Origin of the sequence: Diaphorobacter limosus (assembly GCF_033100095.1) — a bacterium.
GTDB lineage: Bacteria > Pseudomonadota > Gammaproteobacteria > Burkholderiales > Burkholderiaceae_C > Alicycliphilus > Alicycliphilus limosus.
The window spans coordinates 2389477-2445779 of record NZ_CP136921.1 but is presented as its reverse complement, the minus strand read 5'-3'; the positions used below and the strand labels follow the sequence as shown (position 1 = coordinate 2445779).

Below are 56303 nucleotides of genomic sequence, written 5' to 3'. Positions count from 1 at the left end.
GCTCCAGCTCGGCCTGTTCCTGCACCAGGGCGAGCGCGGTTTGGCGCTGTTGCAGCCAGGCGCCGGCCAGGTCCAGCGGCAGGGCCGGCAGGCTGCCGGCAGCGGCCAGGGTTTGCCATTCGGCGGCGCAGCCGTGGGCGCGCTCCTGCGCCGCCGCGCTGCGTTGCTGCAGCTGGCTGAGTTCGAGTTGCAGCTGCTCCAGGCGCTGGGCGCTGGCCTGGCGGTCGGCCTCGTGCCGGGCACGCTCCAGGCGGGTGTCGGCCAGCTGATCGGCCTGCGCCAGGTGGTTTTCAAATGCGCCTGCTTGCTGGGGCAGTTGCGCGGGCGCGGCCTTGATGGCCTGCCACAGGCTGTCGCGCGCCTGCCGTGCCTGCTGCAATTGCTCCAGCGACACGGGGTGGAATTGGCGCACCAGCTGCTGCAGCGCCAGTTCGGCCTGGGCGATGTCTTGCGCCTTGGCCTCGGCGGCCTCGTGCGAGGTTTGCGCCTGGCGGGCTTCGTCGCGCTGGCGCTGTTGCAAGGCCTGCACGGCAGCGGCTTGCGGAGCCAGCATGCCGGCCAAGGCCTGCGGGCTCTGGCGCCAGTTGCCCATGGCGGCCAGGGCGGTCTCGATCTTGTCCGCCAGGGCGCTGGCTTTTTGCTGCCCGTCGCGCCGGGTGCTGTCGTGGCTGGCAAACGGCAGCGCATCGTCGAGCGCCTGGGCCAGGCCGGGGTGCGCGGTTTGTGCCGGCAGGGCTTGCAGTTGCTGCGCAAGCTGGGCGATTTGCTGCTGGCGCTCGGCCAGTTGGGCCTGGGCCTGGCGCAGGTCTTGATCGACGCCGCCGTGCTGCTTGAGCAGGCGCGCCAGGCGCGCGCGCACGGCCGCTACCGGCAGGCGCTGGCGCACCGCGTCTTCGGTGTCGGCCGCCCAGCCCAGGGCGCCGGCCAGCTCTTGTACGCGCTGCCAGTGGGCGTGGACTTCTTGCGTGCGCTTGGCGATGTCGCTGCCGTGCGCCCGAAACTGCAGCCGGCGTTCGTTGAGCTCGGTGATGTCGCCGGCGCGCGCCAGCAGGTCGTGGTTGACCTGCGTGGCGGCCAGCGCGTCCGTGAGCTGCGTCTTTTCTTGCGCCAGCCGCTGCATGTCGGCCTGGATCAGCGCCAGCTGTTGCCGAGCCTGGGCCAGCCGTTGGCCGGCGTCTTCGTCCAGCAGGGCGATGTTGCCCTGGGCCAGCAGTTGGTCGCGTTGCTGGCGTGCGGCGTCCAGCGTTTGCAGCAGCGGCGCCACGCGGCGGATGCGCTCCAGCCGGCTGGTCTGCTGCGCCACCCCCTGATGCTGCTGGCGGGCCTCGTGCAGCTGCGCGGCGGTGGTTTGCAGCGCCTCGTGCTGCGCCTGCCAGTCCTTGGCGCGCAACAGGTGTTGTTTGAGGTCTTTGCCGGCGGCCTCGAAGTCGTCGCGTGCCTGGTAGTACAGGCGTGAACCGGCCTTGCGCGGCGCCCACAGGGCATCGGCTTCAAGCTCCAGCTTTTGTAGCGTATCGCCCAAATGCTCGATGCCGGCGGCGGACTGGAACAGCAGGCGCCCGATGTCGTCGGAGGCGGCAAGGATGTCGGCGCCGCCAGCCACCAGCCGATCATGGTCGAGCCCATACATGCGTTCGTAGGCTTCGCGCTGCACATGGGCCAGCCAGGGCGCCAGCGCGGTGTCGGGCAGCACAGCGTCTTCAGGGGTGTGCAGGGTGTTCTTGTTGCCCTTGGCGCGCTCGAACGCCAGGCTGACCGCGTTGGCGGTGCCTTCGCCGGTGCGCTGCAAGCTGCCGCCCAGGCGCAGCTCCGGCATGGGGTGCACAAAGCCCATGGGCGTGCGCGTGGGGAAGCCGAACAGCCAGTCGCCAATGGCTTGGCGCAGCGTGGACTTGCCGGCCTCGTTGGGGCCGACGATGAGGTGGATGTCCGCGCGCTGCGCGCTCGCCCGGACGGGCAGGTGCAGCGTACGGTCGGTGAACTTGCCGTAGCGGATGAGCTTGAATTCGTTGATGCGCATGGTTTAGCCCTCTTTGTCATCAACGGTCGGCGTCTGCCGCCGCGCCGGTGCGTGCGCCCAGCAGCGTCAGGGCGTCTTGCAGTTGCGCGGCCAGCGCCTCTTCGGGTTGCTGGCGCAGCGCGGCCAGCTCGGGCGCCTGCGCCAGCACCTCGTGCGGCAGCTTTTCCAGAACGGCTTGCCAGCTGGCTTGCAGCGCCTGCGCAAAGCTTTCGTCTTGCGGCGCGGTGCGCGCCAGGTCTTGCAATTCGGCGAAGGCGTTGGCGGCAGCGCCGCTGGCCGGCGCCTGGGCCAGCTGTAGCGGCTGGGTGTCGGTGTTGACCTTCTCAATCCACAGGCGTTCGGGGTTCAGCGCCACGGCCTGGGCGATGACCTCGTGGCGCAGCTGCTGGTCGCTGCGCAGCAGCGCCGCGTGCGCGCCAGACGCGCCGGCAAAGCGCACGCGCACGGCCAGCACCATGTGCGCCGGTTCTTGGCGCAACAGCTGATCCAGCGCCTGGCCCACCAGGCGCAGGGCATCGGGCAGGTCATCGGCCTGGCTGGCGTCTATCTCCAGTAGGTGCCAGCGCAGCACATCCACTTCCAGGCGATCGATGCGGGTGATCTGCGTCCCTTCGGCGGTGACGAGCAGCGCGCCATGCGCGCCGGTCTCGCGGATGTGGCGCCCCTGCAGGTTGCCCGGGTAGGCGATGGTCACGTCGCCCTGTTCCACCCAGTGCGCGTGGACATGGCCCAGCGCCCAGTATTGGTAGCCCTTGGCGTGCAGCTCGGCCTGCGAGCAGGGGGCGTAGCTGGCGTGCTGGGCGTTGCCCTCCAGCGCGGTGTGCAGCACGCCGATGTTGAGCCAGCCGGGCACCAGCGCGGGGTAGCCGGGCACCAGGTTGTCGGTGGTGGCGGCGTGCTTGAAGCTCTGGCCGTGCAGCGCCACCTGGAGCGCGGCGATGCGAAAGGTCTCGGCGCGGCGTGCCGGAAACACCTGCACGTTGTCCGGCAGTTGCAGACTGCGCGTGACTTCGCTTTCGGCGTCGTGGTTGCCGTAGAGCAGGTATACCGCGATGCCCGCCTGGCGCAGCCGCCCCATCTGGCGCACGAAGAACAGGCCCGTGTGGTAATCCTTCCAGTCGCCGTCGTACAGGTCGCCGGCAATCACCATGAAGTCCACCTGCTCCTCGATGGCGCGCGCCACCAGCCGCTCAAAGGCCTCGCGCGTGGCCGTGCGCAGGCGCTCGGCCGGCGCGTCGGGATAGGCCGACAGGCCGACCAGCGGGCTGTCGAGGTGGATGTCGGCGGCGTGGATGAATTTCATGGGTTTGGTCAGTGTCGACAGCCGCTTCAGGCGGTGATTTGATTGTGGTGCCAGCGCGCTGGCGGTGGTGCTGCGGCAAGCTTGCTGGGGGGCGGGCGTGGATCACGGAATCAACGCCCGTAAATTCCGCAATCGAGGCTATGACGCCGTCAACCGATACACCCACGACTCGCCGCGCATCATCGACCCCGATGACCAGGCGCCCGCCCGCACTGTTGGCAAAGGCCACCAGGGTTTTGAGCAGGTTCTGCGGCGAGGACAGATCACGCTTGAACTCCAGCGTCTTGCCCTCGGGCTGTAGCAGCAGGGGATGGGTGGTACTCATACGGCCTCGGGCATCGTGGCAGCGGGTTCGGAATAAAAAAGCACTGCCGCCGATTGTGTCAGTACATTTGTTTACTTCCGGCCTGGCAAGCTTGTTGCTCATCAACCCGCGGCACAGGCCTCCAGGGACACCCTCCTACATGCTTTGAAGCTATTTTTTTTATAGCGTTAGACGGTTGTCACATAAACATTACGGCCTATTTTTATTCCGATAAAACAGCCGTATACCAGGCCGGTAAAATCCAGCCCTTGCCAAGGAGCGTTGCAGCGGGTGCGCCACCCGTCAGGCTTGGGGCCGCTCTGGGCCGCAACGACGCTCACCTGTCCTTGTCTCTTTGCTTTTCCCCGCCAACCGATTGCACAGGTGAGCCATGACCGCTGCTGCCCCCACCCCTGTCCCCCCCATGAAACTCTCCGGCCTGGAGCCGGTGTTCATTGGCGCCGATAGCCTGTTCGTCAACGTCGGCGAGCGCACCAACGTCACCGGCTCCAAGGCCTTCGCGCGCATGATCCTCAACGAGCAGTACGAGGAAGCCCTGTCGGTGGCGCGCCAGCAGGTGGAGAACGGCGCCCAGGTCATCGACGTGAACATGGACGAGGCCATGCTCGACAGCAAGGCGGCCATGGTGCGCTTTTTGAACCTGATCGCCAGCGAGCCCGACATCGCCCGCGTGCCGGTGATGGTGGACTCATCTAAATGGGAGGTGATCGAGGCCGGGCTGCGCTGCCTGCAGGGCAAGGGCATCGTCAACTCGATTTCCATGAAAGAGGGCGTGGAGCCGTTCAAGCAGCAGGCCAAGCTGATCAAGCGTTACGGCGCCGCCGCCGTGGTCATGGCGTTTGATGAACAAGGCCAGGCCGATACCTTTGCGCGCAAGACCGAGATTTGCGAGCGCGCCTACCGCGTGCTGGTCGATGAGGTCGGCTTTGCGCCCGAGGACATCATCTTCGACCCCAACATCTTCGCCGTGGCCACCGGCATTGAGGAGCACGCCAACTACGCGGTCGATTTCATCGAGGCCGTGCGCTGGATCAAGCAGAACCTGCCCGGCGCCAAGGTCTCGGGCGGCGTGTCCAACGTGTCGTTCAGCTTCCGTGGCAACGACCCGGTGCGCGAAGCGATTCACACCGTGTTCCTGTACCACGCGATTGCGGCGGGCATGGACATGGGTATCGTCAACGCCGGCATGGTGGGCGTGTACGACGACCTCGAACCCGAGCTGCGCGAGCGCGTGGAAGACGTGGTCTTGAACCGCCGCCCGGATGCAGCGGAAAGGCTCTTGGAGATTGCCGAATCCGCCAAGGGCGCGGCCAAGGACGAGGGCAAGAAGCTGGAGTGGCGCGGCACGCCAGAGCACCCCAAAACCGTGGGCGAGCGTCTGTCGCACGCGCTGGTGCATGGCATCACCGACTTCATCGTCGAAGACACCGAGGAGGCCTACCAGGACATCGTCGTCGCCAAGGGCGGGCGCCCGCTGCACGTGATTGAAGGCCCGCTGATGGACGGCATGAACATCGTCGGCGACCTGTTTGGCGCCGGCAAGATGTTTCTGCCGCAGGTGGTGAAGTCCGCGCGCGTGATGAAGCAGGCCGTGGCGCACCTGATTCCCTACATCGAGGAAGAAAAGCGCCAGCAAGAGGCGGCGGGCCTGGACGTTTCCAGCAAGGGCAAGATCGTCATTGCCACCGTCAAGGGCGACGTGCACGACATCGGCAAGAACATCGTCACCGTGGTCTTGCAGTGCAATAACTTCGAGGTCATCAACATGGGCGTGATGGTGCCCTGTCACGAAATTCTGGCGCGCGCCAAGGCGGAAGGGGCGGACATCGTCGGCCTCTCGGGCCTCATCACCCCCAGCCTGGAAGAGATGCAATACGTCGCCGGCGAGATGCACAAGGACGACTATTTCCGCATCAAGAAGATACCGCTCCTGATCGGCGGCGCCACCTGCTCGCGCGTGCACACCGCCGTGAAGATCGCGCCCAACTATGAGGGCCCCGTGGTCTACGTGCCCGACGCCTCGCGCAGCGTGGGTGTGGCGCAAAGCCTGCTGGGCGAGGGCAAGGACGCGTATCTGGCCGAGGTGCAGGCCGACTACGACCATGTGCGCGAGCTGCATGCCAAGAAGAAGAAAACGCCGCTGTGGACGATCGAGAAGGCCCGCGCCAACGCCACCCAGCTCACCTATGCACCGGTCGTGCCGCGCGCGCTGGGCCGGCGCGTATTCAAGAACTTTGATCTGGCCGAGCTCGTGCCCTTCCTCGACTGGGGCCCGTTCTTCCAGACCTGGGACCTGGCCGGCCCCTTTCCCGCCATCCTCGACGACGAGGTGGTGGGCGTGGAGGCGCGCAAGGTGTTTGCCGACGGCCAGGCCATGTTGAAGAAGATCGTCGAAGGCCGCTGGCTCACGGCCAATGGCGTGATGGGCCTGTTCCCGGCCAACCGTGTCGGCGATGACATCGAGTTCTACACCGACGAGACGCGCAGCCAGGTCCTGATGACCTGGTACGGCCTGCGCCAGCAGACCGAGAAGCAGCCCGATGCCGAGGGCAAGCTGCGCCCCAGCCGCTGCCTGGCCGACTTCGTCGCGCCCAAGGAGTCGGGCATCAAGGACTACGCCGGCTTGTTTGCCGTCACGGCTGGCATCGGCAGCGAGAAGAAGGAAAAGGAATTCCTCGATGCGCTGGACGACTACTCCAGCATCATGTTCAAGGGCCTGGCCGACCGCCTGGCCGAGGCCTTTGCCGAATGCCTGCACCACCGCGTGCGCACCGACCTGTGGGGCTATGGCGCCCACGAAAACCTCACCAACGCGGACCTGATCGCCGAGAAATACCAGGGCATACGCCCCGCGCCCGGCTACCCCGCCTGCCCGGATCACACGGCCAAGATCGCGCTGTTTGACACCCTCAATGCGCCAGAGATCGGCATGCAGCTGACCGAGAGCATGGCCATGTTCCCGGCCTCCAGCGTCAGCGGCTTCTACCTGGCCCACCCCGAGGCCACCTACTTCGTGGTCGGCCAGATCGGCGACGACCAGGTGCAGGACATGGCCGCGCGCCGCGGCATGGATATTGACGAGCTGCGCCGGCGCCTGGCGCCGAACCTGGGCTAGGTCATTGACGAACTGGCACCTTCCTGCGCCGGCGACCGCAGCAGGCTGGTGCGGTTGCGGCCCTGTTGCTTGGCCGCATACAGCGCCAGGTCGGCACGGGAATACAGGGTCTCGAAGCGCTCGTCGGTATCGCACAGGCCGGCCACGCCAAAGCTGGCGCTGATGCGCAGCTCCTGCGCCGGCACTGCTATGCGCCGCGCCTGCGTCTGCTCGCGGATGCGCTCGGCAATGTGCCGGGCCGCGTCCAGATCGGTGCCGGGCAGCAGGATGCAGAACTCCTCGCCGCCGGTGCGTGCCAGCAGGCCTTCGGTGCGCAGTGCGTCCTGGCAGCAGGCGACGAATTCCTGCAGCACCCGGTCGCCCATGGGGTGGCCCAGCGTGTCGTTGATCTTCTTGAAGAAGTCGATGTCGATGGTGATCAGGCTCAAGGCGCGCCCCTGCAGGCGGCTGCGCGCGAACTCGTGCTCGGCGCTTTCGTAGAAGCTGCGCCGGTTGGCGATGCCCGTGAGACTGTCGGCCCGGGCCTGGCGCTGCAGCTCTTCCTTGAGGGCATGCAGCTCGGTGATGTCGGTGCTCAGCCCGATGATGGCCGGCGTGCCGTCGGGGCCGGCCCAGGGGATGATCACGCTCCAGTAGTGGCGCAGGCGGCCGCTGGCATCGACCAGCGACTCCTCGCAGGCGTGGCGCTGGCCGTTAGCGAGGATTTTTTGATCCTGCTGCCAGAAGCGCTCGGCCACCTCGGCGGGCATCAGGTCTACGTCCAGGCTGCCGATGATCTGGTCCACCGAGCAGCCAAACGCATCGGCCATGCGCCGGTTGGCGTAGAGAAAGCGCCGGTTGGCGTCCTTCATGTAGATCAGCGCATCGACGTTGTCCACCAGCGCGTCCAGCAGCTCCTTTTGCCGGCGCAGCTTGTCTTCCAGGCGTTTTTTTTCGGTGATGTCGTGCGAGATGCCGATCATGCCGATGATCTGGCCCGTGGCGTCGCGCAGAGGTTTTTTGGTGGACCAGTAGGTGCGCAGCTCGCCGGTGGCCAGGATCAGGTTGCTCTCTTCGCGCGCAATGGTCTCGCCGCCGCGCAGCACGCGCTCGTCGGTCTCGCGCAGCGCCTCGTTGCCCTTGTCGCCAAAGAAATGGCTGATGTCCTTGCCGACCACATAGTCCAGCGGGTGCCCCAAGAGCTGCAGCACCATGCGGTTGGCAAAGGTGTAGCGGCCGACCATGTCGGTGGTGTAGACAAAGGCGCCGACCTCGTCGAGCAGCAGGCGGTAAGAGTCGTTGGAGAGCGCGATGAAGTCGCAATTGCCGGTGGAATCGGGCATGGCCTGGGCTTTCTTGGAGAGCTGCTCCGAAATGATAGCCGTGGCACGGCACGCACCGGTATCGGCAAGAATAGGCTTGGCCGGTGCAGGTTGCGCCGCGCCACCCATTGCATCGACACACTGAAGCACCGAAGGAGACCTGCCATGCGATTTCTTTCCCATGCCGCACTGGGCGCCAGCGTCCTGCTGCTCACGGCCTGCGGCCATCTGGCCGGCCAGGGCCTGGGCGCCGGCACCAGCTTGCAGCCGCGCAGCGGCTCGGCCACGAGCGGCCAGGCCAACTTCAGGCAGCAGGGCGACCGGGTTCTGGTGCGCGTCGAGGTCAGCGGCCTGACGCCGGGGCAGGAGCATGGCCTGCACATCCACGACAAGGGCGACTGCTCGGCACCCGACGCCATGAGCGCGGGCGGGCATTTCAACCCTACGGGCAAGCCCCATGGGCCGCAGAACGCCGATCACCATGGCGGTGACCTGCCGGCGCTGAAGGCCGACGCCAGCGGCAAGGCCCGGGCCGAGTTCAGCGTGACGGGCGTCACGGTCGCGCCCGGGCCGACCAGCATCGTCGGGCGGTCGCTGGTGGTGCACAAGGACGCGGACGACTATAAGACGCAGCCCACCGGCAACTCGGGCGCGCGCATCGCCTGCGGCGTGATTGCCGCGTCGTGACCCGGTTATTGCCCCGGCAACAAAGGATTGACCGTCATCCCGGCGAAGGCCGAGATGATGACAGCCAACAACCGTTACTTGCCGGATCAATAGTGCGGTTCAGTGAACGGCTCCTGCGCACAAATGGCATCGATCGCTATCTGAACAGCATGGCGGTTAGGGGCGCCAGGCGATGGCGGCCACCACGTCTGCGGCGGCCCAGCCCGGCAGGGTGAGGGCCGCCGTGCGCACCCCGGTCAGCCGCGCCGCCAGCGTGGGCGTGTATTCCACCAGGCCCTGGCCCAGGCATTTGAGCGCCGCCTCGTGGGCTGCCCAGTGGCCCGCGAACGCTTCACTAAAAAGAGCGTCTGACGCATGCTCAGCGAGTGCTTCCAGCCTGTCCGGTGGAAAAAACAGCGCCGCCGTGCGCCACAGCTCGGCGCGATCGGTGGCGTACGGCACGGCCTGCACATCGACGCCCACCGCGCCCTTGGGGCACCAGGCCACCAGCGACAGGCCAGGCGCGTGGCTGATCGACAGGCCGATGGCGTCCAGCCCCGACCGGCCGCCGGTAGTCCAGCCCAGGCGCGGTGGTATTCCACGCGCGTCGCTCACGCTGAGCGCCTGCGGCGCGCAGCCGAGTACGGCGGCCAGCAGCCGGCGCAGCGCGGCGCGGGCCTGAGCGCGGGCATGATCGCGCTCCTGCCCGGGTGCCACGGCCTGTGCCAGGCGCGTATCGAGCGCATGCGCCTGGGGCGCGCCGGCCAGGCGGTCGCCGGCGAAGGGGCATGGCAAGCTTAGGTCTGAACACATAATTTCATAGCGTCTTGCGCAGCATGGGCAGTGCCTTAGGGCTGTTTCTCCCTCTCCCCCAAGGGGGCGATGGAGAAAAAACTGCACCGAACGAGCCTCGCGCGCAAGCTGCCGTGCTCAGCGCCAAGGCGCAGCCGGCAGGCCGTGCCAGAGCGTGCCGGCCGGAATCTGCTCGCCCTTCATCACCAGCGTCAGCGGGCCCAGCTGCGCGCCATCGCCCACCTGGGCGCCGTACAGCACGGTGCAGCGTGGCCCCAGCGTGACGCGGCTGCCTATGCGCACATGGTCGATCTTCATCACCCGGTCCTCGAACAGATGCGTCTGCGGGCAGCACAGGGCGTTGAGCTCGCTGTGCGCGCCGATGTGCACGCAGTCGAACTCGGTCATGTCGGTGGTGTCCAGGAATACACCGCGGCCGATGTCGGCGCCCAGCAGCTTGAGCGCATCGTTGAGCCAGGGCGTGCCGCGCAGGTAGCGCAAAAACCAGGGCACGGCCACGCCTTCATAGAGGTTGGTGGCGGCCTCGGACAGCCACACGAAGGGCGTCCACATGGGCGCGGCGCGCTGCCCGTAGCGGCGCACGGCCAGCCATTTGAACAGCGCCACGAAGCCGAAGGTGGCCATGCCGAAGAGCATGCCGCCCACCGCCAGGTCCAGCGCCACGGCGGCCCAGCGGCCCTCCTCGGCCAGCGGCATGGCATCCAGCACGATGGCGTAGCCGGTGGCGATCACCAGCGCGTGGGGCGCGGCGATGCGAAACGCCTCCACCAGCCCGCGTGCCGCCTTGCGCCAGGGCGAGGGCGCAAACGTCAGGTGCTCGGGGAAGCCCGCCACCTGCTCGCGTGCCGGCAGGCGCAGCGGCGGCGCGCCCAGCCAGGTGTCGCCGTCCTGCATGCTGGCGTTGCGCGGCACGCTGCTGAGCACGCCTATGAGAACGTTCTCGGGCACGGTGGTGCCGTCGGGCACGTAGGCGCCGTTGCCGATGAAGCTGCGCCGCGACACGACGGTGGGCTGCACCGTCATCCAGCCGCCGTCGATATGCTCGTCGCCCAGCATCACGGCGTCGGCGATGAAGCAGCCGTCGCCCAGCGTCAGCATGTCGGGTACCACGCCCAGGGCGGTGGACAGCTCGGTCTCCTTGCCCACGTGCGCACCCAGCAGCCGGTACCAGGCGGCCGAATACACGGTGGCGTAGATGCCGTGCAGCACCGCCAGGCTGGCCTCCTGGATCAGGTTCACCGTCCACTTGGCCAGGTAGCGCGGGCTGTGCACCGGCCAGCTGCCCGCGCGCATGCGCGGCAGCAAGGCCCAGCGGATGCCGGCCGACAGCAGCACCGTGACCAGGATGAACACCAGGCTGGCCGGCAGTGCCAGCACAAAGAACTTCACCAGGCGCAGGCCGAAGGCCTGCAAGGCGCTGATGCTGCCGTCGTCTACCAGCGGGCGCACGGAGATCTCGGGGATGTCCAGCCAGTCGATGAGCATGAAGGTGGGAAACACCGGCATGAAGAACAGCACCGCCACGGCCAGCGCCGCCAGGGCGAAGAAGGTCACCTCGCCGGCCCTGCGCGCGGCGGACACGGCCGGGCGCGCGGGCAGGCTGGCGGGGTCGAAGTCGCCGCGCTGGCGCGCCGGCGAGCCATGCCAGGCCTGGCGCGCCGGCACGCGCTGGCCCGCGGCCAGGGCCGACTGGCCCTCCACATGAGCCCAGTCACCGACCACCGTGTCGCCTTCGATGACCACGTAGGAGCCTATGCAGGCGTTGGCGCCAATGTCTATGGCTCCCAGGTGCAGCCGGCCGCCTTCGACGCGGGCATTTTCCAGATTTACGCCGTTGCCTATGCTGGTGCCCGCGCCAATGCTGACCAGGTGCGGCACGCGCATGGTGGTGGAACCCAGCACCACCTCGGGCCCGATGCGCGCGCCCAGCAGGCGCAGCCAGGCCGGGTACAGCGCCGAGCCGTTGAGCAGGTACACGGGCACGGTCTCGGTTAGCCGATCGGCCAGCCACCAGCGGTAGTAGGTCAGGCCCCACAGCGGGTAGCTGCCCGGTGCCAGGCGGCCGGCCAGCAGCCAGCGCCCCGTGGTGGCCACGCCAAAGCCCAGCAGCGTGCTGGCCAAAAACGCCAGCACCGACATGGCCACGGCGCGGGTAATCGAGTCCCCCGCATCGCCGGTGTAGAAGTGGTAGGCAAAGAAGGGGGCCAGCCACTGCGCCATGTTCAGCAGCACCAGCAGCGGAATCGCTAGGCCCTGGGCCAGGCCGCAGCGCCAGCGGCGCCAGCGGCCGTGGATGAGGAAGGGGCGCTCGGCCGCGCCGGCCCGCGCATCGACCATGCCGGCCTGCAGCGCCTGGGCGATGGCGCCCAGGCGGCGGTGCGTGTAGATGTCGGCCACGGTGGCCCGGGCAAAGCACGCGTCCTGCCGCAGCCTGGAGACCAGGCGCGCGGCCAGCAGCGAGTGGCCGCCCAGGTCGCTGAAAAAGTCCTGCGCGCGGCGCAGCGGCTGGCCGGGAAACAGCCCCTGCAGCGCGGCAAATAGCGCGGTCTCGGCCGGCGTCTCGGGCTCATCGCCACCCTCGGCCGGCGCGGCGGGGGCCAGCGGCTGGCTTTTCAGCACCTTGCGGTCTATCTTGCCGCTGGACAGGCGCGGCATGGCGGCCAGGTCCTCGAAGCGCGCCGGCACCATGTAGGGCGGCAGCCTGTCGGCCAGCGCGGCGCGCAGGGTCTTGGCCTCGGGCGGCTGGCCGTTGGGCACGTAAAAGGCGATCAGCTGATCCATGCCCGCATCGGGCCGCAGCACCACGGCCGTGGTGCCCACGCCGGGCTGCGCCGCCAGCACGGCCTCGATCTCGCCCAGCTCCACGCGAAAGCCGCGCACCTTGACCTGGTCATCGGCGCGGCCCAGGCATTGCATCTGCGGCTGGCCGTCGGCCCTCAACTCCACGCGCGCCAGGTCACCGGTGCGGTACAGGCGCGCCTCGCAGTCGTTGCGCGCCCAGGGGTTGGGCAGGAACTTCTCGGCCGTCAGCTCGGGCCGGCCCAGGTAGCCGGCGGCCACGCCGGGGCCGGTGATGCACAGCTCGCCGGTCTCGCCAAAGGGCAGCAGCTTCAAAGGTGACAGGCGGCCGTCCACGATGGCCTCCGGCTCGATCACCTCGATCACCAGCAGCCCATAGTTGGGCAGTGCCTCGCCAATCGTCACCGGCTCGCCCGCGTGCAGTTCGGCCAGGCTGGCCGACACCGTGGCCTCGGTGGGGCCATAGGTGTTGAACATCTGCCGACCGGGCGTGGCCCACTGGTCCACCAGCGCCTGCGGGCACATCTCGCCGCCCAGGTTGATGATGCGCAGGCCAGGCACATCCTGCGCGAACAGCGCCAGCAGCGTGGGCACGGCGTGCAGCACCGTGATGTCGTTTTCGATCAGCGCGCGCGGCAGGGCCTCGGGGTCGCCGGCGATCTCCTTGGGCGCCAGCCACAGCGTGGCGCCCACCAGGTAGCTGATCCAGATCTCCTCGAAGCTCATGTCGAAGGCCACCGAGAAGCCCTGGTACACGCGGTCGTCCTCGCGCACGCCCAGGCGCGCGTTCTCGCTGCGCAAAAAGTGGCAGATGCTGGCCTGGGTGACGGCGATGCCCTTGGGCTTGCCGGTGGAGCCGCTGGTGTAGATGACGTAGGCCGTGTGCTCGGGTGCGGCGTCCGCGCGGCGGCGCAGTGGTTCGCCGGCCGGCAGTGGCGCCAGCACCGCCTGCGCCGTGAGGATTTGTGCCGAAATACCCGTTTGCGCCCGTATGGCGGGCGCCGATAGCTCCGAAATCAATAGTGCGCTGGCGTTGGCATCGTCCAGGCAGATGGCGATGCGCTCGGTCGGCACCTCGGCGTCAAACGGCAGCCAGGCGGCGCCAGTCTTGGCGATGGCCAGCTGGCAGATGAGCAGCTCCAGCCCGCGCGGCAGCCACAGGCCGACCATGTCGCCGGGCCGCACGCCGGCCAAGATCAGGCGGTGTGCGGCCAGGTCGGCGGCGGCGTTCAGCGCGCCATAGCTCAGGTGCTCGCCGCCGGCGATGAGCGCGGTCTTGTGCGGCAAGCGCGCTGCCGTGGCCTCGAACAGGTCGGCCAGGACTTCGCCGCGCAGCAGCTCGGGCCGATCCGGGCCGTGGAGGATGGGCGGGGCAGAGGTCATGCGGGACGCGCGCGGTATCCGGCCTCAAGCCCCCGGCGCCATCTCCAGCTGCATCACGATCATGTTCACCAGCGTGTTCACCGTGGGGCGGCCGGTTTCGATCACGTAGTGCGCGGCCTCGCGGTACAGCGGGTCGCGTGTGCGGTAGAGCTCGCGCAGGCGCGCCTGTGGGTCGGCCACCTGCAGCAGCGGCCGCGTCTGGCTATGGCGCACGCGCTTGTAAATCTCGTCGGGCGAGGCGCGCAGGTACATCACATGCGAGAAGCCCTGGCGCAGGGCGGCGCGGTTCTCCGGCCGCAGTACCACGCCGCCGCCGGTGGACAGCACCATGTCCCCGCTCTCGGCCGCCAGCTCGGCCAACAGGGCCGTCTCGTGGTCGCGAAAGGCCGGCTCGCCATGCTGCTCGAAAAAGCTGCTGATGCTGCAGCCCAGGCGCTGCTCCAGCAGGTGGTCCATGTCGATGAAGGGCAGGCCCAGGCGCCGGGCGAGCTGCCGGCCCACGGTGGATTTGCCGCTGCCGGGCATGCCGACCAGGGCGCAACGCGTTTGCATGCTTGTGTGTTCGTAAGTGGTGAGCGGTGAGTCGTGAGTGTAAGAGCCGGCGCGCGCCGGCCCGAGCATGCGCACAATCGGGCCATGCCTGATGCCTCGCCCAAGCCACCATCGCCTGCCCGCGCCCTGGTGCAACACCTGACACCGCTGCTGCGCGCCGTGCGCCTGTGGCTGGATGCTGACGGCCTGCGCATGAGCGCCGCCATGTCGTTCTACGGCATGCTCAGCCTGGCGCCGCTGTTGCTGCTCATCGTCGGCCTGCTGGGCTGGTGGGTGGACAAGGCCTATCTGGAGAGCAACCTGATCGGCCAGGTGCAGGGCGTGATGGGCGAGCGGGGCGCCGAGGTGGTGCGCGCGGCCCTGGCCAGCGCCCAGGCGCCGGCGCAGGGCCGGCTGGCGTCGATGGCCGGCTTTGTGCTGCTGCTGTCGGGCGCCACCGGCGTGTTTGCGGAGCTGCAGTCGGCGCTGGAGCGGCTGTGGCTGCACGGCCAGGCCGCGCCCGAGCGCAAGGCCTGGTGGCGCATGGCCTCGCTGCGCCTGCGCGGCCTGGCCTATGTGCTGGCGCTGGGCTTTCTGCTGCTGGTGTCGCTGGTGCTGTCCACGGTCATCAAGATGCTGGCCACCTGGGCCAGCGCGCTGCTGCCCCTCGGCTCGGGCCTGCTGCTGCAGCTGATCAACGAGGCCGTGTCCTTTGGCGTGGTGGTGCTGTTGTTTGTCGGGCTGATGCGCATAGGCAGCGGCCCCAAGCCGCCGCTGCGCTGCCTGTTGTTTGGCGCGGCGGTGGGGGCGTTGCTGTTCACCGTGGGCAAGCAGCTGCTGGCGCTGTACCTGACGCGCGCGGCTGTGGTGTCGGCCTATGGGGCGGCGGGCTCGCTGGTGGTGTTTCTGATGTGGATGTATTTCTCGTCCGCCGTGCTGCTGTTTGCCGCCAGCTGCGCGCGGGCGCTGCACGAGGCGCGCCAGGCCGCGGCGGGGTGACGTCTTTTTACGCGCCTTACAGCGCGGCCGGTTTTGTGAAGCGGCGCGGGCGTTAGGCTGCGCGCACTTCATTGCACAGGAATTGGATATGCACCCCAGCACCGCCGTGGCCCAGAGCCCGGCCACACTGAAATGGCTTTGGATTGCCGTGGGCGCGCTGGGCGCGAGCGTGCTGGCGCTGGGCGGTACGCTGCTGGCGCAGAACCTGCACAGCGATGCGCCCATGGCGCAACCCGTCCAGGAGTCCACGCAACGCGCGGAAATTTCCAAGCAAAAACCGCCACAAACCGTTTTACAGCAAGCACATGCAGCTCCTGATTCAAGAGCGAATCAGCTTGCCGCGCGCCCCGCGCGCCTGCCGGAACACCCGTCGCAGCCGGTGGCGCAGGCGCGCCCAGCGGCGCCGGTGTGCGCCAGCTGCGGCCATGTCGAATCGGTGCAGGCGCTGGAGCAGGCCGCGCCGGCCACGGGCCTGGGCGCGGTGGCCGGTGGCGTGCTGGGCGGCGTGCTGGGCAACCAGGTGGGCAAGGGCTCGGGCCGCACCGCCGCCACGGTGCTGGGCGCCGTGGGCGGCGGCTATGTGGGCCACAAGGTGGAGGAGCGCGCCCGCAGCAGCACCGTCTACCAGATGCGCGTGCGCATGCAGGACGGCTCGGTGCGCAACTTCACGCGCGCCCAGCCCGTGGCCGAGGGCACGCCGGTGCGCCTGGAGGGCAAGGGCTTTCGCGTGGACGATGGTGCCGGCGCTACCGAGCGCCCTGGCGCCCGGCCGGTGTATGTGAACGACCGGGCCTATTGACGGTTTTCAGGGCGTTTTTGGGCTCCAGCCCAATAAAAACGGGCGCTACCAGCTATGCAACTGGTAGCGCCCGTGGCGTTTCAGGCCGCGCCTTTTATTTCTCGACGAAGGCGCGTTCGATGACGAAGTCGCCCGGCCGCGTGGTGTTGCCCTCTTCAAAGTCGCGGTGCTCCAGCAGGGTCTTGAGCGTGGCCAGCATCTCCGGGCTGCCGCACAGCATCACGCGGTCTTCCAGCGCATTCAGCTGGGGCAGGCCCAGGTCAGCGGCCAGCTTGCCGTTTTCGATCAGCTCGTTGATGCGGCCCTGGTGCTTGAAGGGCTCGCGCGTCACCGTGGGGTAGTACTTGAGCTGGCGGCTGATCATCTCGCCCAGCAGCTCGTGCTGCGGCAGCTCCTTGGTCAGGTAGTCGTAGTAGGCCAGCTCGGCCACCTCGCGCACGCCGTGGATCAGGATCACCTGCTCGAACTTCTCGTAGGTCTCGGGGTCGCGGATCACGCTCAGGAACGGCGCCAGCCCGGTGCCGGTGGACATCAGGTACAGCCGCTTGGCCGGCAGCAGGTAGTCGATGAGCAGCGTGCCGGTGGGCTTCTTGCCGACGATGATGTGGTCGCCCACCTTGATGTGCTGCAGGCGCGAGGTCAGCGGGCCGTCGGGCACCTTGATGGACAGGAACTCCAGGTGCTCCTCGTAGTTGGCGCTGACGATGCTGTAGGCGCGCAGCAGCGGCTTGTCGTTCACCTTCAGGCCGATCATGGTGAAGTGGCCGTTGGAGAACCGCAGCGCCGGGTCGCGCGTGGTGGTGAAGCTGAATAGGCGATCGGTCCAGTGGTGCACCGACAGGACACGCTCTTCGAGGAATGCGCTCATGGATGGACAGGAAGAAAGATGAAAAGTGGGGGAGGCTGGGCTTTGCGGCTAGTGTCGCGGTTTTTTTATTCGTGTCAGGCATAAGCCGAATTGCGCCGAACCGCCCGCCCGTCATGCGGGCAAACCCGCATATTGTGGGGCAAGGCGGCGGCGGCGGTACAGTTGCGGGCCGCGGCTGTTGCGCTGCAGCAAGGATTCACGCATGAAGAAGTCATTCACCACCGTCCTGGCCATGCTGGCCTGCGCCCTGGGCGCGGCCCAGGCGCAGGATGTCTACACCATTGGCGAGATCAACAGCTACAAGGCCCAGCCGGCCTTCCTCGAGCCCTACAAGAAGGGCATGGAGTTGGCGCTGGCGCAGATCAACATCACCGGCGGCATTGGCGGCAAGAAGCTGGTGCTGGTCACGCGCGACGACAACGGCAACCCGGCCGACGCCGTGCGCGCCGCCGAGGAGCTGATCGCGCGCGAGAAGGTGGACGTGCTCATGGGCAGCTTTCTGTCGCATGTGGGGCTGGCGCTGACCGACTTCGCGCAGCAGAAAAAGCGCTTCTTCCTGGCCGCCGAGCCGCTGACCGACAAGATCGTCTGGGAACAGGGCAACCGCTACACCTTCCGCCTGCGCCCCTCGACCTACATGCAGGTGGCCATGCTGGTGCCCGAGGCCGCGGCCATGAAGAAAAAGCGCTGGGCCATCGTCTACCCCAATTACGAGTACGGCCAGTCGGCCGTGGCCACGTTCAAGAAGCTGCTTACCGCAGCGCAGCCGGATGTGGAGTTTGTCGCCGAGCAGGCCACACCGCTGGGCAAGGTGGACGCCGGCAGCGTGGTGCAGGCGCTGGCTGATGCCAGGCCGGACGCCATCTTCAACGTGCTGTTCGCGGCCGATCTCGCCAAGTTTGTCCGCGAGGGCAATACGCGCGGCCTGTTCCAGGGCAAGGGCGTGGTCAGCCTGCTCACGGGCGAGCCCGAGTACCTGGACACGCTGCAGGGCGAGACGCCGCTGGGCTGGGTGGTCACCGGCTACCCCTGGTACGCCATCTTCACACCCGACCACGACGCCTTTGCCACCGCCTATCGCAAGCGCTTCAAGGACTATCCGCGCGCCGGCTCGGTGGTGGGCTACAACGCTATCCAGTCCATCGCCGCGGGGCTGCGCAAGGCCGGCAGCGCCGACACCGAGGCGCTCATCGCCGCCTTCCGCGGCCTGGAGGTGCGCACGCCGTTCGGCCCCATCACCTACCGCGCCCAGGACCACCAGTCCACCATGGGCGCCTATGTGGGCAAGACCGGGCTGTACGGCGGCAAGGGGGTGATGGTGAACTTCAAGTACATGGATGGCGCCAAGTTCCAGCCGTCCGACGCCGAGGTGAAGAAGCTGCGGCCGGCCGCACCCTGACGCACTGAACCTGCACGCATGGACCTCTCCGGCCTGCTGGCCCAGCTGCTCAACGGCCTGGCCGGCGCGTCCGCGCTGTTCCTGGTGGCGGCCGGGCTGTCGCTGATCTTTGGCGTCACCCGCATCGTCAACTTTGCCCATGGCTCGTTCTACATGCTGGGGCTGTACGTAGCGTATTCCAGCGTCGCGCTGCTGGGCGATGCGATAGGCTTCTGGCCCGCGCTGCTGCTGGCGCCGCTGGTTCTGGGCCTCTTGGGCGCGCTGGTCGAGCTGCTGCTCCTGCGCCGTGTCTACGGTGCGCCAGAGCTGCTGCAGCTGCTGGCCACCTTTGCCCTGGTGCTGGTGATCAAGGACGCGGCGCTGTGGCTGTGGGGCCCGCAGGAACTGTTCGGCCCGCGCGCGCCGGGGCTGGAAGGCGCGGTGGACATCCTGGGCCGGCGCTTTCCGGCCTATGACCTGCTGCTCATCGCCGTCGGCCCGCTGGTGCTGCTGCTGCTCACGCTGTTGCTGACGCGCACGCGCTGGGGCACGCTGGTGCGCGCCGCCACGCAGGACCGCGAGATGGTCGGCGCCCTGGGCGTGAACCAGGCCTGGCTGTTCACCGGCGTGTTCGCGCTGGGCGCGGCGCTGGCCGGCCTGGGTGGCGCGCTGCAGCTGCCGCGCGAGCCCGCCAGCCTGGAACTGGACATGCTGACCATAGGCGCGGCCTTCGTCGTCGTGGTGGTGGGCGGCATGGGCTCGCTGCCCGGCGCCTTTGTCGCCGCGCTGCTGATCGCCGAGCTCAAGGCCGTGTGCATCTGGCTGGGCGTGGTGCAGATCGCAGGGGTGGCGATCGCCTTCCCCAAACTCACCCTGGTGGTGGAGTTTCTGGTCATGGCTGCCGTGCTCATCTGGCGCCCCTGGGGGTTGATGGGCCGGCCGCAGGCCGCCGTGCGCGGCGTGGGCGCGCCCGAGGCGCCCCTGGCCGGCGCCGGCCCGCTGGCCGGCACCGGCTGGGTCGTCCTGCTGCTGGCATTGGCGCTGCTGCCGCTCATCCTGGGGCCGGGCAGCTACGCCACGGTGCTGCTGACCGACATCTTCATCGCCGCGCTGTTTGCCGCCAGCCTGCATTTCATCCTGGGGCCGGGTGGGCTGCATTCGTTTGGCCACGCGGCCTACTTTGGCCTGGGCGCCTATGGTGCGGCGCTGCTCACGCGCGCGGCGGGCCTGCCCATGGGCGCGGCGCTGCTGCTGGCCCCCCTGGTGGCGGCGGGCGGGGCGCTGCTCTATGGCTGGTTTTGCGTGCGCCTGTCGGGCGTGTCGCTGACCATGCTGACGCTGGCCTTCGCGCAAATCACCTGGGCCATCGCCTTCCAGTGGGACGGCCTCACGGGCGGCAGCAATGGCCTGACCGGCGTTTGGCCGCCCGATTGGGCGCAGGGCACGGCCTTCTACTGGCTGGTGCTGGCTTTTGTCGCGGCGGGCCTCTACCTGCTGCGGCGCATGTTGTTCGCGCCCCTGGGCTGGGCGCTGCGCGCCGCGCGCGACTCGGCCACGCGCGCCGAGGCCATTGGCATCAACGTGCGCCGCGTGCAATGGGCGGCCTTCGTCGTCGCCGGCCTGCTGGCGGGGCTGGCGGGCGCGCTGTTCACCTTCTCCAAGGGCGGCGTGGCGCCCGAGGTGCTGTGGGTCGGCAAGTCGGTCGACGGCCTGGTCATGGTGCTGCTGGGCGGCATGCAGCAGCTGGCCGGCCCGCTGGTGGGCGCGGCCGCCTTCACCTGGCTGCACGACAGCGTGGCCCGCGCCACCGACTACTGGCGCGCGCTGCTGGGCGGCAGCATGCTGGCGCTGGTGCTGCTGTTTCCACAGGGAATTTCGGGGTTTGCGCAATATTGGCAAGCGCTGATAGCTCCTAAAAAAGGAGTAATCGCATGAGCCTGCTGCGCGTGGAGGGCCTGCGCAAGTCCTTTGGCGGCGTGCAGGCCGTGCAGGGCGTGTCGTTCGCGCTGGCGGCCGGCGAGCTGCTGGCGCTGATCGGCCCCAACGGCGCGGGCAAGAGCACCTGCTTCAACATGCTGGGCGGGCAGATCCGGCCCGACGCCGGCCGCGTGTTGCTGGCCGGCCAGGACATCACCGGCCTGCCGCCGCGCGTCATCTGGCGCCTGGGTGTGGGCCGTACCTTCCAGATTGCCCAGACCTGCGCCAGCTTCACCGTGCTGCAGAACCTGCAGCTGGCCCTGCTGTCGCACGACCGACGCGGCTGGCGCTGGTGGCGCCGCGCCGGCCAGCACCGCGTGCCGGACGCGCTGGCCCTGCTGGAGCAGGTGGGCATGCAGGATCAGGCCGACCGCCCCTGCAGCGAGCTGGCCTATGGCGATGTCAAGCGCGTCGAGCTGGCCATGGCCCTGGCGCACGCGCCGCGCCTGCTGTTGATGGACGAGCCCACGGCCGGCATGGCCAGCGCCGAGCGCCTGGCGCTGATGCGGCTGGTGCGGCGCCTCGCGCGCGAGCGCGCCATGGCTGTGCTGTTCACCGAGCACAGCATGGACGTGGTCTTCGGCCAGGCCGACCGCGTGGCCGTGCTGGTGCGCGGCCAGCTGCTGGCCCAGGGGACGCCCGAGGCCATGCGCCAGGATGAGCGCGTGCAGGCGGCGTATCTGGGCGGGGGGCTGGAAGAGGCGCCGGTGGTGGCCGGCCCTCACCCCTCCCTCTCCCCAGAGGGAGAGGGAGTAATACCGGCGCAACCGGTCGCCCTCGCCCCTTTGGGGAGAGGGAGGGGTGAGGGGCCGCCCCAGTCCGCACCGCTGCTCGCCGTCGAACACCTGAACGCCTGGTACGGCGCCGCCCATATCCTGCACGGCGTGTCGCTGCAGGTGGGCCGTGGCGAGGTGGTGGCGCTGATGGGCCGCAACGGCGCGGGCAAGAGCACCACCCTCAAGGGCATTGCCGGCCTGCTGGCGCGCACCCAGGGCCGCGTGCAGCTACAGGGCCAGGCCATCCACGGCCTGCCGGCGCACCAGATCGCGCGCCTGGGCCTGGGCTATGTGCCCGAGGACCGGCGCATCTTCACCGACCTGACGGTGCTGCAAAACCTCGAGGTCGGCCGGCAAGCGCCGCGCCACTGGCCGGACGGCCAGCCGGCGCCGCACTGGACGCCCGCAACCCTGTTCGCGCTGTTCCCCAACCTGGGCGAGATGCCCCACCGCCCCGGCGGCCAGATGAGCGGCGGCGAGCAGCAAATGCTGAGCGTGGCGCGCACGCTGATGGGCCAGCCCCTGCTGGTGCTGCTCGACGAGCCCTCCGAGGGCGTGGCCCCGCTCATCGTCGCGCAGATGGCGCGAGCCATCCTGCAGCTCAAGGCCCGGGGCGTGGGCATCCTGCTGAGCGAGCAAAACCTGACCCTGGCCCAGGCCGTGGCCGACCGCGCCTATGTGCTGGAAAAGGGCCAGATCGTGCATGAAGCCCCCATGGCTGAGCTGGCGCGCGATGCGCGGGCGCGGCAGGCGTATCTGGGTTTGTAAGAAAAAGGCCTGTAGCGCTTATGTAGAAAGCGCCACAAGCTATCTAAACAGTAGTGCGCAACACCCGCCGGTATTGCATGGCCTCGGCCACATGGGCCACCGTCACATGCTCCGACCCGGCCAGGTCGGCAATCGTGCGCGCCACCTTCAGCGCGCGGTGCGTGCCGCGTGCCGACCAGGCCAGGCGCGCGGCGGCGGTCTGCAGAAAGCGCGCGGCGGCATCGTCCAGCGCGGCCATCTGGTCCAGCTGCTGGCCCTGCAGTGCCTGGTTGGGCTGGCCCTGGCGCGCCAGGGCGCGGGCGTGCGCCTGGGCCACGCGCGCGCGCACTGCGCTGCTGGCCTCGCCGGCGGGGGCATTCAGCAGGTCGGCGGCAGGCAGCTGCGGCACCTCGACATGCAGGTCTATGCGATCGAGCAGCGGGCCGGACAGCTTGCCCTGGTAGCGCGCCACCTGGTCGGGCGTGCAGCGGCAGGCGCGCTGCCCCGACCCGGCAAAGCCGCAGGGGCAGGGGTTCATGGCGGCGATGAGCTGAAAGCGCGCCGGGAACTCCGCGCGCTGCGCCGCGCGCGATATGGTGATGCGCCCGCTCTCCAGCGGCTCGCGCAGGGCTTCCAGGGCGCTGCGGGCAAATTCGGGGAATTCATCGAGGAATAGCACGCCCTCATGCGCCAGCGAGATCTCGCCCGGCCTGGGCGGCGAGCCGCCGCCGACCAGGGCAATCGCGCTGCAGCTGTGGTGCGGGCTGGCGGTGATGCGCTGCATCCACTGCGCGCCGGTGAAGCGCCCGGCCAGGCTGGCAATGGCCGCGCTCTGCAGCGCCTGCTGCACGCTCATGGGCGGCAGCAGGCCGGCAAAGCGCTGCGCCAGCATGGACTTGCCCGAGCCCGGCGGGCCCACCAGCAGCAGGCCGTGGCCGCCGGCGGCGGCGATCTCCAGCGCGCGCTTGGCGGCGGCCTGGCCCTTGACATCGGCCAGATCCGGGCCATCGGTGTGGACGGCGGGCGGGGCCGGCTGCAGGCGCTGCCAGCCGTCGTCGTCGGGCTCTGGCTCGGAATTGTTGCCGGCGGGCAGAAACTGCCGCACCACGTCCAGCAGGTGGCGTGCGCGCCAGATCTGCGCGCTGGGCACCAGGGCGGCTTCTTCGGCGCTGCCCGGCGGCAGCACCATGCGCACAGGCGGCTCCAGGCCATGCAGGGCCAGGCTGGTGGCCAGCGCGCCGCGCACCGGCCGCAGCTGGCCCGACAGCGACAGCTCGCCGGCAAACTCCCAGCCGGCCAGGCGCGCCGCATCAATCTGCCCGCTGGCGGCCAGGATGCCCAGCGCGATCGGCAGGTCGAAGCGCCCCGAGTCCTTGGGCAGGTCGGCCGGCGCCAGGTTGACGGTGATCTTCTTGTTGCTGGGGAACTCCAGTCCCGCGTTCTGCAGCGCCGAGCGCACGCGCTCGCGCGCCTCCTTGACCTCGACATCGGCCAGGCCGACCAGCGCAAAGCTGGGCAGGCCATTGGCCAGATGCACCTCGACGGTGACGGCGGGTGCCTGCAGGCCCAGCAGGGCGCGGCTTTGCACCAAAGCAAGACCCATGGCGTGAATCCTCCCCAATTTGGTGCGCGAGACGGCGTGTCCGCGCGGGTTTGCCACCCAATGTACCTGGGCGCGCGGCGCCCGGCGTGGCTGGCACGCTACGTGCATCAGGCAGGCATACCCATTCACGGAGGACCCACCATGAAAATGATCACCGCCATCATCAAACCCTTCAAGCTCGACGAGGTGCGCGAGGCGCTGTCGGACATCGGCGTGCAGGGCATCACCGTCACCGAGGTCAAGGGCTTTGGCCGCCAGAAGGGCCATACCGAGCTGTACCGCGGCGCCGAGTATGTGGTGGACTTTCTGCCCAAGGTGAAGGTCGAGGCCGCGGTGGACGATGCGCTGGTGGAGCGCGCCATCGAGGCCATAGAGGGCGCGGCGCGCACCGGCAAGATCGGCGACGGCAAGATCTTCGTGGCCGCGCTGGAGCAGGTGGTGCGCATACGCACCGGCGAGACCGGCGTGCAGGCCCTGTAACCGTAGGCGACGGAGACCCATCATGAGAAAAGTACACGCTTTCCTGGTGCCAGGCCTGTGCCTATTGGCCGGCGCCGCATGCGCCCAGGCGCCGGCCGCACCGCGCATCGATTCGGGCGACACGGCCTGGATGCTGACCTCGACGCTGCTGGTGATCCTGATGACCATCCCCGGCCTGGCACTGTTCTACGGCGGCCTGGGGCGGGCCAAGAACATGCTGTCGGTGCTGGTGCAGGTGTTCGTGATCTTTGCCCTGTGCTCGCTGCTGTGGGCCATCTACGGCTACAGCCTGGCGTTCTCGGGCGAGGGCAAGTTCGTGGGCGACCTGTCCAAGATGTTCCTCAAGGGCGTGGGCCTGGAGAGTTTTGGCGCACTGACCACCATCCCCGAATACGTGTTCTTCGCCTTCCAGGGCACGTTCGCGGCCATCACCGTGGCGCTGATCGTGGGCTCGTTCGCCGAGCGCATCAAGTTCTCCGCCGTGCTGATCTTTGCCGTGCTGTGGTTCAGCTTCAGCTACGTGCCCATGGCGCATATCGTCTGGGGTGGTGGTCTGCTGGCGGCGGACGGCGCGCTGGACTTCGCCGGCGGCACCGTGGTGCACATCAACGCCGGCATCGCCGGCCTGGTGGGCGCCACCATGGTGGGCAAGCGCATAGGCTTTGGCCGCGAGGCGTTCACGCCGCACTCGTTGACGCTGACCATGGTGGGCGCGTCGCTGCTGTGGGTGGGCTGGTTCGGCTTCAACGCCGGCTCGGCCGGCGCCGCCAACGCCGTCGCCGGCCTGGCCTTCGTCAACACCGTGCTCGCCACCGCCGCCGCCACGCTGTCGTGGAGCGCGGGCGAGGCCGTGCACAAGGGCAAGGCATCGATGCTGGGCGCGGCCTCGGGCGCCGTCGCCGGCCTGGTGGCGGTCACGCCGGCCGCGGGCTTTGTCGGGCCCATGGGCGCCATCGCCATCGGCCTGGTCTCCGGCCTGGTCTGCCTGTGGGGCGTGGGCGGCCTGAAGCGCATGCTCAAGGTGGACGACGCCTTCGACGTGTTCGGCGTGCATGGCCTGGGCGGCATCGTCGGCGCCATCCTCACCGGCGTGTTCGCGGCCCAGGGCCTGGGTGGCACCGGGGGCCTGACTCCCGACACCTTCAGCATGGGCGCGCAGCTGTGGATACAGGTCAAGAGCGTGCTGTTCACCATCGTTTGGTCCGGCGTGGTGTCCTTCGTGGCCTACAAGATCGCCGACCTGCTGGTGGGCTTGCGCGTGAGCGAGGAGGCCGAGCGCCAGGGCCTGGACATCAGCTACCACGGCGAGACGGCGTACAACCGTTGATGGTGGGTGCGGCTGGGCACAAAGCCTTCACGCCGCGCGTTCAAAAAAATCAAACCCGCGCCCGCCCGCCGCGCGCGGGGCCGGCAGTACCATGGCCGCCATGGACGCAGCCCTCAGCCAGATCATCGACCGCGTGCGCGACAGCGCCGCGCGCCAGGCCCCGCTGTGCATCCGCGGCGGCGGTACCAAGGACTTTCACGGCCTCGGCGCGCCGCGCCATGCGGGCGAGCCGCTGGACATGCGGCCCCTGGCCGGCATCGTCAGCTACGAGCCCAGCGAGCTGGTGGTGACGGCCCTGGCCGGCACGCCGCTGGCCGAGCTGGAGGCGCTGCTGGCCCGGCATGGCCAATGCCTGGCCTTCGAGCCGCCGCGCTTTGCCGCTGGTGGCACCGTCGGCGGCATGGTGGCCGCCGGCCTGTCGGGCCCGGCGCGCGCCAGCGTGGGCGCGGTGCGCGACTTCGTGCTGGGCGTGGAGATCATCAACGGCCGTGGCGAGCTGCTGCGCTTTGGCGGCCAGGTGATGAAGAACGTCGCCGGCTACGACGTCTCGCGCCTGATGGCGGGCAGCTGGGGCCAGCTGGGCGTGATCACCGAGGTCAGCCTGAAGGTGCTGCCCGTGGCGCCGGCCGAGGCCACGCTGCGCTTTGACTGCGGCCAGGCCGAGGCGCTGAAGATGCTGCACGCCTGGGGCGGCCAGCCCCTGCCTTTGAATGCCAGCTGCTGGCTGGAAGAGGGCGGCGCGGGCCAGCTTTATGTGCGCCTGCGCGGCGCACGGGCGGCGGTGGAGGCCGCCTGTCGCGACATGGGCGGCGAGCCGCAGGACGCGCCGAATGTGGCCGACGACTGGCAGGCCTGCCGCGACCAGCGTCTGCCCTGGTTTGCGGCGCGCCCGGCTGACCAGGCGCTGTGGCGCCTGTCCCTGCCGCAGACGGCGCCGGTGCTGCCACTGCCCGCGGGCGTGGCGGCGCCGCTCATCGAATGGCAGGGTGGCCTGCGCTGGCTGCAGGCGCCCATGCACCACCGCGAGGCGTTACGCACGCTGGCCCTGCAGGTCGGTGGTAGTGCTTCTTGTTTTATAGCTGCTGGCGCTGATGGGATGGGCGATAAAGGCATTTTTGATGCCAATTCTGGGGCGTTGGCGACGATACACCGGCGCCTGAAGCAAGCGTTCGATCCGGCCGCCATCCTCAACCCCGGCCGGCTCCTGTAGCCGCGCGGCAGGCCCATACAGGAAAGCACCCATGCAAACCCAGCTCGCACCCGAGTACCAGGGCACGCCCGAAGGGCAGGAGGCCGAGGCCATCCTGCGCAAATGCGTGCACTGCGGCTTTTGCACCGCCACCTGCCCCACCTACCAGCTGCTGGGCGACGAGCTGGACAGCCCGCGCGGGCGCATCTACCTGATCAAGCAGGTGCTCGAAGGGATGGAGCCCACGCGCAAGACCCAAGCGCATCTGGACCGCTGCCTGACCTGCCGTAACTGCGAAACCACCTGCCCCAGCGGCGTGCAATACGGCAACCTGGTGGACATAGGCCGGCGCATCGTCGAAGAAAAAGTGCCGCGCCCGGCGGGCGAGGCGGCCGTGCGCTGGCTGCTCAAGGAGGGCCTGCCCTCGCCGCTATTCGCCCCCGCGATGAAGGCCGGCCGGGCCGTGCGCGGCCTGCTGCCCGAGGGCTTGCGCGACAAGGTTCAGCCCCACCCGCCGGCCGGCGCCTGGCCCCGGCGCAGCCATGCGCGCAAGGTGCTGCTGCTGGAGGGCTGCGTGCAGCCCAGCATGGCGCCCAACATCAACAGCGCCACGGCGCGCGTGCTCGACGCCGCGGGCATAGAGACCGTCGTGGCGCGCCAGGCCGGCTGCTGCGGCGCCGTCAAGTTCCACCTGAACGACCAGGACGGCGGCCGCGCGCAAATGCGCGCCAACATCGACGCCTGGTGGCCCTACATCGAGCGCGGCGAGGTCGAATGCCTGGTCATGAACGCCTCGGGCTGCGGCGTCACGGTCAAGGAGTACGGCCATGTCCTGGCGCGCGACGCGCAATACGCCGACAAGGCGGCGCGCATCAGCAGCCTGACGCGCGACCTGTCCGAGCTGCTGCCGGGCCTGGTGCCGCTCTTGAAAGACCGCGTGCGCGCCGCCGGCCGCGCCTTTGCCTACCACCCGCCCTGCACGCTGCAGCATGGCCAGAAGCTGCGCGGCGGCGTGGAGCGGCATATGGCGGCCCTGGGCTTCACGCTGCGCGTGGCGCGCACCGAATCGCACCTGTGCTGCGGCGCGGCCGGCACCTACTCGGTGCTCAACCCCGAGCTGTCGCGGCAGCTGCGCGAGCGCAAGCTGGGCGCCCTGGGCGAGGCCTTTGCCGACGCGCCGCCCGCGGCCATCCTGTCGGCCAACATGGGTTGCATCACCCACCTGCAAGGCGGCACCGACATCCCCGTGCGCCACTGGGTGGAGCTGCTGGACGAGGCATTGCTGGCATGATGGCGGGTTTTGACCCGCCGCGCCGCATGCGCCATGCCGCGCGTTTCTGAGCCATGAACGATCCCGTGAACGACCTGCCGACGCCCCCCGCCGAGGCCACGCCACCCGCCGCCGCCGCAGAGGCCGCAGCCGCGCCGCACGCCCAGCCGGCGCCCCGTGCGAACCGCCGTGGCGGGCGCCGCCGCTTCGGCGCCCGGCGCGAGCCGGCCGCGCCGGCATCCGCACCCGAAGGGGCCGGCGAGCAGCGCCCGCCCCAGCCCCAGCCGCGTCGCACGCATCCGCTGCTCGAGCAGCTGGCCGGCTGGTACCCGCATCTGTTCGGTGCGCAGTTCCTGCCGCTCAAGCGCGGCATCTTCCACGACCTGATGGCCGCGCACGGCGAGGCCATCGACAAGGACGCGCTCAAGCTCGCCCTCGCCATCCACACCCGCTCCACGCGCTACCTGAATGCCGTGGCCCAGGGCATGAAGCGCCATGACCTGCAAGGCCAGGCCGTGGAGGACATGGCGCCCGAGCATGTGCACCACGCGCTGTTGGAGGTGTTCCGCCGCCGCAAACCGCGTGACGGCGAGGACTTGACGGCCACGCTGCGCCGGCGCATCGCCCAGGCCTTCGAGGCCAGCGGCCTCACCCGCGAGGCCTACGACGCCCTGGTGCGCGGGCGCGACGACAAGGCCAACGCCCTGCTGGACGAAGCCTTTGCCGAAGTGGCGGAGCGCGATGCCAAGGCCGAGGCCCTGGCGCGCGCCTTCGAGGCCAGCGGCGCCACGCCCGAGCAGTTCGCCGACATGTACGGCATGGATCGCCGCGCCGTCACCCAGTCCCTGGCGCGGGCACGCCGCCCGCAGGCCAAGGGCTGAGGAGCGGCGTCATGTGGCTGGGCGTATCGCTGTTCTACGTGGGCGCCGTGCTGTGCCTGAACGGCCTGTGGATGCGCGGCCATATCGCCGACCGCGAGATCTGGGTCATCAACGTCTTCGTCGGCCTGGTGTCGCTGGCGATAGGCCTGTTTTCCATCTTCGGCCCGGGCGCCGACGCCCATTCCATCCAGGGCGGGGCGCTGACGCTGCTGTTCGCCTTCACCTACCTGTGGGTGGCGGCCAACCGCTTCAGCGGCGCCGACGGGCGCGGCCTGGGCTGGTTCAGCCTGTTCGTCGCGATTACCGCCGTGCCCGTGGCGCTGGACACCCTGGCCGGCGCCCGCAGCCTGCTGGACTGGTGGATGGGCGCCAACTGGGCCGCCTGGGCTCTGCTGTGGGCCCTGTTCTGGCTGCTGCTGGCGCGCGGGCGCGACATCGGCTGCTTCACCGGCGCCATGTGCATCGCCCAGGGCGTGCTGACGGGCTGGCTGCCGGGCTATCTGCTGCTTTCCGGTCGGCTTTACTGATACAGCCCGTTGATCTTTCTACAGGTCGTGGCAGCGGCTTCAGCCGCGAATGGTGTTGTTCGCGACTGAAGCCGCTGCCACAACATCCGCCTTCACAGGCGTGGCTCCACGCCTGATTTCTGTTGGTTGCGTGGCCTGTCTGGGTTTTGAAGCATGGCCAAAGGCCCGGTCGGTGCGCTAGGCGGCGGCTGCAACTTGTCGACATTTTTTACATATCTCCCGGTGCGGAGAGTGTTTTCTCTAAAAAATCCAATGAAATCAATGGCATTTCCCGGTGGCACAAACGTTGCTTATGCGTTTCCGGGTGTCAACCTTTTGTCAACGGCACCTGAAAGGATTCGATATGAGCAAAAAACTGGGTTCCATGGCCGCTGCGATTCTGATGACGCTCGGCACATCCGCATACGCCGGTGCGTTTGTCAATGGTGGCTTTGAGGATGGCAACCTCAATGGCTGGACGGGCGGGGGTGGCTTTTGGTCTGGTGGCGGCGCACCGGTTAATCCTGCGACCTACGCAGGCGGCCCGTCCAACAACACCATCATGATCGGTGGTACCGACCCCATCACCGGGGCCAACCGGGTCTATGGCGGCGGTTACTCGGTACGCGTCAACGACGCAGTGAACAACAGGTCTGTCTCGACCATAAGCCAGACGGTCAACAACTACACCGACAACAGCATCTTCTTTGCCTGGAACGCGGTGTTGGAAGCCTCGCACGGCCTCGCGGATTCCGACTATTTCTCTCTTACGCTGAGGGACGATACGGTGGGCACCAACCTGGTGAGCCGCGCCTACAGCTCTGCCGGCTCCATTGGGTCGGGGACGTCCGGCGTGACCTGGACGAAGTTTGGCAACTGGTACTCCTCGGGCTGGGTGGTGGAGCAGATCGACCTGGCGGCACTGAGTGCCGTGGGGCATGACTTCACGCTGACACTGCTGGCCTCTGACTGCCCTTATGGCGGTCATGCAGGTTACGTCTATCTGGATGGCTTTGGCGCCGTGAATCCGCCCACCGGCCAGGTGCCCGAGCCCGGCTCGCTGGCACTGCTGGGCCTGGGCTTTGCCGGCCTGGCCGCGGCCCGCCAGCGCCAGAAGAAAGCCGCCTGATCCGCAAGGATCACCCGGCAGGCGCAGCGCCCCGGAAAGGGGCGGCGCCAGCAACAGAAGGCCGCAGAACCGCGGTCTTTTTCCATTCTGGCGTGTCCTGTTTTCAGCGCCGCTGCAGCGTTGCCCACAGGGCGGCCAGCACGATCAGTGCGCCGCCGGCCAGGGTGCGCGGCTGCAGTTGGGCGGCGCCCAGCAGCACCGATGACACGCTGGCGAACAGCACCTCCGACAGCATCACCACGCCGGTGATCGCCGTGGGCAGGCGCGCGGCGCCGTACTGCAGCGCCCAGTTGCCCAGCATCAGCAGCAGCGCCAGGGCGGCGGCCATGGCGGCCCAGCGCGGGTCGAAGGCCGGAAAGGCCGGCACCACGCCCGCCGCCAGCCCGGCCAGCGCGGCCAGCCAGCCCAGGCCCATGCAACCGGCAAACATGGCCAGCATGCGCGCCGGGCCGGGCACGGTGTGCAGGCGCCGCAGCAGCACGTTGGTCACGGCAAAGGTGAAGCCGCCCAGCAGCGCCAGCGCGTCGGCCAGCGACAGGTTGGCCAGCAGGCCGCCCCAGCTGGCCCCGGCCGGCACCAGCACCAGCGCCACGCCGCCAAAGGCCAGCCCCAGGCGTGCCAGCGCCGCCGGCGTGGGGCGCTCGCCCAGGATGCGCCAGGCCAGCAGCACCAGCCAGGCGGGCATGAGGTAGAACACCAGCACCACGCGCACCACGTCGCCCACGGTCACGGCCCAGTTGAAGGCCATGTTGTTGATGCCCGAGTTCAGCGCCAGCAGCCATAGCGCCGGCTGGCGCAGCAGATCGCCCAGGCTGCCTGGGCGCGCGACCAGCATCACGGCGCAGACCAGTGTGTACATGACGGCCGTGGCCCACAGCGGGTGCAGGCCGGCGGCATGCATGCTGCGAAACGGCCACCACGACAGGCCCCACAGCAGGGCGTTGCACAGCAGGGCCAGGACGGGCAGGGGAGATTGCATGAAAAGTGCGTGCTTGTTTCTTTGGCCCGGGAGCGCCGGCGTCTCGCCGGCCCGCAGGTGGCCAAGTGTGGCGGCCCCTCCATGCCGGCGAGACGCCGGCGTTCCCAGAGGCGGAGATGAGGTGCTTAGATTATCGGTAAAAATGCCTGTAGCGCCTGCAGATAAAGCGCAGACAGCTATCAAAATCAGTGCTGATCCAGGCGTGCGATCTTGCGCAGCTGCACCATTTCCTTGGGGTAGTGGCGCACGTTGTAGACATGCCAGCGCAGTATCACCACCATCACCGCGGCCACCAGCAGGCCGAAGGCGGCGATGGCGCCAAACGCCGACAGCCCCCATTTGGTGAACAGGCTGTAGAGCACGCCCATGCCCAGGATGGCCGCCTGTTCATTGAAGTTTTGCACCGCAATCGAGCGTCCCGCGCCCATCAGGTTGTGGCCACGGTGCTGCAAGAGCGCGTTCATGGGCACGACCAGGAAGCCGCCCAGCCCGCCCAGCAGAATCAAGAAGGGCACGGCCAGCCAGATGTTGTCGATGGCGTTCATCAATATCACCACCAGGCCCATGGCCACGCCCAGGGGCAGCACGCGCGTGGCCTTGTCCAGCTGCGTGTACGACGAGGCCAGCACCGCGCCCGCGGCCGTGCCCAGGGCCACCACGCCCACCAGGGCCGAGGCCTGGGTGGTGCTGTAGCCCAGGGCCACGCCGGCCCAGGCCAGCACGATGTAGCGCAGATTGCCCGAGACGCCCCAGAACAGCGTGGTGGTGGACAGCGAGATCTGCCCCAGCCGGTCGCGCCACAGGCGGTTGTTGCAGGTCCAGAAGTCGCGCAGCAGCACCAGCAGCTGGCGCGGCATGGGGCGCATGGCCACGCCGGTCAGCGGTATGCGCAGGTTGATGGCGGCCGCCAGCACGTACACCGGCACCAGGGCGAGGATGGCGGCCTCGGCCGGCAGGTCCAGCCCCAGATCAATACCCGGCATGTCCAGGCCCAGCAGCAGGCCGGAGACATGCGGCGCCACCAGCTGGCCGCCGAGCACCACGCCAAGAATGATGGAGCCTATGGTCAGCCCCTCGATCCAGCCATTGGCTTTGACCAGCTGCGACGCGGGCAGCAGCTCGGTGAGGATGCCGTACTTGGCCGGCGAGTACGCCGCCGCGCCCAGCCCCACCACGCCATAGGCCAGCAGCGGGTGCGAGCCGAACAGCATCATCAGGCAGCCCACCACCTTGATGGCATTGCTGATGAACATCACCCGCCCCTTGGGCATGGAGTCGGCAAACGCGCCCACGAAGGGCGCCAGGACCACGTAGAACAGCGCGAACATCGGCACCAGGGCGGCACGCTGCCATTCGGGTGAACCGCCGCTGCGCAGCAGCTCCACCGCGGTCACGAACAAGGCGTTGTCGGCCAGCGAGCTGAAAAACTGCGCCGACATGATGGTGTAGAAACCGCGCTTCATCGGATGGCTGGTGCTTCCCGGGCCGCTGGGCCGAGGGACTGTGATATTTGGAAACACTCCTCGGAGCGACGGGCGGTTATATCACGCGCCTGGAGCCCGGCGATGCCAGAATGCGCCCGTCCTGATACGTGTTAACACCGCCATGCCGCGCCCCATTCTCGCCACCATCCACCCTGCTGCGGTGCAGCACAACCTGGAGCGCGCGCGCCGCGCGGCGCCCGATGCGCGCCTGTGGGCGGTGGTCAAGGCCAATGCCTATGGCCACGGTATAGAGCGGGTGTTCGAGGCCCTGCGCTCGGCCGACGGCATTGCGCTCCTGGATCTGGCCGAGGCGCAGCGCGTGCGCCAGCTCGGCTGGCGCGGCCCCATCCTGCTGCTGGAGGGCGTGTTCGAGCCGCGCGACCTGGAGCTGTGCTCGCGCCTGTCGCTGTGGCATGTGGTGCATTGCGAGCAGCAGATCGACTGGTTGGCGGCGCACAAGACCCAGGTGCCGCAGCGCGTGTTCTTGAAGATGAACAGCGGCATGAACCGTCTGGGATTCACGCCCGGGCGCTACCGCAGTGCCTGGGCGCGCCTGAACGCGCTGCCGCAGGTCGATGAAATCTCGTTCATGACCCATTTCAGCGACGCCGACAGCGCGCGCGGCATAGCGCACCAGCTGCAGGCCTTCGAGCAGGCCACGCAGGACCTGCCGGGCGAGCGCTGCATCGCCAACAGCGCCGCCATCCTGCGCCACGGTGGCGCGGCCGAAGTGCGCCTGGACTGGGTGCGCGCCGGCATCGTGCTCTACGGCAGCGCGCCCGACCACCCCGAGCGCACGGCCGCCGCCTGGGACTTGCAGCCGGCCATGACCCTGGCTTCGCGCCTCATCGCCGTGCAGCAGCTGCAGGCCGGCGACAGCGTGGGCTATGGCTCGCGCTTCATGGCCGATGGGCCTTTGCGCATCGGCGTGGTGGCCTGCGGCTATGCCGACGGCTATCCGCGCCATGCAGACACCGGCACGCCGGTGCTGGTGGGCGGCGTGCGCACGCGCACCGTGGGCCGCGTCAGCATGGACATGATCACCGTCGATCTGACACCCGTTCCCGATGCAGGCCCGGGCGCAGAGGTCACGCTCTGGGGCCGCGCCGGCAACGGTGCCCTGCTGCCCATAGACGAGGTGGCGCAGGCCGCCGGCACCGTGGGTTATGAGCTGATGTGTGCGCTGGCGCCGCGCGTGCCGGTGACCATGGATTAGGGCCTATACCCGACGCCGCCAGTCAACATTAATTTAGATTGTTCTAATGTTGTTCTAGATCAAGCAATGACCTGGGGTTTCCACTAAGAATGGCTTCGCAGCGCACCGATCGCTGCGTGATAGCCAACTAAAAAATTGTGGAGTTGCCCCATGTCCTATCCATCCAGGTCTTCCTCTCTGCGACATGCCCTGCGCTTCGCACTCGGCGCAGTGGGCGCCGCTGCCCTGCTGGCGGCGGCCCCGGCGCGCGCTCAGGAGCCCGTGCAGCCGATTGCCCCGGCCAAGGTCACCAACCCGGCCAAGGTCGAGCTGGGCAAGAAGCTGTGGTTCGACCCGCGCCTGTCGCGCTCGGGCTTCATCTCGTGCAACTCCTGCCACAACCTGAGCATGGGCGGCTCGGACAACCTCAAGACCTCGATTGGCGACAAGTGGCAAAAGGGCCCGATCAACTCGCCTACGGTGCTCAACTCCAGCCTGAACCTGGCGCAGTTCTGGGACGGCCGCGCCAAGGACCTGAAGGAGCAGGCCGGCGGCCCGATCGCCAACCCGGGCGAGATGGCCTTCTCGCACGACCTGGCGGTGGACATGCTGCGCTCCATCCCGCAGTACGTGGGCGAGTTCAAGCGCGTCTTCGGCCACGACAAGCTCAGCATCGACGAGGTGACGGCCGCCATCGCCGCCTTCGAGGAAACCCTGGTCACGCCGAACGCGCCGTTTGACAAATGGCTCAAGGGCGACAAGAAGGCCATCACGGCGCAGGAGCTGCGCGGCTACCAGCTGTTCAAGAACTCCGGCTGCGTGGCCTGCCACAACGGCCCCAACCTGGGCGGCACCTCGTTCCAGAAGATGGGCCTGGTCGAGCCCTACAAGACGGACAACCCGGCCGAGGGCCGCTCCGCCGTGACCGGCAACGACGCCGAGCGCTTCAACTTCAAGGTGCCAACGCTGCGCAACGTGGAGCTGACCTACCCCTACTTCCACGACGGCGCCGCCGACACCCTGGCCGAGGCCGTGGACACCATGGGCCGCATCCAGCTGGGCAAGAAGTTCACCGACAAGGAGAACGCCGACATCGTGGCCTTCCTGAAGACCCTGACCGGCGACCAGCCCAAGATCGCCATGCCCATCCTGCCGCCGTCGAGCGACAAGACCAAGCGGCCCCAGCCGTTCGAGTGATGCGCTGCACCCCCTGAAAGCCGGCCCGTCTGACGGGCCTTTACAGGCCGGTACTCCGCAAGGGGGCCGGTCTTTTTTTCTTCAGGCCAGCGCCCGCTGCACCGCCGGGCGCTGCGCCATGCGCTGGCTGTGCGCCGCCACGCGCGGAAACTCTGCAATGTCCACGCCGTCGCTTTTCAGCCAGCCGGCCACCGTGAACAAATAGCCGTCGGCCACGCTGTACTGCTCGCCCAGCACCCAGGGGCCTTTGGCCGCGTCGGCCAGGTAATGGCGCTCGATCAGCGCAAAGCATTCGCGCATGTTGGCCGGCACCTTGCGCTGCATGGCGGCCTGGGCCTCGGGCTCGTCGGCCCAGCGGGCGGCACGCGGGCGGTGGGCATGGGCGATATGCACGGTGGAAGCGAGGTAGCTGTTGAACTCCTGCATGCGCGCCAGGCCGAAGGCGTCGCTGGGCGCCAGATTCGCCTGTGCAAAGCGCTGCGCCACATACACCAGCAGGGCAGGGGTCTCGGTCAGCGTGCCGTGCTCGGTGGCCAGCGCGGGCACGCGGCCCTTGGGGTTCACGGCCAGGTACTCGGGCGTGCGCTGCTGCTGGCTGGCAAAGTCCACGCGCACCAGTGCATGGGGCGCCTGTGCCTCCTCCAGCGCGATGCGCACCGCCTGGGCGCAGGTGCCCGGCGCGTAGTACAGGGTCAATACAGGCATTTGATGCTCCTTAAATAATAGCTGTCCGCGCAATGTGGTAAGGCGCTGCAGGCCGATTTTGCTTGATATCCTGGTCTGCCGCCATGCGCCGGGGCGGGTGCGGGCGCCGCGTCGATTGTCCTGGTTATAGTCCCCACCCCATGGCCAAGGACAAAACCCTCTACACCTGCAGCGAATGCGCCAGCACCAGCCCGCGCTGGCTGGGCAAATGCCCCGGCTGCGGCGCCTGGAACACACTGATCGAGACCGTGCCCGAGGCGGCGCCCGGCAAGAACCGCCTGAGCAACGCCGCGGGCCAGTACGCCGGCCTGGCCCAGGCCCAGGCGGTGATGCCCCTGGCCGCCATCGAGGCCACCGAGGTGGCGCGCACCGCCAGCGGCGTCGAGGAGCTCGACCGCGTGCTCGGCGGCGGCGTGGTCGAGGGCGGCGTGGTGCTGATCGGCGGCGACCCGGGCATAGGCAAGTCCACGCTGCTGCTGCAGGCCATGGACGCGCTGCAGCGCCGGGGCCTGCCCACGCTGTACGTGACCGGCGAGGAGAGCGGCGCCCAGGTGGCGCTGCGCTCGCGCCGCCTGGGGCTGGATGCCAGCCAGGTGAACGTGCTGGCCGAGATCCAGCTGGAAAAGATCCTCGCCACCATCGAGGCCACGCAGCCTGCCGTCGCGGTGATCGACTCGATACAGACCGTTTACTCAGACCAGCTCAGCAGCGCGCCCGGCTCCGTGGCCCAGGTGCGCGAATGCGCGGCGCACCTCACGCGCCTGGCCAAGGCCACGGGCATCGCCATCATCCTGGTCGGCCATGTGACCAAGGAGGGGGCTCTCGCCGGCCCGCGCGTGCTGGAGCACATGGTGGACACCGTGCTGTACTTCGAGGGCGACACGCACTCAAGCTTTCGCCTGGTGCGCGCCATCAAGAACCGTTTTGGCGCGGTGAACGAGATCGGCGTCTTCGCCATGACGGAGCGCGGCCTGAAGGGCGTGGCCAACCCCAGCGCGATATTCCTCTCCCAGCATGCCGAGCCCGTGCCCGGCAGCTGCGTGCTGGTCACGCTGGAGGGCACGCGCCCCATGCTGGTGGAGATACAGGCCCTGGTGGATGGCGGCGGGCCCAGCCCGCGGCGCCTGTCGGTCGGCCTGGAGCGCGACCGCCTGGCCATGCTGCTGGCGGTTTTGCACCGCCACGCGGGCGTGGCCTGCGCGGACCAGGATGTGTTCGTCAACGCCGTGGGCGGCGTGCGCATCAGCGAGCCCGCGGCCGACCTGGCGGTGATGCTGGCCATCACCAGCAGCCTGCGCGGCCGGGCACTGCCCAAGGGCTTCATCGCCTTCGGCGAGGTCGGCCTGGCCGGCGAGGTACGCCCCGCGCCGCGCGGCCAGGAGCGGTTGAAAGAGGCGGCCAAGCTGGGCTTTACCGTGGCCGTGGTGCCCAAGGCGAATGCGCCCAAAAAGCCCATCCCCGGCCTGCAGATCCACCCCGTGGAGCGTGTGGACGAGGCCATGGATGCGGTGCGCGGGTTGGGGTGAGGCGAGTGGCCACTGTGCAAGCCTGCAGATAGGTGTATAAGTGTCTATGCGCATAAGCGCCGAATTGGAGTCATCATGAGCACGGTGCGCTGGAACATCGCTGTATCGCAGGAAGTGGATCAATCCGTGCGCATTTTTCTTGCCGCCCAGGGCGGGGGGCGCAAGGGTGATTTGTCCCGCTTCATCGAAGAATCGGTGCGCGCCCACCTGCTGGAGCGCGCGGTCGATCAGGCCAAGACCGCAGCCGCTGGACTGGGCGAGAGCGAGCTGACGGAGCTCATTGACGAGGCAGTGCAGTGGGCGCGTGAGGGCGGCGGGCGCTGATGCGCGTCATTCTCGACACCAATGTGCTGCTGGGCGCGCTGATTTCACCGTATCGTCCCCCCGACTTGATCTACCGCGCCTGGCGCGCATCGCGTTTCGAGCTGGTCACGTCCCTGGAGCAGCTCGACGAGTTGCGGCGCGTCAGCCGCTATCCCAAACTCAAGGCCATCCTGCCCGCCCACCGCATTGGAACCATGGTCAACAGCATGCAGCGCGCCCTGGTGCTGCCCATGCTGCCGCCATTGCCGGAGGGCGTGCAAGCCACTGACCCCAACGATACCTTCCTGCTTCAGATGGCAGTGGCGAGCGCGGCCGACTACCTGGTGACCGGCGACCGCAGGGCCGGGCTGCTGCAACGTGGCAGCCTGGGCCGCACACGCATCGTCACGCCGGTGGCTTTCTGTGACGAGGTGCTTTGACGCGTACTACGCAAGACCCACAGCCATGTACTCCCCGGCGCATACGACAATGCCGCCCATGAATCTGCGCAAGTTCCTCATCCCGCTGGGCATCGTTGTGCTCGTCATCGCCGCCTGGCGCGCCTATGGCCCGCAGGGCATCCTAACCGTGAGCGGCGGCCTGGTCATGTGGGGGCTGCTGCACTACACGCGCCTCATGAACGTGATGCAGAAGGCGCGCCACAACCCCATAGGCTACGTGGGCAGCGCCGTGATGCTGAATGCCAAGCTGAAACCCGGCGTGAATCTGATGCATGTGATGGCCATGACGCGCGCTTTGGGCGAGCAGCTCTCGGCCGAGGGCCAGGAGCCCGAGGTCTACCGCTGGACGGATGGCACGAAGTCGCATGTGACCTGCAAGTTTTTCAATGGCCGGCTGGCCAGCTGGGAGCTGGTGCGCCCCGCACCGGGCGAGGAACCCGCCGCCGAATCGTAAAATAGCCGGCTTTGCGACTTTCGCAGTTCTCTAAAGGATCACCATGAGCCCCGTTGTTCCCTCGATGGCCGATCGTGACGGCAAGATCTGGATGGACGGCCAGATGGTGGACTGGCGCGACGCCAAGATCCACGTGCTGACCCACACGCTGCACTACGGCTGCGGCGCCTTCGAGGGCGTGCGCGCCTACAACACCGTGAACGGCACGGCCATCTTCCGCCTGCAAGAGCACACCGACCGGCTGTTCAACAGCGCCAAGATCCTGCGCATGCAGCTGCCGTTTACCAAGGACGAGGTGAACCAGGCGCAGATCGACGTGGTCAAGGCCAACAAGCTTGAATCGTGCTACCTGCGCCCGCTGACCTGGATAGGCTCGCAAAAGCTTGGCGTCAGCCCCAAGGGCAACCAGATCCACCTGATGGTGGCCGCCTGGGCCTGGGGCGCCTACCTGGGCGAAGAGGGCATGCAGCGCGGCATCCGCGTCAAGACCAGCAGCTACACGCGCCACCACGTCAACATCACCATGACGCAGGCCAAGGCGGTGAGCAACTACAGCAACTCCATCCTGGCCAACATGGAAGCCCTGGACGACGGCTACGACGAGGCCCTGCTGCTGGACAGCGCTGGCTTTGTGAGCGAAGGCGCGGGCGAGAACATCTTCGTCATCAAGGATGGCGTGGTCTACACCCCCGATCTGTCGGCCGGCGCGCTGAACGGCATCACGCGCAACACCGTGCTGCACATCTGCAAGGACCTGGGCCTGGACCTCGTGCAAAAGCGCATCACGCGCGATGAGGTCTACATCGCCGACGAGGCCTTCTTCACCGGCACGGCGGCCGAGGTCACGCCGATTCGCGAGCTCGACCGGGTGCAGATCGGCTCCGGCAGCCGCGGCCCGATCACCGAGAAGATCCAGAGCGCGTTCTTTGACATCGTCAACGGCCGCAACCCCAAATACGCCCACTGGCTCACCAAGGTCTGAACCCCCATGACACAAGCAATCGTTGAACTGCTGGCCAAGGATCTGGACGGCAACGGCGGAGTGCACTGCCCCAACCCCAAGGCCGACATGAAGCTGTGGAACAGCCACCCGCGCGTGTTCCTCGAGATCGCCCACCAGGGCCATGCCTCGTGCCCGTACTGCGGCACCGAATACCGGCTCAAGGCGGGTGAGGTGCTCAAGGGCGGACATTGAGCCTGGGCGGCTGGAGAGCCGCCGTAGTTGGCCAGGTGTTTCTGCAGCCCATACCAATGAACTGGCGCGGTCTGTGAAGGTGCTGCACTTTGTGACCGGAGGCTTCTCCGGTGCCACGCAAGTGGCGGTCGATCTGTGCCTGGCCGCCCGGGGCGAGCCCCATATGCAGACCCTGCTGGTGCTGCGGCGCAAGCGCAATACCTCGGCAGAGCGCGTGCAGGCGCTGCGTGACCAGGGGCTGCAGGTGCAGCTGGTGTCCAACTGGCTGCATGCGCTCACGGTATGGGAGTTACGCAAAATCATTCGCGACTGGCGTCCGGACGTGGTCTTTGCGCATGGCTTTAGCGACCATATCTGGGGCCGGCGCGCCGCCGTGGCCGAGGGCGTGCCGCGCATCTTCCATGTCGAGCACAACTCACGCGAGCGCTACACGCCCCGGCGCCTGCGCCAGGCATTGGAGCTTGAGCCGCACACCCAGGCCAGCATAGGCGTGTCGGAAGGGGTGCGCACCGCACTCATCGAGCGCGGTTTTGCCCCGGGCAAATGCCTGGCCATCCCGAATGGCATTGCGCTGGAGCGCTTTCCTGCAAGCTTGCTACCGCAGCGCTGGGAACAGCGCGAGCCGGCCATCCTGATGGCATCGCGTTTTGCCCGGCAAAAGGATCACACCACGCTGATAGCGGCGCTGGGCCTGCTGCGCGAGCGTGGCCTGCGGCCCACGCTGTACCTGGCCGGCGCCGGCAAGGCCGGCCTGCGCGGCAAGGCCGAGGCCCTGGCGCAGTCCCTCGGTTTGCAGGAGCAGGTGCGCTTCCTGGGCAATGTGCCTGACCTGCCGCAGCGCCTGGCCGCCACCCAGGTGTTCGTGCTGTCCTCCCACTGGGAGGGGATGCCATTGGCCCTGGTCGAGGCCATGGCCGCAGGCTGCGCCTGCGTGGGCTCGGATGTCCTGGGTGTGCGCGAGGTGCTGGAGCATGGCCGCACCGGCTTGCTGGTGCCGCCTGCCGAGGCGACTGCGTTGGCATACGCGTTGCAGCAGTTGCTGCAAAACCCCGCCCAGGCGCAGCGCCTGGGGCAGGCTGCACGCCAGCAGGCGCTTACAGCTTGTGGGCGCGAGCATATGTGGCGGCGCTATCGTGCCTTGCTGAATGCCCCTGGCGGGCGTGACTGATGGACTACAAGGCCGAAACCCCATTCAAGCTGACGACGTTGGCCACCTTTCTGCTGGCGGCGCTGGCGATCTGGGTGCCTTCGGGCTACTCCTATGGTGCGGTACTGTTGTTGGCCGGCGCCTTGTTCTACGCGCCACGTTGGCTGCGCAGCCGGCCGGAGCGCCGCACGCTATGGCTGGCATTGCTGCTGGTCTGCATGGGCTGCATGTGGTTTTTCCTGTCGCTGGATCGCGGCATGGGCCGCTGGGACAAGGGCATCAAGTGGCTGTTGGGCGTGCCGTGTCTGCTCTTCATTGCCGCCTTTCCGCCCAGGCCGCAGGCCTTCTTTTGGGGCTTGCCCGTCGGCTGTATCGGCATGGGGAGCCTGGCCGCGTGGCAGGCCTGGGCGCAGGGCATGGAGCGTCCCGGGGGCTACACCAATGCCATTCAATGGGGCAACCTGGCCTTGCTGCTGGGCTGCATGGCCATGGTCTGCGCGGCGATATTCTGGCGCTGGCGTGCCTGGTGGTGGCGCGCATTCATGGCGGTGGCCGTCGTGGCCGGTGTTGCAGCGTCCCTGTTGTCGCAGTCGCGCGGCGGCTGGCTGGCGGTGGTATTGATATTCCCCGCCCTGCTGACCCAGGTCAGGCAGATTCGCCCAAGGTTGTTTGGCCGCTTGCTGGCACTGTCGGTGGCCCTGCTGCTGGCATTGGTGGTGGTGCTGGCCGTCACCCCTCGGTTTCATGAGCGCATTGGCCAGGCGGTGGAGGAAATCACCCAGTACTTCAATGCCGGCATCGCCGGCACCTCGCTGGGTGTGCGCCTGGATCAATACCGGCTGGTGGCCGACATGATTCCGCAAAAACCCTGGCTGGGCTGGGGTGCGCATGGCTATGTGGCCGAAATGACCCGGCGTGTGGAGCTGGGTGAATTCGACAAGGCGCTCGTTTTCTACCCGCAGGTGCACAACGATTTTCTGGATATCTGGGTCAAGGTCGGCGTGTTCGGGGTCTTGCTGCAGGCGGCCCTGTTTGCCTATGTGCTGTTCCTGTTCTGGCCCACGCGGCGGCGGTTGCAGCAGTGGCCGGAGAGTTCATCCAGCTGGCACGATGCCCTGGCCTTGCGTGTCCTGGGCAGCCTGATCCCGGTGGCCTATCTGATGTTCGGCATGTCACAGCCGTTCTTCAACCATAACAGCGGCATCATGTTCTTTGTGTTCTATGTGAGCGTGCTGTGGGCGGCTTTGCGTGGCGTGGAGCGGGGTATCTGGCCACCGGGCGAGGCAAGGAGCGTACCGTGACCTGGCTGAGCGTGCTGGTGCCGGTGTACAACGTGGCGCCCTATCTGGAGGAATGCCTGGCCTCGGTGGTGCAGCAGTTGCCGGCCGATGGCGGGGTGCAGCTGCTGGTGCTCGACGACTGCTCCACAGACGGTTCATGGGCCTTGATGCAGCAACTGGATCGGCGCTGGCCGGGGCGCTTGCAGCTGCTGCAGCATGCGCGCAACGGCGGCCTGAGCGCCGCGCGCAACACCATGATCGATGCCGCAACCGGCGACTACCTGTGGTTTCTGGACTCGGACGACAAGCTGCTGCCGGGTGCCATTGCCGGCCTGCAAGCCATCGTGCGCGGTCATGCGCCAGATGTGGTGCTGTGCGACTTTGCCGTCTGGCGCGAGCGCGTGCGCCTCAAGCACCGCCTGCGCGGCGAGGGTCACAAGCGCAGCTTTGACGGCCCGGCGTGGCAGCTGGTGCACGACCGGGCCCAGCTCATGGCGGGCATGCTGGGCACGGGGCAGCTGCATGCCTGGTCCAAGATCTCGCGCCGCGCGTTGTGGGGCGATGACCGGAGCGGTGTGCGCTTTCCCGCCGGCCGTTATTTCGAGGACATGGCCACCATGCCGCTGATGGCGCTGCGTGCGCAGAGTTTTTATTACGAAACCAGCCCCTGGGTGGCCTACCGCCAGCGTGACAGCAGCATTCTGGCGAGCATGAGCCTGCGCAAGGCGCTCGATCAATCTGCCGCGCTGCTGCCGCTGACGCAGGCGCTAGCGGGCCAGCCCGAGTGGCAGCACGCCGGCCTGCGCCTGGCGCTGGCGCAGCAGGCGGCGCGCAGCCTGGTTGGCGCCATGCGCCATGTCTGCCAGAGCCCGGACGGTACGGCCGCGCTGGCCGAGCAGCTGCGGCAGAACTTTCGCGCCGCCTCGCCGCTCACCCCCGAGGAGCTGGCGCGAGCCTATTTGCAGCGCGGTTGGTGGCTGCGCCGGCGCAGGTTCCTGCGCTGGTTTCACGCCACGCCAACGCCGTGAACCATGGCTCTGTAGCCGGTGTGGCACGGAAAGCGGTTTGGTATTAAAAAATCGCCTTGTAGCGCCCATATGACAAGCGCTAATAGCTATTAAAATTATAGTAAATTGCGGGCGTCCCGCCACTCCCGCTCCAGCGTCTGCAGCAAAACGCCGGCCGTCAGCGCCCGCACCGCCCCCACCCCTTGTCCAGCCCACAACGCAATATGCCCGGCATCACCCGTCTGCGCGGCGGCGCGGCGCACCGGGCCCATCAGGGCGTTCTGTATCGGATAGGCGGGGATCTCGGCCTCGTGCGGCGCCAGCGTGCGCATGGCGTCGTTCAGGATGCCGCGTGCCGGGCGGCCCGAGAAGATGCGCGTCAGGCGTGTGTCCGTCGCCTGCGCGCCGGCCATGGCGGCGCGCTGGGCAGGAGTGATGGCCGACTCGGGACAGGCCAGGAAGGCCGTGCCCATTTGCACCGCCTGTGCGCCCAGGGCCAGCGCCGCGGCGATGCCGCGCCCGTCCATGATGGCGCCGGCGGCGATCACCGGGATGCGGAGTGCATCCACGCAGGCCGGCACAAGGGCTATGGTGCCGATCTGGCTGCCGTCCCAGTCGCCCAGAAAGGTGCCGCGGTGCCCGCCGGCCTCCAGGCCGCTGGCGACCACGGCATTGGCGCCCACTTCCGCCCAGGCCAGTGCTTCGGCCGGCGTCGTGGCGGTGCCGATGACGTAGCTGCCGGCATCCGTCTTGATGCGGCGCACCTGGGCGCTGCTCAGAATGCCGAAGGTGAAGCTGGCGACCGCCGGGCGGGCCTGGATCAGCGCCTCGAACTGCATGGCGAAGTCTTCGCACCAGCGCGCGGGCGGCTCGGGCTGCAGGCCAAAGCGCGCGTAGAGCGGCGCCAGCCGCTCCATGGCCGCGGCCACCTCGGCATCGTCGGGCAGGGGAGTCTCCAGCACGAACAGGTTCATGCCAAAGGGCTTGTCGGTGGCGGCGCGCACGGCGGCTGCCGCCTCCAGCATGGCGGCGGGTGAGCGCATGCCGCAGCCCAGAAAGCCCAGCCCGCCGGCGGCGGATACGGCGGCGGCCAGCTGCGGCGTGTCGGAGCCGGTCATGGGGCCCTGGATGATGGGAAGCCGTAGCCCCAGGCGGGCAAGCAGGTCGTGGTTCATGGCGCGCAGGAGAAGTAGAGAGGGAGAGCCAGACGATAGCGGCCGCAGCATACCCGCAGGGGCACGGCCATAATCCTTCTCCCCCATTGCCAGCGCATCGCCATGCATGTTTTCGCCCCCGAATCCACGACCTCGCCCTCCGCGCGCGACTGGTCGCACCGCCCCGCCGCCGTGGCCCTGGCCGGCATGCTGGCGCTGGCCGTGGCCATGGGCGTGGGGCGTTTTGCCTTCACGCCGCTGCTGCCCATGATGCTGCACGACGGCGTGGTCACGCTGACCGAGGGCAGCTGGCTGGCGACCGCCAATTACGTGGGCTACCTGGTGGGCGCCCTGGCCTGCATGGCCCTGCCCTGGCTGCTGCCGCGCCTGTATGAACGCTGGCACCCGGCGCGCCTGGCGCGCGCCGGCCTGGTGGCCACGGTGCTGCTGACCCTGGCCATGGCCCTGCCACTGCCGGACAGCTGGCCCGCCTTGCGCTTTGCCGCCGGCGTGGCCAGCGCCTTTGTGCTGCTGAATACCGCCGCCTGGGCCATGGTGCGCCTCACGGTACTGGGGCGCCCGGCCATGGGCGGGCTGATTTTCTGCGGCCCGGGCGTGGGCATTGCGCTCACCGGCCTGGCGACCAGCCTGATGGTGCAGGCGCAGTGGCGCGCGGCATCGGGCTGGGTGGTGTTTGGCCTGCTGTCGGTGTTGCTGTGCCTGGTGGTCTGGCCCGTGGTGCAGGGGCGTGCGGCCAAGGCGCAGGCGGGCGCGGCGCATGCGCCAGCGGCTGCGGCGCGCGCCGCGGGCGGCGGCGCGGCGGCGGCGCGTGGCGTGCATGCGCTGGCCTATGGGCTGGCGGGGCTGGGCTACATCGTCACCGCCACCTTTCTGCCGGTGATCGCCCGCGGCGCGCTGCCGGCGGGTTCGCCCTGGCCGGATTTGTTCTGGCCCATGTTCGGCGCCGGCGTAGCCGTGGGCGCGGCGCTGAGCACACGCGCCCCGACGCGCTGGGACAGGCGCTGGTTGCTGGTGGCGGCCTACGCCATGCAGGCCGGCGGCATCGGCATAGGCCTGTGGTGGCCCACACCGGCGGGCTTTGCACTCAGCAGCACCCTGCTGGGCCTGCCGTTCACGGCCATCACCTTCTATGGGCTGCAGGAAGCGCGGCGCCTGTGGCCGGCGTCGGCCGACAGCTTTGCCAGCCTGATCACCGCCGTCTATGGCCTGGGGCAGATCATGGGCCCACCCATGGTGGCCTGGTTGCTGGCGCGTGGTGGCCAAGCGCAGGGCTTTGCCCAGGGGCTGGCGCTGGCGGCGGCGGCCCTGGTGGCGGGCGCGCTGATGTATCTTGCGTCGGTCTGGCGCTGGCCGCTGGTGCGTTGAGGTTCAGGGCTTGCCGACCAGGCGCGAGCTCCAGTCTTCGACGCTGGCGCTCTCCAGCCGGCGCGTGAACAGCCGGTGCCAGGACGGCGGCAGCGGCAGTGTCAGTATCTCGCGCAGCGTCTCGGGGGCGCAGTCGCGCTCGGCAATCACGCGCAGCAGCCGGTCTATGGGCCATTCGGGGTGCGGCCGCGCCAGCAGCCACACCGTATCGCCGGCCTGCACATGTCCAACCTGCAGCACGCGCAGGTACCAACCGGCGCGCAGGCTGGTCTGCACGCGCAGCGCCATGTCGGGCAGGCCAAAACGGTCATTGAGCTTCCAGCAGGGCTGGCGCCCCTGGCTGACCTCGAAGCGCGCGCTGCCTACCTGCCACTGGTCGGCCAGGCAGACCTGAGACTCATTGATACCGTCCAGGCTGAAGTTTTCGCCAAAGGCGCCGGGCTGGGCCAGCAGCGCCTGGGCCGTGGCGTTGCCCGCCAGCTCCTGGCGCCAGGGCTGGTACTGCGACCAGGCGTAGCAATGCACGGCCTTGTCCGGCCCGCCATGCACGCGCGGGTCGCCCTGCTCGTCGTCGGCAAGCCCGAGAGGGCCCACGGCCACCGGGCCGCTGCGCGGCTGCTTGGCGATGGCGCTCACGCTGCCGGGTCGCGTGTAGGGCCGGGCGCGGCCGGTGAGCAGGGCGCGCAACTTGGCCACTTCCTGTGGCCGGGTGCTGTTCATGACTGTGGCAGATCCGGGCGGGCGCAACCGTGGTCGTCGCAGCCCGGCGCCGCTGGCGCGCTTGCCACAGGCGCCGTGGCTTCACCCACCAGCTGGCCCAGCAGCGCGCCCAGGCGCAGATCGTCCAGATGGCCGAAGTGGTGCAGGCGCACGCGGCCCAGGGTGTCTATCACCACCACGCTGGGCGTGCCCTGCAGCATCAGCTCTTGCATGGTCAGCGGAATATTGCGCGTCGGGTGGGGCTGATCCAGTGCTATGGGAAAGCGCAGCCGGTATTCGTGGATGAAGGCCTGCAGCGCCGCCGGCGTGCCCTGCACGGCGTGGTGCTCGAATACCGAGTGCAGGCCGATGACCGTCACCTGATCCGGCGAAAACGTCTCGTGCACGCGCCGCGCCTGCGGAATGCCATGCTCCACGCAGCCCGGGCACAGCATCTGAAAGGCGTGCAGCAGCACCACGCGTCCGCGCAGCGATTCGAGCGAGAGCGGCACGCGCGTGTTGAACCATTGCGCCACCTGCAGCGGCGGTGCGGCGGGGTGGTAGGCGCTGCTGGTCATGGCGATGCTCAACCCGCCAGCTGCTCGGTATAGGCGCCGCGCGCTTGCAGAAAGCGCTGGAACGGGAACTTGATGGGCACGCCCTCCAGGGCTGCGGCCAGCATGTCCAGATGGCCCTCGAAGCCGGCGCAGGCCTTGGCGGCGTCCTCCTGGGCGGGAATGTGCAGCGTCAGCGTTAGCCGCGTGCCTCCATTCGCGGGCACCAGCTCCCAGCGCATGGGGCGTTCGGGCTCGCTGCCGCTGCTCCACGAATAGGCCAGCAGGCGACCATCCTCAAAGGCGCTGACGCGGCTGTCGATGACGGTGCCGCTGTCGGCAAAGTCGATGTGCACGGTGCCGCCGGCGCGCTGCTCCACGCTGCCCGGCGCCAGCCATTGCGCCATGGCCAGCGGGTCGGTCAGCATGCGCCAGACGGCTACTGCGTCGTGGTCGAGCTGGCGCGTCAGTTGGCCTTCAAAGCCCATTGGCGTGCGTTGCAGGGTGCCGATGTCGGCTGTGCTCATGGTTTTTTCTCCGAGGCATTGCGATACCACGGGTTGTAGCAGATGGGCGCACCGCACCCGCGTGAATGGCAGCACGGGCGCTGGGGATGTGCCATGGCAGGCAGCGCTGCAAGGCCCGCGTGGTTCACTGACCCGGATGGCGTTTTCTCAGCAGATATTTTTGAAAGCCATCCATCACCACCACACCCTTCTGGTTTTTCACCTCGGTGCCGAGGGTGATCACGCCCGTGGTGTTGCCCGGCTTGAGGTCCGACACGGTGAGGGTGCAGTACAGGGTATCGCCCACGAAAACGGGGTTCAAGAAACGGCTGCCTTGTTCCAGAAAGCCCTTGAGGGACTCTTCCTTTGGGGCCTCGGTGCACCGCCATTTTCGCGGTCTTGACCACCTGGCTCCACTTGGCCAGTTTGCTGGCGAGGAAGTTGGTGCCCGGCGTGACACGGAACATGAAACCGCGCCTTGCGGGCTGGCGCTGCCGGGCGCCAAAGACGGTGCATGCAAAGGCATGCAAACCGGGCACCGCCCCGAGGCTGCGGTGCCCAGGGGGCTTGTCAGCCCTGCTGGCGCCGGCGGCGCAATGCGCCCAGGCCCAGCAGGCTGGCGCCCAGCAGCGTCAGGGTTGCCGGTTCGGGCACCGGGTTGGGGTCGATGGGTGTGTCGTTGATCGACACGCCAGCGATGGCAAAGGCGGAGTCGAATGCCGTGTCGAGTGCGTTGGTGACGCCGAAGCCCAGCGAATAGATGCCGGCGGTGGTGAATGTGTACTCCATCTGGATCCAGCCGGTGTAGCCGCAGCCCTGTCCGGAACCTCCGTAGCACCCACCAGAGCTGCCGCCCAGGGGAGAAAAGTCGGGGCCGCCGGGGATGATGGCCGAAGTGGAGGGCGTCAGCGTCACGCCGGCGCCAAGGCCTGGCAGTCCGAACCCTGGCACGGTGTTGCCGCTGGTTGTGGTGCGTGCGGTGAACAAATACGAATCGAAAGTGCTGGTGCCTGAATACAGGCCGGCCCAGGCGTATTCGGTGAATTGCACGCCGTCAGAGGTGATGTAGTTGAAGTAGAAGTTCAGCTTGTCACCAGCGTTCACCGAGAAAGTGGGCGTTTGCGCCGAAGATCCATTGGTCTCCTGGCCGGTGGGGCCGACTGGCAGCTGGCCGGCACCCGTTAGGCCGCCCGCCGTCGAAATCCATTGATAAGAGCCGAAGCCTGGCGCCAACGTTACGTCGCCGTCAGCGGCGGTGTTGGTGCCGCAGTTGCCAGTGCAGGACCAGCCGCCTGGCAGCGGGCCGGCTGCGGCTGTGCCGGCACCTAGCAGGGCGCCGATCGCCAAACCCATCAGTTGAAATGCCTTCATGATCTTCTCCATGGTTGTTGCCAAGTGCAATAAGCATAATTTGTGCCAAACATGAAAAAGCCAATAAATTCATGGTGTTGTGATGTGTCGTAAGTTCTGTGGCGGGGTTGGTGTAAAAAAAATCGACAGTTGTTTGCAATCTGCCTGTGATGACAGTTGTCCCGCGTCATGTTGATGGCCAGGGAGTTGTCCGGCTGACGTTGGGTATGAGTACCTACTGAACTGGCCGAGCTGGTCAATTGGTGGTCGGCAGCCGCAGCACAAAGCATGCACCCGCAGCGCCATCCGGCCGCCCCTCACAGACCACGCTGCCGCCATGGCGTGCGGCGATGGAGCGCACCAGGGCCAGGCCCAGGCCCACGCCGCCGGCGCGCTCGCTGGCGCCGGGCAGGCGGTAGAAGGGCTCGAAGATGCGTTCGCGCTGGTCGGGTGGCACGCCCGGGCCGAGGTCGCAGACGCGCAGCACGGCGGTGCTGCCATCGCGCGTGATGTGCAGCGTGATCTCGCCCTGGCTGTAGCGGCGCGCGTTCTCCAGCAGGTTGCGCACGGCGCGGCGCAGCAGCTTGGAGACGCCGGGCACCTCGATGGTGGCGGCGCCATCGTCATCCGCGCCGCCTGCGCCCACCTGTAGCTCGGCGTCCACGCGCACGCATTCCTCCACGGCCAGGCCCACCAGATCGACGGGCTCCACCGTGCCCACGTCGGCGGCGCCGGCGTCAAGCCGGCTGGTCAGCAAAATCTCGTCCACCAGTTGATCGAGCTCGGTGATGTTGCGCTCTATCTCGGCCCTGAAGGCTGGCGAGGGCTGGCCGCCCTGCATCAGCTCCAGCCCCATGCGGATGCGCGTGAGCGGCGAGCGCAGCTCGTGCGAGGCATTCGCCAGCAGCGACTTGTGCGACTGCACCAGGGTCTGGATGCGCGCCGCCGCGGCGTTGAACTGGCGCGCCAGGGCCGCCACTTCGTCCTGGCCCTGCTCGGCCACGCGCGCCGACAGGTCGCCCTCGCCAAAGCGCTGCACGCTGCGCTGCAAGGTCTCCAGGCGCTGCAGCAGCTTGCGGATGATGGGGAATACGCCCACGGTGACGGCAATGCCCACCAGGGCCAGCATCCAGATAAAGCCCAGCGGCGGGCGCAGCCATGCGGCCGGCCCGTGGTCGCCAGGGCGCGGGCCACGCGTGCGCGGCGACATCTGCATCTCATAGACCACGCCGTTGTCGCCCTCGATGCGGTAGCGTATGCCCTCGCTGGGGTCGCCGCGCTGGCGCACGCCCGTGCCATCGACCAGGGTGCGGCCCTGGCCATCGGTGATCACGATCTCGCGCGTGGGCGGCTGCTGTTGGCTCTGCTCGGCCGCCCAGCGCCAGGCCAGGCCCACGGCAAAGGCAAACACCAGCACGCCACCGACCACGGCCAGCCAGATGCGCAGGTACAGGCGGCGCGAGAAGGGGCTGAGCCAGGACATCAGTCTTGCTGCCTGGCGAACACATAGCCCACGCCGCGCACCGTGAGGATGCGGCGCGGGTTCTTCGCGTCCTGCTCTATGGCGGCGCGGATGCGGCCCATGTGCACGTCGATGGATCGGTCAAAAGCCTCCAGCTCCCGCCCGCGCACGGCCTCCATGATCTGGTCGCGCGTGAGCACGCGGCCGGCGCGCTCGGCCATGGCCACCAGCAGGTCGAACTGGTAGGACGTGAGCTCGGCCGGCGCCCCCGCCACGCTGACGGTGCGCGCGTCGCGGTCAATCTCCAGCTGGCCAAAGCGCAACACGTTGGCCGCCGCCTGGGCACCGCCGCCCTCGCGCCGGCGCAGGATGGCGCGTATGCGCGCCAGCAGCTCGCGCGGCTCAAAGGGCTTGGGCAGATAGTCGTCGGCGCCAATCTCCAGGCCGATCACGCGATCCATGGGGTCGCCCTTGGCGGTCAGCATCAGTACCGGTACCTGGGCCGCGGGGCCGGGCAGGGCGCGCAGGCGGCGGCAGACCTCCAGCCCGTCCATGTCGGGCAGCATCAGATCCAGGATCACCAGATCCGGCGGCTCGCCGCCCTGCAGCCGCGCCAGGCCGCTGGCGCCGTCCGCCATGTGCGTGACCTGCAGGCCGGACTGGCCCAGGTACTCGCCCACCATCTGCGCCAGGCGGTGGTCGTCTTCGATCATCAGCAGTTGGGAGTTCATGGCGGGCATCTTCGGCTTTCGGTATCGCGTGGTGTTGAAGCGGGGGTAAAGTTTGGTAAACCGGTTTTTACTATGTTTTCAATAGCTGTTTGTGTTTGAATATAAAGGGCTGGTGGCGAATATGGTGCTGGGATCTTGACGCTGCCATGGCGCCGTCGGCGCGCCGCGCATTCTGCGCTACCCTTGGCTCATGAACCCCCTGGACACGACTGAGCCGCCGCACCGACGGTATTACCTGCGCTACGCGATGGTTGAGATGCCATCTCACCCATTGAGCCGGTTCCATGACATCAAGTGGCTCACGATCGACGATGCACCGGAGCGCAGGCTCGTCCGCCCCATCCTGGCGTGCTGCGACGCCCTGTCGGCAATGATCCACGCTCGGCGGGAGCGTTTCACGGCCATTCAGCCGCCCCTGCTGTTGCTCAATCTGGATGCATGGCGCACTGAAGGAAAACTTGCATGAGCCAACTCCTCATCAATGACTACCTGAGCCAGCTCGACCTCATCAAGAAGATCAGCGGTAGCCAGCGCGAAACCATCGTGCGCGAGGCCTTCAAGGATCTGCTCAAGGCCTGGGGGAAGCAGCAAGGCCTGGTCTTCCTGGCCGAATATCCGCTCAAGACCGCCACCAAGACCAGCATCAGCGTCGACGGCGCATTGCTGCATGAGCTGCGCATGCCGTTGGGTTACTGGGAGGCAAAGGACGCACAGGACAAGCTCGACGAGGAAATTGCCAAGAAATTCCGGCGCGGCTACCCGCAGGACAACATCGTCTTCAGCGACGATGCCAGCGTCGTGCTCTGGCAGCACCGGCAGGAGGTCATGCGCTGCGCGGTCGAAGACACCGCCGCGCTGGAGAAGCTGCTGAAGCTGTTCTTTGGCTACGAGCGCCCGGAAATCGCCAGCTTTCGCGCCGCCGTCGCGCAGTTCAAGAGCGACCTGCCAGCCGTGCTGGACTCGCTGCGCCAGATGATCGACGGCGCGCACCGGAGCAACAAGAGCTTTCGCGCCGCCGAAGACAAATTCCTGGCCCATGCCCAAGAGGCCATCAACCCGCTGCTTTCCGACGCCGACGTGCGCGAGATGCTGATCCAGCACATCCTGACCGAGGAAATTTTTGCCAAGGTGTTCGACGACAGCGACTTCCACCACCAGAACAACGTCGCAAGCGAGCTCTACGCGCTGGAAGCCGAGTTCTTCACCGGCGCGCTCAAGAAAAACACCTTGAAGGGCCTGGATGCCTACTACGCCGCCATCCGCGCCGCTGCCGCTCAGATCGGCAGCCATGGCGAGAAGCAGGCCTTCCTGAAGGTGATCTACGAGAACTTTTACAAGGTCTACAACACCAAGGCCGCCGACCGGCTGGGCGTGGTCTACACGCCCAATGAAATCGTGCGCTTCATGATCGACGGCGCCGACTGGCTGTGCGAGCAGCATTTCGGCAAGAACCTGATCGACAAGGACGTGGACATCCTCGACCCGGCCACTGGCACCGGCACCTACATCTGCGAGCTGCTGGAGCACTTTCGTGGCCAGCCAAAAAAGCTGGCGCACAAGTACCAGCACGAGCTGCACGCCAACGAGGTCGCCATCCTGCCGTACTACGTGGCGAATCTGAACATCGAAGCGACTTACGCCGCCATTACGGGCAGCTACGCCGAGTTTCCCAACCTGTGTTTCGTGGACACGCTGGACAACGTGGGCCTGCACACCGCCGCGCGCGGCACCACCGGCGAGCTCTTTGGCAGCGTGAGCGAGGAGAACGTCGAACGCATCCGGCGCCAGAACAGCCGGCGCATCAGCGTCGTCATCGGCAACCCGCCGTACAACGCCAACCAGCAAAGCGAGAACGATAACAACAAGAATCGCGAATATCCGCACATCGACGCCCGCATCAAGCAAACCTACATCGCCGAGAGCACGGCGCAGAAGACCAAGCTGTACGACATGTACGCACGCTTCTTCCGCTGGGCCAGCGACCGGCTCGATGCCAACGGCATCCTGGCCTTCGTCACCAACCGCAGCTTTCTCGATGCCCGCACCTTCGACGGCTTTCGCAAGACCGTGGCGCAGGAGTTCAGCGACATCTACGTGGTCGATTTGGGCGGCGACGTGCGTGCCAACCCCAAGTTGAGCGGCACGAGACACAACGTCTTTGGCATCCAGACTGGCGTGGCCATCAGCTTCCTCGTCAAGCGCCAGCAGGCCACAAAAGACAAAAGGCCCGCCCGCGTGTACTACGCGCGTCGCCCCGAGCTGGAAACCGCCGAGGAAAAGCTTGCCTTCCTCGCCAGCCAGCCCTTGCGCGCCCTGGCCTTCGATGAGGTCTCGCCCGACAAGAGCGGAAACTGGCTGAATCTGACGCACAACGATTTCGACAGCCTGATCCCGCTGGCCAGCAAGGAGACCAAGGCGGCGAAGACGGGGGCGAAGGAGCGGGCGATCTTCAAGCTGTTTTCGTTGGGTGTTTCGACGAATCGCGATGAGTGGGTCGTTGGAAACACCAAGCGTGAACTCGCCTCGAAAGTCCAGTTCTTCCTGCGCCTCTACGATAGGCATGTCGGACGCCCGGACGAGTACGACACGCGCATCAAGTGGTCGCGGAACTTGAAGCGGCGCGCCCAACAGCGTCGCATCGAGCCATTCGACCCTCAGCGTGTTTATCCCTACATTTACCGCCCATTCACGACGCGGCTTATCTATGCCTCCGATGTGCTGGTGGATGAACCTGGCGCCATGCGCGAGTTCATCCAGGGCCGGACGCTTTGCCTGTCCATGTCGTCCGGATTGCGTGTGTTGGCTGGGGGTGCACCGTTTGACTTGCACTATGTCGGGGACACATACGGTCTCCCCCTGCGGCGGCATGACGCCCAGAACAACGTCGTTGACAACATCACCGACTGGGGCCTCAAGCAGTTCATCGCCCACTACAAAGGCTGCGAGCCCTCACCCCAACCCTCTCCCAGTGGGAGAGGGAGCAAAACCGGGGCGCGCAAGATCACCAAGGAGGCAATTTTTCACTACTGCTACGCCGTGCTGCACGATCCTGTTTATTGCGAGAAGTACGCACAAAACCTCAAGCGCGAATTCCCGCGCATCCCGTTCTACGCCGACTTCTGGCGCTGGGCCGATTGGGGTGCCGAGTTGATGCGGCTGCACATCGACTACGAGTCGGTGCAGCCCTTCGAGCTCACGCGCCATGATGAACCCGACGTGAAGGCGCGCGCTGCGGGCCTGGCGCCAAAGCCGCTGCTCAAGTCCGATCCGGCGGCAGGCAGCATCCTGCTCGACAGCGAAACCACGCTGCGCGGCGTGCCGCCCGAAGCCTGGGCCTACCGGCTGGGCAACCGCTCGGCCCTGGACTGGGTGCTGGATCAGCACAAGGAAAAAAAGCCCAAGGATCCGACCATCCGCGAGGAGTTTTATACCTACCGTTTTGCCGATCACAAGGAGAAGGTGATCGATCTCTTGCAGCGCGTCGTCATGGTGAGTGTGAAGACGGTGAAGGTCGTGCAAGCCATGCAGACGGCGGCGCGTTGATACCGGCGACATGCTGGCATAGGCATACGCGCGGTGCTGGCCCCCACCCCAACCCTCCCCCAGAGGAGGAGGGGGTAAGAGGAGGGCGGCCGAGGTCTGTTTTCAATCAAGAAAATTGATAGCTATCAACGCTTATCTATAGAGTGCCAGAGGCCTTTTTGGCTCTTGATGCAAACCACACCAGCAGCAACACCGGCAGCCCCAGCAGCGCCGTGCCGGTAAAGAACGCGCTGTAGCCATGCGCATCGACAAACTGGCCCGAGAAGCCCGCCAGCCATTTGGGCAGCAGCAGCATCATGGAGCTGAACAGCGCGTACTGCGTGGCCGAGTACTGCACGTTGGTCAGGCCCGACAGGTAGGCGATGAAGGCCGCCGAGGCGATGCCGCCGGCCAGGTTGTCGGCCGAAACCACCAGCACCAGGCCGGTCACGTCATGCCCGCGCTGGCCCAGCCAGGCGAACAGCAGGTTCGATAGCGCCGAGAGCACGGCGCCCAGCATCAGCACGCGCATCACGCCCAGGCGCATCGACAGCACGCCGCCGACGAAGGCGCCGGCCAGCGTCATGACCACGCCGAAGACCTTGGTGACGGCGGCCACCTCGTCCTTGCTGTAGCCCATATCGACATAGAAGGGGTTGGCCATGATGCCCATGACCACGTCGCTGATGCGGTACACGGCAATCAGCGCCAGGATCAGCGCCGCCTGCCAGCGGTAGCGTTTGATGAAGTCGGCAAACGGCTCCACCACTGCGCCGCGCAGCCAGTCGCCCAGGCCCTTGGCCGGGGGCAGCGGGCGCGGCGCGGGCTCGGGCGAGAGCAGCACCGTCACGGTGCCGACCAGCATGGAGGCCGCCATCACCAGATAGGCCGCGGCCCAGGCGCCGGCCTGGTAGCCGACCAGACCGGGAATCTCGGCGCGTGCGGCGATCCACAGCACGCCGGCGCCGGCCCAGATCATCGCCAGGCGGTAGCCGGTCTGGTAGGTGGCGGCCAGGGCGGCCTGGCGCTCGGCGTCGGCCGATTCGATGCGGAAGGCGTCCAGCGCGATGTCCTGCGTGGCCGAGCCAAAGGCCACCAGCAGCGCGCACCAGACCAGGGGCGCCAGCTCGGCGCGCGGGTCGGTCAGCGCCATGCCCACCAGGCCGGCCATCACCAGGCCCTGCGCCAGCAGCAGCCAGCCGCGTCTGCGCCCCAGGCGGCGCGTGAGCAGCGGCAGCGGCAGCCGGTCCACCAGCGGCGACCAGACCCACTTGAAGGCGTAGGCCAGGCCCACCCAGCTCAGGTAGCCGATGGTGGTGCGGTCCACGCCCGCCTCGCGCAGCCTGAAGGACAGGGTGCCCAGCACCAGCAAGAGCGGCAGCCCGGCGGAAAAGCCCAGCGCCAGCATGCGCAGGCTGGCGGGCTCCAGATAAACGAGCCAGGCCTGGCGCCAGGAGCGGCGCGCGGCGGGAGCGGAATGGGACGACATGGCGCGCGATTATCCGGCCCGCGCGCGGCTACCATCGCGCCCATGAACCGCGCCGCGCTCGATCGCCCCGTCGCCTCGGTGCGCCGCTACGCCGGCGAGCACCAGGCGCACGACCACGCCCATGCCCAGGTGCTGTACGCGCTGCAGGGCCGCATGGAGCTGGAGCTGGCCGGCCGCGCAGCCTTTGTCGATGCGGCCTGCGGCGTGGTGGTGCCGGCGGGCACGCGGCATGGCTTTCTGGCCGGCGCCGGCGCATCCATCCTGGTGATAGACGCGCCGCCCGCGGCCGAGGTGGACCGGGTGCGCCGCTTTGCCGTGCCGCCGCAGGCGCG

General features: G+C 68.0%; 50 protein-coding genes and 1 riboswitch (2 of these 51 only partly in view). Of the genes, 29 read left to right on the top strand and 21 right to left on the bottom strand.

Annotation, left to right across the window (positions count from 1 at the left end; translation table 11 throughout):
• The 3 genes in view from P4826_RS11865 to P4826_RS11855 are tightly spaced (at most 19 nt apart) and all read right to left on the bottom strand, a layout consistent with a single transcriptional unit that may run on beyond the window.
• Positions 1-2020 carry the 5' portion of an ATP-binding protein gene (locus P4826_RS11865; RefSeq protein WP_317700599.1) on the bottom strand. Its footprint begins 1487 nt before the window's first position, so only the first 2020 of its 3507 coding nucleotides appear in the window; it begins with the start codon at positions 2018-2020; the stop codon falls past the left edge of the window.
• 19 nt (positions 2021-2039) lie between these two features.
• Positions 2040-3323: a metallophosphoesterase family protein gene (locus P4826_RS11860; RefSeq protein WP_317700598.1), complete on the bottom strand. Its 1284-nt coding sequence runs from the start codon at positions 3321-3323 to the stop codon at positions 2040-2042.
• Positions 3211-3648 (bottom strand): AlbA family DNA-binding domain-containing protein, encoded by a 438-nt coding sequence (locus P4826_RS11855; RefSeq protein ID WP_317700597.1) that lies wholly within the window; start codon positions 3646-3648, stop codon positions 3211-3213. Before P4826_RS11855 ends, P4826_RS11860 begins: the two co-directional genes overlap by 113 nt.
• A 247-nt stretch (positions 3649-3895) precedes the next feature.
• A riboswitch (S-adenosyl-L-homocysteine riboswitch) is annotated at positions 3896-3973 on the top strand.
• Between the two features lie 45 nt (positions 3974-4018).
• Here P4826_RS11855 and metH point away from each other — a divergent pair.
• Positions 4019-6763 (top strand): methionine synthase, encoded by a 2745-nt coding sequence (gene metH / locus P4826_RS11850; protein WP_317700596.1) that lies wholly within the window; start codon positions 4019-4021, stop codon positions 6761-6763.
• On the opposite strand, the gene P4826_RS11845 is transcribed toward metH, so the two are convergent.
• Entirely contained in the window at positions 6760-8085 is a 1326-nt protein-coding gene (locus P4826_RS11845; protein WP_317700595.1) for a sensor domain-containing diguanylate cyclase, read from the bottom strand. The two genes, metH and P4826_RS11845, sit on opposite strands and share 4 nt — an antisense overlap.
• Before the next feature lie 144 nt (positions 8086-8229).
• Here P4826_RS11845 and P4826_RS11840 point away from each other — a divergent pair, with 144 nt between their 5' ends.
• Positions 8230-8751 carry a superoxide dismutase family protein gene (locus tag P4826_RS11840; RefSeq protein ID WP_317700594.1) on the top strand — a complete coding sequence of 174 codons (522 nt, stop codon included), beginning with the start codon at positions 8230-8232 and terminating at the stop codon, positions 8749-8751.
• A gap of 156 nt (positions 8752-8907) precedes the next feature.
• Here P4826_RS11840 and P4826_RS11835 read toward each other — a convergent pair whose 3' ends face one another.
• From P4826_RS11835 to P4826_RS11825, 3 genes are all read right to left on the bottom strand, one after another.
• Positions 8908-9525: a 4'-phosphopantetheinyl transferase family protein gene (locus tag P4826_RS11835; RefSeq protein ID WP_317700593.1), complete on the bottom strand. Its 618-nt coding sequence runs from the start codon at positions 9523-9525 to the stop codon at positions 8908-8910.
• 135 nt (positions 9526-9660) lie between these two features.
• Positions 9661-13725: a Pls/PosA family non-ribosomal peptide synthetase gene (locus P4826_RS11830; RefSeq protein ID WP_317700592.1), complete on the bottom strand. Its 4065-nt coding sequence runs from the start codon at positions 13723-13725 to the stop codon at positions 9661-9663.
• A gap of 24 nt (positions 13726-13749) precedes the next feature.
• Positions 13750-14277: a shikimate kinase gene (locus P4826_RS11825; RefSeq protein WP_317700591.1), complete on the bottom strand. Its 528-nt coding sequence runs from the start codon at positions 14275-14277 to the stop codon at positions 13750-13752.
• A gap of 84 nt (positions 14278-14361) precedes the next feature.
• Here P4826_RS11825 and P4826_RS11820 point away from each other — a divergent pair, with 84 nt between their 5' ends.
• On the top strand, positions 14362-15255 hold the full coding sequence (locus P4826_RS11820; RefSeq protein ID WP_317700590.1) for a YihY/virulence factor BrkB family protein: 894 nt from the start codon (positions 14362-14364) through the stop codon (positions 15253-15255).
• Between the two features lie 88 nt (positions 15256-15343).
• Positions 15344-16054: a glycine zipper 2TM domain-containing protein gene (locus P4826_RS11815; protein ID WP_317700589.1), complete on the top strand. Its 711-nt coding sequence runs from the start codon at positions 15344-15346 to the stop codon at positions 16052-16054.
• Positions 16055-16148: 94 nt separating this feature from the next.
• Here the strand turns inward: P4826_RS11815 and P4826_RS11810 are convergent, their stop codons facing one another.
• Positions 16149-16922, bottom strand: coding sequence for a ferredoxin--NADP reductase (locus tag P4826_RS11810; protein ID WP_317700588.1), 774 nt, complete (start codon positions 16920-16922; stop codon positions 16149-16151).
• 202 nt (positions 16923-17124) lie between these two features.
• On the opposite strand from P4826_RS11810, the gene P4826_RS11805 reads away from it, so the two are divergent.
• From P4826_RS11805 to P4826_RS11795, 3 genes are read left to right on the top strand one after another with little or no spacing between them, the layout of a single operon-like run.
• Positions 17125-18321 (top strand): ABC transporter substrate-binding protein, encoded by a 1197-nt coding sequence (locus P4826_RS11805; protein ID WP_317700587.1) that lies wholly within the window; start codon positions 17125-17127, stop codon positions 18319-18321.
• An 18-nt stretch (positions 18322-18339) separates the two neighbouring features.
• Positions 18340-20235 (top strand): ABC transporter permease, encoded by a 1896-nt coding sequence (locus P4826_RS11800; protein WP_317700586.1) that lies wholly within the window; start codon positions 18340-18342, stop codon positions 20233-20235.
• Positions 20232-21821, top strand: coding sequence for an ATP-binding cassette domain-containing protein (locus P4826_RS11795; RefSeq protein WP_317700585.1), 1590 nt, complete (start codon positions 20232-20234; stop codon positions 21819-21821). Before P4826_RS11800 ends, P4826_RS11795 begins: the two co-directional genes overlap by 4 nt.
• 43 nt (positions 21822-21864) lie before the next feature.
• Here P4826_RS11795 and P4826_RS11790 read toward each other — a convergent pair whose 3' ends face one another.
• Positions 21865-23403: a YifB family Mg chelatase-like AAA ATPase gene (locus tag P4826_RS11790; protein ID WP_317700584.1), complete on the bottom strand. Its 1539-nt coding sequence runs from the start codon at positions 23401-23403 to the stop codon at positions 21865-21867.
• Positions 23404-23544: 141 nt separating this feature from the next.
• On the opposite strand from P4826_RS11790, the gene P4826_RS11785 reads away from it, so the two are divergent.
• The 7 genes from P4826_RS11785 (at position 23545) to P4826_RS11755 (ending at position 30185) form a co-directional block, all read left to right on the top strand.
• Positions 23545-23883, top strand: a complete 339-nt coding sequence (locus P4826_RS11785) for a P-II family nitrogen regulator (protein WP_317700583.1) — start codon at positions 23545-23547, stop codon at positions 23881-23883.
• Positions 23884-23905: 22 nt separating this feature from the next.
• Positions 23906-25210, top strand: coding sequence for an ammonium transporter (locus P4826_RS11780; protein ID WP_317700582.1), 1305 nt, complete (start codon positions 23906-23908; stop codon positions 25208-25210).
• Between the two features lie 100 nt (positions 25211-25310).
• Positions 25311-26420, top strand: a complete 1110-nt coding sequence (gene glcE / locus P4826_RS11775) for a glycolate oxidase subunit GlcE (RefSeq protein WP_317700581.1) — start codon at positions 25311-25313, stop codon at positions 26418-26420.
• A gap of 31 nt (positions 26421-26451) precedes the next feature.
• Positions 26452-27690, top strand: coding sequence for a glycolate oxidase subunit GlcF (gene glcF / locus P4826_RS11770; protein WP_317700580.1), 1239 nt, complete (start codon positions 26452-26454; stop codon positions 27688-27690).
• Between the two features lie 53 nt (positions 27691-27743).
• Positions 27744-28550 (top strand): ProQ/FINO family protein, encoded by an 807-nt coding sequence (locus P4826_RS11765; RefSeq protein WP_317700579.1) that lies wholly within the window; start codon positions 27744-27746, stop codon positions 28548-28550.
• 11 nt (positions 28551-28561) lie between these two features.
• Positions 28562-29077: an AmiS/UreI family transporter gene (locus P4826_RS11760; RefSeq protein ID WP_317700578.1), complete on the top strand. Its 516-nt coding sequence runs from the start codon at positions 28562-28564 to the stop codon at positions 29075-29077.
• A gap of 343 nt (positions 29078-29420) precedes the next feature.
• Complete coding sequence (locus P4826_RS11755) at positions 29421-30185, top strand: PEP-CTERM sorting domain-containing protein (protein ID WP_317700577.1); 765 nt, start codon at positions 29421-29423, stop codon at positions 30183-30185.
• 103 nt (positions 30186-30288) lie between these two features.
• Here the strand turns inward: P4826_RS11755 and P4826_RS11750 are convergent, their stop codons facing one another.
• Together P4826_RS11750 and lplT are read right to left on the bottom strand one after the other, a co-directional pair.
• The gene (locus P4826_RS11750) at positions 30289-31164 is read right to left on the bottom strand and encodes a DMT family transporter (RefSeq protein WP_317700576.1); all 876 of its coding nucleotides are present in this window, start codon (positions 31162-31164) and stop codon (positions 30289-30291) included.
• A gap of 185 nt (positions 31165-31349) precedes the next feature.
• Positions 31350-32627 carry a lysophospholipid transporter LplT gene (gene lplT / locus P4826_RS11745; protein WP_317700575.1) on the bottom strand — a complete coding sequence of 426 codons (1278 nt, stop codon included), beginning with the start codon at positions 32625-32627 and terminating at the stop codon, positions 31350-31352.
• Between the two features lie 142 nt (positions 32628-32769).
• On the opposite strand from lplT, the gene alr reads away from it, so the two are divergent.
• Positions 32770-33864: an alanine racemase gene (gene alr / locus P4826_RS11740; RefSeq protein ID WP_317700574.1), complete on the top strand. Its 1095-nt coding sequence runs from the start codon at positions 32770-32772 to the stop codon at positions 33862-33864.
• A 150-nt stretch (positions 33865-34014) separates the two neighbouring features.
• Positions 34015-35040, top strand: coding sequence for a cytochrome-c peroxidase (locus tag P4826_RS11735; protein ID WP_317700573.1), 1026 nt, complete (start codon positions 34015-34017; stop codon positions 35038-35040).
• 81 nt (positions 35041-35121) lie between these two features.
• Here P4826_RS11735 and P4826_RS11730 read toward each other — a convergent pair whose 3' ends face one another.
• Entirely contained in the window at positions 35122-35745 is a 624-nt protein-coding gene (locus P4826_RS11730; protein ID WP_317700572.1) for a glutathione S-transferase family protein, read from the bottom strand.
• 140 nt (positions 35746-35885) lie between these two features.
• On the opposite strand from P4826_RS11730, the gene radA reads away from it, so the two are divergent.
• The 9 genes from radA to P4826_RS11685 all read left to right on the top strand — a co-directional run bounded on the left by radA (position 35886) and on the right by P4826_RS11685 (position 43139).
• A complete protein-coding gene (gene radA / locus P4826_RS11725; RefSeq protein ID WP_317700571.1) occupies positions 35886-37271 on the top strand; it encodes a DNA repair protein RadA in 1386 nt (461 codons plus the stop codon).
• A gap of 75 nt (positions 37272-37346) precedes the next feature.
• Complete coding sequence (locus P4826_RS11720) at positions 37347-37595, top strand: ribbon-helix-helix domain-containing protein (RefSeq protein WP_317700570.1); 249 nt, start codon at positions 37347-37349, stop codon at positions 37593-37595.
• The gene (locus P4826_RS11715) at positions 37595-38014 is read left to right on the top strand and encodes a putative toxin-antitoxin system toxin component, PIN family (RefSeq protein WP_317700569.1); all 420 of its coding nucleotides are present in this window, start codon (positions 37595-37597) and stop codon (positions 38012-38014) included. Before P4826_RS11720 ends, P4826_RS11715 begins: the two co-directional genes overlap by 1 nt.
• 58 nt (positions 38015-38072) lie before the next feature.
• Entirely contained in the window at positions 38073-38489 is a 417-nt protein-coding gene (locus tag P4826_RS11710; RefSeq protein ID WP_317700568.1) for a glycerate kinase, read from the top strand.
• A gap of 43 nt (positions 38490-38532) precedes the next feature.
• Positions 38533-39471 carry a branched-chain amino acid transaminase gene (locus tag P4826_RS11705; RefSeq protein ID WP_317700567.1) on the top strand — a complete coding sequence of 313 codons (939 nt, stop codon included), beginning with the start codon at positions 38533-38535 and terminating at the stop codon, positions 39469-39471.
• A gap of 6 nt (positions 39472-39477) precedes the next feature.
• Complete coding sequence (locus P4826_RS11700; protein ID WP_317700566.1) at positions 39478-39684, top strand: zinc-finger domain-containing protein; 207 nt, start codon at positions 39478-39480, stop codon at positions 39682-39684.
• Positions 39685-39757: 73 nt separating this feature from the next.
• Positions 39758-40852, top strand: a complete 1095-nt coding sequence (locus P4826_RS11695; RefSeq protein WP_317700565.1) for a glycosyltransferase — start codon at positions 39758-39760, stop codon at positions 40850-40852.
• Positions 40852-42132 (top strand): O-antigen ligase family protein, encoded by a 1281-nt coding sequence (locus P4826_RS11690; protein WP_317700564.1) that lies wholly within the window; start codon positions 40852-40854, stop codon positions 42130-42132. The genes P4826_RS11695 and P4826_RS11690 overlap by 1 nt, the downstream gene beginning before the upstream one ends.
• Positions 42129-43139, top strand: coding sequence for a glycosyltransferase family 2 protein (locus P4826_RS11685; RefSeq protein ID WP_317700563.1), 1011 nt, complete (start codon positions 42129-42131; stop codon positions 43137-43139). The genes P4826_RS11690 and P4826_RS11685 overlap by 4 nt, the downstream gene beginning before the upstream one ends.
• A gap of 95 nt (positions 43140-43234) precedes the next feature.
• Here the strand turns inward: P4826_RS11685 and P4826_RS11680 are convergent, their stop codons facing one another.
• Positions 43235-44293 (bottom strand): NAD(P)H-dependent flavin oxidoreductase, encoded by a 1059-nt coding sequence (locus P4826_RS11680; protein ID WP_317700562.1) that lies wholly within the window; start codon positions 44291-44293, stop codon positions 43235-43237.
• Positions 44294-44395: 102 nt separating this feature from the next.
• On the opposite strand from P4826_RS11680, the gene P4826_RS11675 reads away from it, so the two are divergent.
• On the top strand, positions 44396-45658 hold the full coding sequence (locus tag P4826_RS11675; RefSeq protein ID WP_317700561.1) for a YbfB/YjiJ family MFS transporter: 1263 nt from the start codon (positions 44396-44398) through the stop codon (positions 45656-45658).
• Positions 45659-45661: 3 nt separating this feature from the next.
• Here P4826_RS11675 and P4826_RS11670 read toward each other — a convergent pair whose 3' ends face one another.
• The 7 genes from P4826_RS11670 to P4826_RS11640 form a co-directional block, all read right to left on the bottom strand.
• Positions 45662-46378, bottom strand: a complete 717-nt coding sequence (locus P4826_RS11670; protein WP_317700560.1) for an MOSC domain-containing protein — start codon at positions 46376-46378, stop codon at positions 45662-45664.
• On the bottom strand, positions 46375-46935 hold the full coding sequence (locus P4826_RS11665; RefSeq protein ID WP_317700559.1) for a redoxin domain-containing protein: 561 nt from the start codon (positions 46933-46935) through the stop codon (positions 46375-46377). The genes P4826_RS11670 and P4826_RS11665 overlap by 4 nt, the downstream gene beginning before the upstream one ends.
• A gap of 8 nt (positions 46936-46943) precedes the next feature.
• Positions 46944-47438 carry an SRPBCC family protein gene (locus P4826_RS11660; protein WP_317700558.1) on the bottom strand — a complete coding sequence of 165 codons (495 nt, stop codon included), beginning with the start codon at positions 47436-47438 and terminating at the stop codon, positions 46944-46946.
• A gap of 124 nt (positions 47439-47562) precedes the next feature.
• Positions 47563-47943, bottom strand: a complete 381-nt coding sequence (locus P4826_RS11655; protein WP_317700557.1) for a MaoC family dehydratase — start codon at positions 47941-47943, stop codon at positions 47563-47565.
• Positions 47944-47987: 44 nt separating this feature from the next.
• The gene (locus P4826_RS11650) at positions 47988-48788 is read right to left on the bottom strand and encodes an NF038132 family protein (RefSeq protein ID WP_317700556.1); all 801 of its coding nucleotides are present in this window, start codon (positions 48786-48788) and stop codon (positions 47988-47990) included.
• A 235-nt stretch (positions 48789-49023) separates the two neighbouring features.
• Complete coding sequence (locus P4826_RS11645; protein ID WP_317700555.1) at positions 49024-50250, bottom strand: ATP-binding protein; 1227 nt, start codon at positions 50248-50250, stop codon at positions 49024-49026.
• Positions 50250-50960: a response regulator transcription factor gene (locus tag P4826_RS11640; protein WP_317700554.1), complete on the bottom strand. Its 711-nt coding sequence runs from the start codon at positions 50958-50960 to the stop codon at positions 50250-50252. The genes P4826_RS11645 and P4826_RS11640 overlap by 1 nt, the downstream gene beginning before the upstream one ends.
• 190 nt (positions 50961-51150) lie before the next feature.
• Between P4826_RS11640 and P4826_RS11635 the strand changes: the two genes are divergently transcribed.
• Together P4826_RS11635 and P4826_RS11630 are read left to right on the top strand one after the other, a co-directional pair.
• Positions 51151-51426, top strand: coding sequence for a hypothetical protein (locus tag P4826_RS11635; protein ID WP_317700553.1), 276 nt, complete (start codon positions 51151-51153; stop codon positions 51424-51426).
• Positions 51423-54503, top strand: coding sequence for a type ISP restriction/modification enzyme (locus tag P4826_RS11630; protein WP_317700552.1), 3081 nt, complete (start codon positions 51423-51425; stop codon positions 54501-54503). The genes P4826_RS11635 and P4826_RS11630 overlap by 4 nt, the downstream gene beginning before the upstream one ends.
• A 136-nt stretch (positions 54504-54639) precedes the next feature.
• On the opposite strand, the gene P4826_RS11625 is transcribed toward P4826_RS11630, so the two are convergent.
• Positions 54640-55971, bottom strand: a complete 1332-nt coding sequence (locus P4826_RS11625) for an AmpG family muropeptide MFS transporter (RefSeq protein ID WP_317700551.1) — start codon at positions 55969-55971, stop codon at positions 54640-54642.
• A gap of 42 nt (positions 55972-56013) precedes the next feature.
• On the opposite strand from P4826_RS11625, the gene P4826_RS11620 reads away from it, so the two are divergent.
• Positions 56014-56303: the 5' end (the start) of a helix-turn-helix domain-containing protein gene (locus P4826_RS11620; RefSeq protein ID WP_317700550.1), read on the top strand. Its footprint extends 391 nt past the window's final position; the window shows 290 of its 681 coding nt (coding positions 1-290); its start codon is at positions 56014-56016; the stop codon falls past the right edge of the window.

Coding starts and splice junctions, on each gene's coding strand:
- P4826_RS11710 (WP_317700568.1), top strand. CDS start 38,073: ATGAATCTGCGCAAGTTCCTCATCCCGCTGGGCATCGTTGTGCTCGTC.
- glcF (WP_317700580.1), top strand. CDS start 26,452: ATGCAAACCCAGCTCGCACCCGAGTACCAGGGCACGCCCGAAGGGCAG.
- P4826_RS11735 (WP_317700573.1), top strand. CDS start 34,015: ATGTCCTATCCATCCAGGTCTTCCTCTCTGCGACATGCCCTGCGCTTC.
- P4826_RS11730 (WP_317700572.1), bottom strand. CDS start 35,745: ATGCCTGTATTGACCCTGTACTACGCGCCGGGCACCTGCGCCCAGGCG.
- P4826_RS11800 (WP_317700586.1), top strand. CDS start 18,340: ATGGACCTCTCCGGCCTGCTGGCCCAGCTGCTCAACGGCCTGGCCGGC.
- P4826_RS11640 (WP_317700554.1), bottom strand. CDS start 50,960: ATGAACTCCCAACTGCTGATGATCGAAGACGACCACCGCCTGGCGCAG.
- P4826_RS11785 (WP_317700583.1), top strand. CDS start 23,545: ATGAAAATGATCACCGCCATCATCAAACCCTTCAAGCTCGACGAGGTG.
- P4826_RS11645 (WP_317700555.1), bottom strand. CDS start 50,250: ATGTCCTGGCTCAGCCCCTTCTCGCGCCGCCTGTACCTGCGCATCTGG.
- P4826_RS11665 (WP_317700559.1), bottom strand. CDS start 46,935: ATGACCAGCAGCGCCTACCACCCCGCCGCACCGCCGCTGCAGGTGGCG.
- P4826_RS11790 (WP_317700584.1), bottom strand. CDS start 23,403: ATGGGTCTTGCTTTGGTGCAAAGCCGCGCCCTGCTGGGCCTGCAGGCA.
- P4826_RS11855 (WP_317700597.1), bottom strand. CDS start 3,648: ATGAGTACCACCCATCCCCTGCTGCTACAGCCCGAGGGCAAGACGCTG.
- P4826_RS11670 (WP_317700560.1), bottom strand. CDS start 46,378: ATGAACAGCACCCGGCCACAGGAAGTGGCCAAGTTGCGCGCCCTGCTC.
- P4826_RS11830 (WP_317700592.1), bottom strand. CDS start 13,725: ATGACCTCTGCCCCGCCCATCCTCCACGGCCCGGATCGGCCCGAGCTG.
- radA (WP_317700571.1), top strand. CDS start 35,886: ATGGCCAAGGACAAAACCCTCTACACCTGCAGCGAATGCGCCAGCACC.
- P4826_RS11690 (WP_317700564.1), top strand. CDS start 40,852: ATGGACTACAAGGCCGAAACCCCATTCAAGCTGACGACGTTGGCCACC.
- P4826_RS11630 (WP_317700552.1), top strand. CDS start 51,423: ATGAGCCAACTCCTCATCAATGACTACCTGAGCCAGCTCGACCTCATC.
- alr (WP_317700574.1), top strand. CDS start 32,770: ATGCCGCGCCCCATTCTCGCCACCATCCACCCTGCTGCGGTGCAGCAC.
- metH (WP_317700596.1), top strand. CDS start 4,019: ATGACCGCTGCTGCCCCCACCCCTGTCCCCCCCATGAAACTCTCCGGC.
- P4826_RS11660 (WP_317700558.1), bottom strand. CDS start 47,438: ATGAGCACAGCCGACATCGGCACCCTGCAACGCACGCCAATGGGCTTT.
- P4826_RS11705 (WP_317700567.1), top strand. CDS start 38,533: ATGAGCCCCGTTGTTCCCTCGATGGCCGATCGTGACGGCAAGATCTGG.
- P4826_RS11625 (WP_317700551.1), bottom strand. CDS start 55,971: ATGTCGTCCCATTCCGCTCCCGCCGCGCGCCGCTCCTGGCGCCAGGCC.
- P4826_RS11750 (WP_317700576.1), bottom strand. CDS start 31,164: ATGCAATCTCCCCTGCCCGTCCTGGCCCTGCTGTGCAACGCCCTGCTG.
- P4826_RS11795 (WP_317700585.1), top strand. CDS start 20,232: ATGAGCCTGCTGCGCGTGGAGGGCCTGCGCAAGTCCTTTGGCGGCGTG.
- P4826_RS11715 (WP_317700569.1), top strand. CDS start 37,595: ATGCGCGTCATTCTCGACACCAATGTGCTGCTGGGCGCGCTGATTTCA.
- P4826_RS11700 (WP_317700566.1), top strand. CDS start 39,478: ATGACACAAGCAATCGTTGAACTGCTGGCCAAGGATCTGGACGGCAAC.
- P4826_RS11765 (WP_317700579.1), top strand. CDS start 27,744: ATGAACGATCCCGTGAACGACCTGCCGACGCCCCCCGCCGAGGCCACG.
- P4826_RS11760 (WP_317700578.1), top strand. CDS start 28,562: ATGTGGCTGGGCGTATCGCTGTTCTACGTGGGCGCCGTGCTGTGCCTG.
- P4826_RS11675 (WP_317700561.1), top strand. CDS start 44,396: ATGCATGTTTTCGCCCCCGAATCCACGACCTCGCCCTCCGCGCGCGAC.
- P4826_RS11845 (WP_317700595.1), bottom strand. CDS start 8,085: ATGCCCGATTCCACCGGCAATTGCGACTTCATCGCGCTCTCCAACGAC.
- P4826_RS11815 (WP_317700589.1), top strand. CDS start 15,344: ATGCACCCCAGCACCGCCGTGGCCCAGAGCCCGGCCACACTGAAATGG.
- P4826_RS11810 (WP_317700588.1), bottom strand. CDS start 16,922: ATGAGCGCATTCCTCGAAGAGCGTGTCCTGTCGGTGCACCACTGGACC.
- lplT (WP_317700575.1), bottom strand. CDS start 32,627: ATGAAGCGCGGTTTCTACACCATCATGTCGGCGCAGTTTTTCAGCTCG.
- P4826_RS11755 (WP_317700577.1), top strand. CDS start 29,421: ATGAGCAAAAAACTGGGTTCCATGGCCGCTGCGATTCTGATGACGCTC.
- P4826_RS11805 (WP_317700587.1), top strand. CDS start 17,125: ATGAAGAAGTCATTCACCACCGTCCTGGCCATGCTGGCCTGCGCCCTG.
- P4826_RS11680 (WP_317700562.1), bottom strand. CDS start 44,293: ATGAACCACGACCTGCTTGCCCGCCTGGGGCTACGGCTTCCCATCATC.
- P4826_RS11720 (WP_317700570.1), top strand. CDS start 37,347: ATGAGCACGGTGCGCTGGAACATCGCTGTATCGCAGGAAGTGGATCAA.
- P4826_RS11860 (WP_317700598.1), bottom strand. CDS start 3,323: ATGAAATTCATCCACGCCGCCGACATCCACCTCGACAGCCCGCTGGTC.
- P4826_RS11825 (WP_317700591.1), bottom strand. CDS start 14,277: ATGCAAACGCGTTGCGCCCTGGTCGGCATGCCCGGCAGCGGCAAATCC.
- P4826_RS11650 (WP_317700556.1), bottom strand. CDS start 48,788: ATGAAGGCATTTCAACTGATGGGTTTGGCGATCGGCGCCCTGCTAGGT.
- P4826_RS11840 (WP_317700594.1), top strand. CDS start 8,230: ATGCGATTTCTTTCCCATGCCGCACTGGGCGCCAGCGTCCTGCTGCTC.
- P4826_RS11635 (WP_317700553.1), top strand. CDS start 51,151: ATGAACCCCCTGGACACGACTGAGCCGCCGCACCGACGGTATTACCTG.
- glcE (WP_317700581.1), top strand. CDS start 25,311: ATGGACGCAGCCCTCAGCCAGATCATCGACCGCGTGCGCGACAGCGCC.
- P4826_RS11655 (WP_317700557.1), bottom strand. CDS start 47,943: ATGCCTTTGCATGCACCGTCTTTGGCGCCCGGCAGCGCCAGCCCGCAA.
- P4826_RS11780 (WP_317700582.1), top strand. CDS start 23,906: ATGAGAAAAGTACACGCTTTCCTGGTGCCAGGCCTGTGCCTATTGGCC.
- P4826_RS11820 (WP_317700590.1), top strand. CDS start 14,362: ATGCCTGATGCCTCGCCCAAGCCACCATCGCCTGCCCGCGCCCTGGTG.